Here is a 57,671-nt window from a genome sequence, read left to right on the forward strand (position 1 = left end):
CATCGGCGGGTTCGGCAACTGGTTCGTGCCGCTGATGATCGGCGCGCCGGACATGGCGTTCCCGCGCATGAACAACATCTCGTTCTGGCTGACGGTCGCGGGCTTCATGAGCCTCGTCTGCTCGCTGTTCGTCGAGGGCGCCCCGGGCGCGGTCGGCGCCGGCACCGGCTGGACCGTCTACCCGCCGCTCTCCACCGCCGGCCATCCCGGCCCGGCCGTCGACTTCGCGATCTTCGCCCTGCACCTGTCGGGCGCGGGCTCGATCCTCGGCGCCATCAACTTCATCACCACCATCCTGAACATGCGCGCGCCGGGCATGACCCTGCACAAGATGCCGCTGTTCGCCTGGTCGATGCTGGTGACCGCCTTCCTGCTGCTGCTGTCGCTCCCGGTCCTGGCCGGCGCGATCACCATGCTGCTGACCGACCGCAACTTCGGCACGACCTTCTTCGACCCGGCCGGCGGCGGCGACCCGATCCTGTACCAGCACCTGTTCTGGTTCTTCGGCCACCCCGAAGTCTACATCATGATCCTGCCGGCCTTCGGCATCGTCTCGCACATCATCTCGACCTTCTCGCGCAAGCCGGTCTTCGGCTACCTGGCGATGGCCTACGCGATGGTGGCGATCGGCGTCGTCGGCTTCGTGGTGTGGGCCCACCACATGTACACCGTGGGCCTCACGCTCCAGACCCAGTCCTACTTCGTGTTCGCCACCATGGTGATCGCGGTCCCCACCGGCGTGAAGATCTTTTCCTGGATCGCCACGATGTGGGGCGGCTCGATCCGCTTCACCGCCGCCATGCACTGGGCCGTCGGCTTCGTGTTCCTGTTCACCGTCGGCGGCGTCACCGGCGTGATCCTGGCCAACGCCGCCGTCGACCGCTACCTGCACGACACCTACTACGTCGTCGCGCACTTCCACTACGTGCTGTCGCTCGGCGCGGTGTTCATCATCTTCGCCGGTGTCTACTACTGGTTCCCGAAGATGACCGGCCGCATCATCCCGGAATGGGCCGGCAAGCTGCACTTCTGGCTCGCCTTCATCGGCGCCAACGTGCTGTTCTTCCCGATGCACTTCCTCGGCCTCGCCGGCATGCCGCGTCGCTATGCCGACTATCCGGAGGCCTTCGCGGGCTGGCACTGGGTCGCCACCATGGGCGGTCACATCTTCGCCCTCGGCATGGTCGTGTTCGTGATCGGCGTGGTGCTCGCCTTCCGCTCCAAGGAGCGAGCCGCGGACAACCCGTGGGGCGAGGGTGCCACCACCCTCGAGTGGACCCTGTCCTCGCCCCCGCCCTTCCACCAGTACGAGACCCTGCCGGTGATCGTGGACGAGCCGTCCCACGCCCACTGACCGATCCGAGAGGGGGCCGCCCGAGCGCGGCCCCCGCTCTTCCCCCGAGCGCCTGGCGGGCGTTCCGGCGAGGAGCGCGACACTCAACCCTCGCACGCGAAACCTTCCCACGATGGCCGCGACACCCAGCATGACCACCCTGTCGAACAGCGCGATCTCCGACCGTCCCTTCGTCGAGGCGAACAGCTCCGGCGGCGAGGTCGCGGATTACTTCGCGCTCCTGAAGCCCCGGGTGATGGCGCTGGTGATCTTCACCGCCCTCGTCGGCATGACGGTGACGCCGTCGCACGTGAACCCGGTGATCGGGGCGATCTCGCTCCTGATGATCGCCGTCGGGGCCGGCGCCTCGGGCTGCCTCAACATGTGGTGGGACGCCGACATCGACGCGGTGATGACCCGCACCCGCACCCGGCCGATCCCGGCCGGGCGGATCCAGCCGGGCGAGGCTTTGTCCTTCGGGCTCACCCTCTCGGTCGGCTCGGTGCTGGTGCTGGGCTTGGCGGCGAACTGGCTGTCGGCGGGGCTCCTCGCCTTCACCATCGTGTTCTACGCCGTGGTCTACTCGATGTGGCTGAAGCGCTCGACGGCGCAGAACATCGTGATCGGCGGTGCCGCCGGTGCGCTCCCGCCGATGATCGGCCAGGCCGTGGTCACCGGGTCGATCGGGATCGAGGGCACGGTCCTGTTCCTGATCATCTTCATCTGGACCCCGCCGCATTTCTGGGCGCTGGCGCTGGTCAAGGCCGGCGAATACGCCCGCGCCGGCATCCCGATGATGCCGAACACCGCCGGGCCGGATTCCACCCGCCGCCAGATCCTCGCCTATTCGGTGCTGCTGGCCCCGCTCGGCCTCGCCCCGGTCTTCCTCGGCTTCGGCGGCCTGATCTACGGCGTCGTCGGCCTCGTCGGTGGGCTGGCCATGGTGGCGCTCAGCGTCCAGGTGCTGCGCCGGCGCGAGGGCGAGGCGGCCAACAAGGCGGCGATGAGCCTGTTCGGCTTCTCGATCCTCTACCTGTTCCTGCTCTTCTCCGCCCTGCTGGCGGAACAGGGCCTCGGGCTGTTCCGGCCGGTCTTCGGCTGAAGCGCCCTCCCCTCGGTGACGCAGTGATGAGTCCGGTGCCCCAGCAACTCACCCCCGACGAGGTCCAGCGCCGGCGCAAGCGCTCCATCGCGATCGCGATGGTGCTCGCCGCCCTGGTCCTGATCTTCTACGTGCTGACGATCGCTAAGCTCGGCCCCCAGGTCCTCAACCGGCCGCTGTGACGATCCGCGAGGCGATGCCGTCATGACCGATCCGCGTCATCAGATGCAGAAGAAGGCCCGCACCACGGCGCTCGCCTGCCTCGGGCTGGTGGTCGGGATGACGGCGCTCGCCTTCGCCTTCGTCCCGCTCTACGACCTGTTCTGCAAGGCGACCGGCTATGACGGCACGCCGCTCCGGGGCGCTGCCGCCAGCGGCCCGGCGAGCCAGGACACGATGGTGGTGCATTTCGACACCAACGTCGCGCCCGGCCTCCCCTGGCGCTTCGTGGCGGAGACGCCGCAGGTCGAGGCCCGGCTCGGCGCGACCCAGACGGTGTTCTTCCGCGTCACCAATGCCGGCACCACGCCGAGCACCGGCATCGCCACCTTCAACCTCCAGCCCGGGCTGACCGGCGGCTACTTCGTCAAGGTGCAGTGCTTCTGCTTCAACGAGCAGACGCTCCAGCCCGGCGAGACCATGGACTTCCCGGTGGTGTTCTACGTCGAGCCCGGCATCAAGGCCGATTCGAACACCCGCGACCTCACCGAGATGACCCTGTCCTACACCTATTTCGCGTCGAAGAACGGCCAGCCGCAGGCCGCCCTCGCGACGCCGGGGGGGACCAAGCCCAATTGACGGGATGGGACAATTGACGAGGTGACAAATCCGCCGGGGCGGCATTAAAGCGTGACCGTGGACAGCCGTGGGCGGGGGACGCCGCGGCGCCGGGGGAACGAGCCGCCTCCCGAACACCAAGATCCACGGCCGGCGCGGGGCGCGACCGGTTCGAGACCAGGCAGGAGACCCGACACGATGGCCGAGGCGCACGGGAAGCACCACGACTACCACCTCGTCAATCCGAGCCCGTGGCCGCTCATCGGCTCGATGAGCGGCTTCACGATGACGACGGGCGCCGTCCTGTGGATGAAGAGCCTGACCGTCGCCAACATGGCGCTCGGCCCCTACGTCTTCTTCGCCGGCCTGCTCGGCGTGCTCTACACCATGCTCAGCTGGTGGCGGGACGTCACGCACGAGGCCAATACCGGGGATCATACCCGCGTGGTGCAGCTGTCGCACCGCTACGGCATGATCATGTTCATCGCCTCCGAGGTGATGTTCTTCGTCGCCTGGTTCTGGGCCTATTTCGAGGCGGCGCTCTACACCGCCGATCCGATCCAGGCCTCGCGGGTCGAGTTCACCGGGGGCCTGTGGCCGCCGAAGGGCGTCGAGGCCTTCGACCCCTGGCACCTGCCGCTGCTCAACACCCTGATCCTGCTGACCTCGGGCACCACGATCACCTGGGCCCACCACGCTCTCCTGCACAACGACCGCAAGGGGATGAAGTACGGCCTGTGGCTGACCATCGCCCTCGGCGTGCTGTTCTCCTTCGTCCAGGCCTACGAGTACGGCCACGCCCATTTCGGCTTCTCGGGCAGCATCTACTCGGCCACGTTCTTCATGGCGACCGGCTTCCACGGCGCCCACGTCATCATCGGCACGATCTTCCTCGCGATCTGCCTGTACCGGGCCTATCTCGGCCAGTTCACCCAGAAGCAGCACCTCGGCTTCGAGTTCGCCGCCTGGTACTGGCACTTCGTCGACGTGGTGTGGCTGTTCCTGTTCGCCGCGATCTACGTCTGGGGCTCGGGCGTCGGCCACGCTGCGGCGCACTGACGGCCTCCGGCTGCACCAGGATCATGAGAGGGCGGCGCAAGCCGCCCTTTTTCTTATGGTGCGCGACTCCCAGATCGGGACCATCGCGCGTAATCGCTCAGGAGCCAGGCCCATGGAGCACAACCGCACCGTCGACTCACCGGCGACCGTGGGCCTGCGCGGGCGCTGCCCGCGCTGCGGCGAGGGGCATCTGTTCAAGGGCTTCCTCAGCTTCCGCCCGTCCTGCGAGGTCTGCGGGCTCGATTACCGCTTCATCGATTCCGCCGACGGCCCGGCCTTCTTCGTCATGTCGATCGTCGGCATCGTGGTGGTGGCGCTCGCCATGTGGGTGGAGTTCGCCTACGAGCCGCCGATGTGGGTCCATGCCCTGCTCTGGGCGCCGCTCTCGATCGTGCTGAGCCTGATCCTGGTCCGCCCGCTCAAGGGCATGATGGCGGCGCTGCAATATGCCAACAAGGCCGCCCAGGGCCGCTTCCGGTGAGCGCCTTGAGCCCGGCGGAGCGGCGCGCGGCCTTGCGCGACCTCGTCGCTCCCGCCCTCGCGAGCCTGGTGTGCTTCTGCATCCTGATCGGCCTCGGGGTCTGGCAGCTCGAGCGCAAGGCCTGGAAGGAGGCGCTGATCGACCGGATCGTCGCCCGCTCGCGCATCGAGCCGCCGGCGGCGCTTCCGGCCTTCGACCGGTTCGATCCGGCCCGGGACGAGTTCGAGCGGGTGCGCGCCAGCGGCCGTCTCCTCAACGACAAGGAGACGCTGGTCCACGGCCTCGCCCCCGGCGACACGCCCGGCCGGGCGCTCCAGGGCTATTACGTGATCACCCCGCTGCGCCTCGACGACGGCCGCACGGTCTTGGTCAATCGCGGCTTCGTTCCGACCGAGCTGAAGGACGTCGCCCGCCGCGCCGCCGGCCAGGTCGAGGGCGAGACCACGATCACCGGAATGCTGCGCCAGAGCGAGGCGCGGGGGATGTTCGTGCCGGCGCCGAACCCGCAGACCGGCGAGTGGTTCAACCGCGACGTTCCGGGCATCGCCGCCGCCAAGGGGCTGACGGGCGTCGCCCCCTACCTGATCGAGGCCGACGCGACGCCCAATCCCGGCGGCTGGCCGAAGGGCGGGCAGCTCCGGGTCGACCTGCCGAACAACCACCTGCAATACGCCTTCACCTGGTTCGGCCTCGCGCTCTGCCTCGTCGGGGTGTTCGCGGCCTTCGCGCTCCGGCGCCTGCGGCCGGAGCCTGTGGAGGGTGCCGCGCCGTCAACAGCCACCCCGCCGCGTCCTTAAAACAGCCGCGTTGTCCAGGCTCGGTTCATCCCGCCAGGCGCTTGTCTCGCCGGGTCTCTCCCACGGGCGCCCCCGGCCCTCCGGTCATCGATGAACGCGATCCTCATCAAGCTGTTTGCCACGGCCCTGACGCTCAGTCAGGTCACCACCCGTCCCGACGCGATCCGGACGCAGTTCGATCCGGCGAAGGACGGGCCGGAGGTGGTGCAACTCCTGCGCGACGGCTGCGCCCATATGCGCAAGGCCTTCGACATCGAGGACATCAACCTCGACGACCTGATCTCGACCGCGATGGAGGATCCGAAGGCGGTCGCGGGTGAATCGAAGCTGCTGCACGGCCTCGACATCGGCGAGCTGAACACGAGCTACAAGCAGTTCTGCAAGGGCGAGAACCCGGCGAACTCGCCCTTCGTGGCGCGGGACGTGATCGAGTTCTACAACAAGGCGGTCACCGACCTGCCGGACGCCAACGCCCTCAAGACCCTGCGGCTGCCGGGCGCGACCACGATCCTCGACGGCCGCGGCAACCGCTTCTCCGAGACCTTCGAGCCCAACGGGCGCCGGGTCGCGGTGCCGATCGGCGAGATTCCGCCGCTGGTTCAGAAGGCCTTCATCGCCGCCGAGGACAAGCGCTTCCTCACCCATCACGGCATCGACGAGCGCGGGGTGATCCGCGCCTTCATCGGCAACCTCGCCTCGCCGGGACGGCCGCAGGGCGGCTCGACCATCACCCAGCAGGTGGTGAAGAACCTCTCCGTCGGCGACGACGTCACCTACGAGCGCAAGATCCGCGAGATGATCGTCGCGGCCCGGGCCGAGCGGGTGATGACGAAGCCCGAGATCCTCGGCCTCTACCTCAACGGGATCTATCTCGGACGCGGCGCCTACGGCGTCGAGATGGCCTCGCGCAGCTATTTCGGCAAATCCGTCAGGGATCTCAACGTGGCGGAGGCGGCGCTCCTCGGCGGGATGCCGAAGGGCCCGAACTTCTACAACCCCGACCGCTACCCCGAGCGGGCGCGGGAGCGGCGCGCCTACGTCCTCACCCGCATGAAGGAGGAGGGCACGATCACGGAAGCCGAGATGAATACGGCGCTCGCCGCCCCCTTGGGCCTCGCGCCGCTGGAGCGCCTGCGCCAGGATGCCGGCTTCCACTTCGTCGACCATCTCACCCGCGAGGCGCGGACGCTGGCCGGCCTCGATTCGCTGACGGCCGGCGCCTACACCGTGCGCTCGACCCTCAATGCCGGCCTCCAGGAGGCGACCGAGGGCATCCTGCAGGAGAGCCTGTCGCGCTACGAGGCCTCGACCGGCCGTGCCCGCTACGAGGGGCCGGAGGCGAACCTCGCGGATGCCGTGCGCCGGATCGAGGCCGCGGCGCCCGCGCCGGAGCCGGCTCCCGCCCCTCCCCCGGAGCCCGCGCCGAAAGGCAAGAAGGGGCACAAGCAGCCCAAGGTGGCCAAGCCCGCCGGCCTGAAGCCCGCCGGCCCCAAGCCCGCCTGGCAGCGGGCATTGGAGACGGCGCGCCTGCCGCTCTACGACGTGCACTGGCCGGCGGCGATCGTGCTGTCCACCGGCGGTTCGGCCGGGGTACGCGTCGGCCTCGCCGACGGGCGGGTCGCGAGCCTGAACCCGGGCGCGGCCCGCGGGCGACTTTCACCCTACGACGTGGTGCGGGTCAAGCTGTGGGACGGCAAGGGCGTCCCCCGGGCCGACCTGCGCGTCCGCCCGCAGGTCCAGGGCGCGGTGCTGGTGATGGAGAACCGCACCGGGCGCATCCTCGCCATGGCGGGCGGCTTCTCCTATCCCTTGAGCCAGCTCAACCGGGTGACGCAGAGCGTGCGCCAGCCCGGCTCGACCCTCAAGCCCCTGACCTATCTCGCCGCGCTCAATGCGGGCCTGCAGCCCAACACCCTGGTGATGGATGCCCGCGTGACGCTGCCGCCGATCGGCGGAGTGGGCGATTCGTGGTCGCCGAAGAACTACGAGGGCGGCGGCTCCGGCCCCACCACCCTGCGCCGCGGCCTGGAGCATTCGAAGAACCTCGTCACCGCCCAGCTCCTGCGCGGCGGCATCGCCGAGAAGGCCCCGGCGAGCCTGCAGAAGGTCTGCGACATCGCGCTCGAAGCCCAGCTCTACGCCGAGTGCGAGCGCTACTATCCCTTCGTGCTCGGCGCCCAGCCGGTGCGGATGATCGATCTCGCGGCCTTCTATGCGGCTGTCGCCAACGAGGGCGAGCGGCCCTCGCCCTACGGGCTGGAGAGCGTGACGCAGGGCGACAAGGTGCTCTACCAGCACGCCGATCGGCCGCTCGCCCGCATCGGCTCGGCCGACCGGGTGGCGTTCTACCAGCTGAAGAGTATCCTCCAGGGCGTGACACAGCGGGGCACGGCCGCGGCGCTCGCCCGGTTCTCTCCTTTCGTCGCCGGCAAGACCGGAACCTCGGAGGACGAGAACGACGCCTGGTTCTCCGGCTTCACCAACGAGATCAGCATCGTGGTCTGGGTCGGCTACGACAATGCCGACGGCAAGCGCCGGACGCTGGGACGCGGCCAGACCGGCGGCCATCTCGGGGTGCCGATCTTCGCCCAGGTGCTCCAGGCCGCCTGGGCCAACGGGGTGCCGAAGACGCCGCTCACCGGCCCGAGCCCGGAGGCCAAGGGGCTGATCGCCGATGCGCCGATCGACCTGCGCTCGGGCCAGCGGGTGGCCGGCGGCGGCTTCATGGAGCATTTCCGCCTCTCGGTGGATGGCCGCCTCGCCGAGACCCGCTTCAAGCTGGTGCCGCAGGAGCAGATCTACGCGATGCGGCCGGACAGCGAGCAGGACGGCGACGAGCAGGACGGCCTCCCGGGCGAGAACCCGGGCCGCATGCCCGACGAGGCGCCGGATTCCGACCGCTACGATCCGTTCGGCGGCCTGTTCGGCCGGCCCGATCCGCAGCCCTATGCCCGCCGCGCCCAGCCGGTGCCGGCGCCCGAGCCGTACTGGCCCGGCGCGCGCAGCCGCTCGCCCTTCGGCGACGACGACGAGGTCGTCCGCCGGCCGCGCCGGCGCGACCCCGACTACCCGTTCGGTGAAGACCCGAACTACTGACCCGAACCAAACAGGATGAATCCCGTGCGTGACAGCCTGACGGCGCGCCCGCGCCTCTTTCCGCTCGTGCTCGCCGCGACGCTCGCGGCCTCCCCCGCATACGCCGAGTACCGCACCAAGGACGTGCCGGCGGTGACGAGCCTCGATCCGGCGGGACTCGCACCGAACACCATCGCGGTCACCGATCACCGCGACAATCCGGCGAGCCCGGAGAGCGGGCTGGTACCCTTCACGGAGTGGGGCAAGCGCAGCCCAGCCCAGAAGGCCCTGCTCGCGCCCTATCCCGCTTACGTCGAGCCCGACTACGTCCAGACGGTGAACGGGGTGGCCAAGCCCCGGCACGAGGCGCTGAAGGTCTATGTCGCCGAGGCGCGGTTCATCGTGCCGCGGGCGGCCGACCGCATCGACCTGAAGCGCTTCGCCACGATCCCGTTCCTGTCGCGGATGGACCCGGCGATCAAGCACAAGACCCTCAACCCGGCCGACGCGACCCCGACCAAGGACCCCGCCGCCGCCTTCGCCCGCCGGCCCGACCGGCCGTGGTGCGAGGCCCCCGACACCACCTGCATCGAGTCGCGCTACGACCTCGAGGGCAAGCTGCCGCTCGGGGTCAAGCTCGCCAACAAGCTGGAGGACGGGTCTAAGAAGATCGCCGAATACGTCTCGTTCCAGAGCGAGTTGCGGGTGCTGCCGCCCGACGAGGCGGGGAAGCTCGTCCAGCTCACCAAAATCGAGGCGCCGGTGGCCGGCGCGATGGAGCAGAACATCTTCTGGGTCAACCAGATCCTGCGCTTCGGCAAGTTCCTGGCGGTGATGCAGCCGGTGGCGGGCGAGCCGGACAAGACGGTGGTCACCGCCTACATGACGCTCGGCATCAAGGCCGACGTGCTCGACCGCAAGAAGGAATACGAGCGCGTCCCGGTCCTGCGCAACCTGCTGCCGGCCCAGGTGCTGATGGGCAATTCCTCGTTCAACACCGGCACCTCGATCAGCGCCGGCCTGCCGACCTATGCGCGCAACCGCATCGCGGCCTTCGCGGATGCGCTGGCGAAGGAGTGAATATCGGTTACAACAGGTTCATCTGCCAAGAATAACCGACGCAAATCTCCTACCAACGACCCCATCCTGAGGCGTCAGTCGATCGAAGATCGACTGACCTCGAAGGAGATCTCCAGATATCCCTGAGATTTCTGGAGCCCTCCTTCGAGGCTCCCTTCGGTCGCACCTCAGGATGAGGTGAGAGGGTGGCACGCGCTGATTCCCCGCGCGACCGTCTTTACGCAGCCAACAGGCTTTGGAGCGAAGGCCGGCGAGTATCCCGCGCCCGCCTCCCGGAAGCGCCTCAAGCCGCGTGATGCGTCTCGGCCAGCGCGTAGACCGGCGTGTCCAGCCCTTCCATTCGCGCCTTGAGCTGGAGCGCGAGGTAGAGCGAGTAGTGGCGCGACTGGTGCAGGTTGCCGCCGTGGAACCACAGCGCCTCCTGCCGGGTCGGCTTCCACATGTTGCGCAACTCTCCCTCCCACGGCCCCGGATCCTTGGTGGTGTCCGAGCCGAGGCCCCAGCACTTGCCGACCCGATCGGCGACCTCCTGGCTGATGAGCTTGGCCGCCCAGCCGTTCATCGAGCCGTAGCCGGTGGCGTAGACGATCACGTCGGCGGGCAACCGCGTGCCGTCCTCCAGCAGAACCGCGTCCTCGGTGATCTCCTTGACCCGGCCATGCGCCAGCTTGATCTTGCCGTCGGCGATCAGGTCGGAGGCGCCGACATCGATGTAGTAGCCCGAGCCGCGCCGCAGATACTTCATGAACAGGCCCGAGCCGTCATCGCCGAAATCGAGCTGGAAGCCGGCCTTCTCGAGCCTCCCGTAGAACTCGGCGTCGCGGATCTTCGCCTGCTCGTACACGGGGATGTGGAACTCGTGCATGATCCGGTAGGGCACCGAGGCGAACAGCATGTCCGCCTTGTCGGTGGTGATGCCCTTCGCCAAGGCCTCCTCCGAGTAGAGGCCGCCCAGCGCCAGCTCCATCAGCGTGTCGGACTTGACGATGTGGGTCGAGGAGCGCTGCACCATGGTGACGTCGGCGCCGTTCTCGTAGAAATCGGCGCAGATGTCGTGGGCCGAGTTGTTGGAGCCGATCACCACCGCGCGCTTGCCGCGATAGGCCTCGCCGCCGGGATGCCGGCTGGAATGATGGCTCTCGCCCCGGAAGCGCGCCATGCCCGGATAAGTCGGCAGGTTGGGCACCCCCGACATGCCGGTGGCGAGCACCAGTTGCTTGGGGCGCAAGGTCAGCCGCTCGCCGTCGCGTATCAGCTCGACCACCCACTCGCCGGCGGCCTCGTCGTAGCGGGCCGAACTCACCTCGGTCTTCGACCAGTAGTTCAGCTCCATGACCTTGGTGTACATCTCCAGCCAGTCGCCGATCTTGTCCTTGGCGGCGAAGACCGGCCAGTGATCGGGGAAGGGCAGGTACGGCAGGTGGTCGTACCAGACCGGGTCGTGCAGGTGCAGCGACTTGTAGCGGCTGCGCCACTGGTCGCCGGGCCGGTCGTGCTTGTCGACGACCAGGGCCGGCACGCCGAGGCGCTTGAGCCGGGCGCCGAGCGCGATGCCGCCCTGGCCGCCGCCGACCACGAGGACATAGGGCTGGCGGGTACGGCCGAGCTCCGCCTCCTCGTCGCGCCGCCGTTCCGACCACGAGCGCCGGCCGGGCTCGACACCGTGATGCACGCCGCGCTCGCGGCGCGGCCCGCCCGGCTCCTCGAAGTCCTTCAGCTCGCGTGCTGCGGTGAGGAGGGTCCAGGCCTCCTCACCTTTCAGGCGCAGGTAGCCGCGCCCGCGCAAGGTTGCGGTGTCGAAGGCGATCCAGGCCTCGGTGACGCCGTCGGCCTCGGTCGCCGGCTCCTCCAGGGTGAAGCTTCCGGGTGCGACTGCGCCGAGCTGCGCCTGGAGCATGGTGCGGATCGCCCCGCGCCCCTCCAGCGTGGTGATGTTCCAGGTGAAGGCGACGAGGTCGCGCCAGAAACAGGTCTCGGCGAAAAGCTCAGCCGCACCGGCGGCGTCGCCAGCGCGCAAGGCCGCCTCGAAGCGGTCGAGCCAGGCGATGACCCGGGCATCGGCGGGCGACAGGCGCTCCAGTTTACGAGCCATGGCGTCCATTGGGTTCCTCCCCTTGTTGTGCGGGGTGGGTTGCGCAAGGGGTGTGCCAGGGCGAAGCGGACCCGACATGCAGGGCACTGGGAGATGCGGCTGGAGTCAACCGAATGTTCATCCCGCTCTCGACCTCATCCTGAGGTGTCAGTCCATCGGAGATGGACTGACCTCGAAGGAGGGCTCCAGTGATCTCTGCTCCTTCTGGAGCCCTCCTTCGAGGCTCGCATACGCTCGCACCTCGGGATGAGGTTGCAGGTCGGAATGGTCGATCTCGGCTTCATCTGAACAATATCGTTCTGATCATCGATAATTCATCGGATAACGGATAGCCGAGCCGAGCCCCGCCGCCACACCCGACGCGCCCCACCTGTGGCACCACGACAGCCCCGCCACAGGTGTCGCGCTCACCCCGCATGGTTGGGCGAGACGAGCCCGAGGCGGCGCATGCGGCGATGGATGGTGGAGCGGTCGAGTCCGAGGTCGCGCGCCACCGCCGAGACGTTCCAGGCGCGGCGGCGCAGGGCGGCCCCTAGCGCGTCGTCGCCCGCCCCGACGACCTCGGGCGCAGGCGTGTCCGCGTGCGCCACCGTCACCGTCACCGTCGGCGGCAGGTCGGACAGGCCGATCTCCAACCCCTCGACCAGCGCACAGGCATAGTCGAGGGCGCTCACCAGTTCGCGGACATTGCCGGGCCATGTGTGGCGCATGAGCGCCGCGGCAGCCTCGGGAGAGAGGCGCGGCGCCCCGGGCCTTGCCGCCACCAGCCGCCCGATCAGGGCCGGGAGGTCGGCGCGCTCGCGCAGGGGCGGCAGGACGAAGCGGGCACCGGCCAGACGGTACAGCAGGTCCTCGCGAAAGCGGCCCTCACGTACCAGAACGGCGAGGTCGCGATGCGTCGCGGCGATCACCCGGATGTCGACGGCCTGCGGTGTCGTGCTGCCGAGCGCCGTCACCTCGCGCTCGGCGAGCACCCGCAGGAGCCGCGTCTGCGCCGTGAGCGGCATGTCGCCGATCTCGTCGAGGAACAGCGTGCCGCCCTCGGCCTGCTGCACCAGGCCGGTCCTGCCCCTGGCCGCTGCGCCCGTGAAGGCCCCCGCCTCGTGGCCGAACAGCTCGGATTCGATCAGGGTCTCGGGCAGGGCCGCGCAATTGACCGCCACGAACGGTTTTTGCGCCCGCGCCGAGGCGCGGTGCAACGACTTCGCGAAGAATTCCTTGCCGGTGCCGGTCTCACCGCCGACGAGGAGGCTCACCCCCGCGGCGAACAGGCGCGAGGCTTGGGCCGCCATGCGGGCGAGGGCCGGGTCGCCGCCGGCGAGGTCGGGCGGCGAGGCCGCCGGGGCCTGCCGCGGGGTGCGAGGGGAGGCCCGGAGCGGAACCTCGGCCGGCTCCAGCGCCAGGGCGTAGAAGCGCTCGCCCCCGCGCAGGCGCAAGATCCGCCGCTCGACCGGCACCGCCCGGGTGAAACGCGGCAGATCGTCGATCGTGGCCTCGAACAGCGCGTCGAGGCGCAGGCCGAGACCTGCGTGACGCAGGTCCGGCGCTCCCCGCGGGCGGTGCAGGGCACGGTCGATCAGCGCCCGCGCCCGGCTGTTGAAGCCGAGGATGTGCCCGCCCGCATCCACCGCGAGCGCCAGTTCGGGCTCGATATCGGCGAATTCCGGCGAGCGCGACAGGTGGAGCATCCACTCGCGGCGGAAGCCGTTATGCAGGCTCGCGGTCTCGATGCGGTGGGCGAACGAGGTGACGAGCTGGAGGGCGAGGTGCTGGCTCGCCTTCGGGCCCGGCGCCTGGAGGGCCGAGATGTCGAGCACCGCCGCCAAGGTGCCGTCGGCGGCGTAGACCGGCGCCGCCGTGCAGGTGAGGCCGATATGGTCGCCGGCGAAGTGGTCGTCGAGATGCACCGAGAGCGCCTCGCCCGTGGCGATGCAGGTGCCGACGGCGCAGGTGCCGGCCAGATGCTCGTTCCAGTCCGAGCCGCGATACAGACCGGCCCGGCGCAAGTCCCCGTCGCGGCGGGAATCGCCGATGAAGTCGACGGCGACGCCGCGGGCATCGGCCAGGATCAGCACGTAGCCGAGGCCCGAAACCTGCCGGTACAGGGCCTCCACCCCGAAGCGCGCCACCCGGATCAGGTCGTCGAGGGCGTCGCGGTGCTCGCGCAGGCGCTCATGGGTATGGATGTAGGCGCGCCGGGGTGCTGCCGGATCGAGGCGGTACTCGGCGAGGCATCGCCGCCAGGACTGGCTGATGAGCGGATCGCGCACGCTCCCATCGTCGCGCGCGGCCCGGACAAGCTCGTCGATATGGGCCATCACGGCGGACCGCATCGCGTCCTCCCCGATCTTTTCCCCATACTGCGCGCGAATGGCGGGCAGGGAAAGGGCGGGAGCGGCGCGACGGCGGGCGGCTCTCCGGGGTGGCGCCTTACGGGAACATCGCGTCGACGGCGTCCTGCGAGACGGCGGCCTCGCCGGGCAGAGCCGGGCCGTTGAGCAGGGAATCCTCCTCGCTGCGCCGATCGGGAACCGGCTTCGTCACGGCGGCTCCGGCCGGGCCGGACCAAACGCGCAGCATCTCGTCGACCCGCTCCTCGACCATCACGATGGTCCGCACGACCTTCGAGATGCGCTGGCCGGTCAGGTCCTGGAAGTTGCAGGCCTCGAAGATGGTCTGCATCTGGGCCTGGATGGCGATGGCGTCGTCCCGGGTCGCGCCGTCCCCGGCCCGCTTGGCGATTCCCCCGGCAAGCGCGTCGACCGTCTCGGACGCGGTCAGGATCGTGTTGGTGGCCTGCTCGGTGCCCCGGACGACGGCCTGGAGTTCGTCGCGGGTGCGGCCCGCCTCCTGTTCGTCGCGCAGATCGGCGATTTCCCGCCGCGTCCGCGCGATCGCCTCGGAGATCGCCAGCAGATGATTCTGCAGGAGATTGGTGCTGTCTTCGAGAGATCCGAGTTTCGCCGTGCCGCTGTTCATGATCCCGGAACGCTATACGATATGACCAGTCCCCGGACGATAGCCGGCCGGGATTAAGCGTTTCCGAAGATCGCCGAAACCGCTCCGACACAACGGTTATTCCGTGTGGTCTAATGCCCGACGTCATCACTTACCAGTTAACGGCGGCGCGGCACGATCATGACCGTCTCCCGGCGATCGGCCGAGGAGCGGCTGTGCAAGGAGGAGCTGGACGACCGCGCCTCCCTGGTGGACGGGGACGTGAGCGCGAGCGGGCGCGACGCGATGCGGGCGACGACCGAATCGATCGTCCGCGGCACCACGCTGCACATCACGGTGCGGGGCGTGCCGATGGATCTGCCCCGCGCCGTGGCCGACCTGTCGATCAGGATCAACGACGCGGTCGATCTCGAGGTGCTCGACCTGATCGCGTTCACGCCCGATGCCCGGATCGCCTCCGTGCGCGCGTTCAAGGGGCCGGAGTACCCGGTCTCCTTCGGGAACCGACCGGGCCGGCGGGAACCGGAGATTCAGGTCACCGCGCGGCCTGCGCCGCGACGGGCGACAAGGCGAAGCCCACGCTGTCCTTCTCCACGTCGCCGATGGTCGCGCCCACCGGCACCACGGAATACCGGCTCGCCTGGCCGGCCGGCGGCAGGGCGGTGTCGGGCTGCGCGCAGAACAGCCCGACCGTGTCCTTCTCGGGGTTTCCCGTCGTCGGGCCGACGCGCATCGGCAGGTAGAGCGGACAGCGCGCGAGCGCCGGGCCAAGTCCTGCGAGCAGCGACAAAGCCGCCAGCGGCGCAATAAGCAGGCGCATTCCTTCCTCCCGAAAAAAATCGAGTTCTTGTCGATGAAGACGATGCGGCGCGCTTGACGCGCCGGCACTCCTCTATCGTCGACTTCGCTCTCGACCGCATCGTCAGAGTGAAGGACGTCCTGGATCGATCGGCAGAACTGTCGGAGGGAAATTTCCGAGACGGAATGTGATGCAGGCAATCTCCTCTCCCCGCCCGCGCAAGGCTGTCCGGGGAAAGGAAAAGGCGCGGGTTTCCCCCTCCCCGACAGATCCCGGGCCTGCCCGGGATCTGTCGGGGAGAGGAGGAACCCGCGCTTCGATCTTTTCGCGGACAGCCCTCCGTACCTGGGACGACCACCCGTCAGGCCGCCCCGGGCAGCCGGTAGTCCCGGAACTGGTCGCGGAGCGCCGTCTTCTGGATCTTGCCGGTAGCGGTATGGGGGATGGCCTGCACCACCACCACGTCGTCGGGCATCCACCACTTGGCGATGCGCGGCGCCATGTAGGCCAGGATGTCGGCCTTGTCGGGGGTGCGGCCCTCCTTCGGCACCACGATCAGGAGCGGGCGCTCGTCCCATTTCGGGTGCTGCACGCCGATCACCGCGGCCTCGGCCACGTCCGGATGGCCGACCGCCAGGTTCTCCAGATCGATCGAGGAGATCCACTCGCCACCGGACTTGATCACGTCCTTCGAGCGGTCGGTGATCGCCATGTAGCCGTTGGGATCGATGGTGGCGACGTCGCCGGTGTCGAAGAAGCCGCGATCGTCGAGGATCGGCTCGTCCGAGCGGAAATAGGCCTTGGCCACCGCGAAGCCCGCCACCTTGAGCCGCCCGAAGGTGGTGCCGTCCCAGGGCAGGTCGCGGCCGTCGTCGTCGGTCAGCCGGAACTCGACCCCGAACGGGGCGTAGCCCTGCTTCATCTTGAGGTCGAGGCGCGCCTCGCCTTCGAGATGGGCCACCTCGGGCTTGAGCGAGCAATAGGAGCCGATCGGGCTCATCTCGGTCATGCCCCAGGCATGGTCGACGGTGACGCCGTATTCGCGCTCGAAGCGCTCGGTCATCGCCCGCGGGCAGGCCGAGCCGCCGATCACCACGCGCTTGAGGTGGCTCAGGTGCTTCCCCGTCGTGTCGAGGTACTGGAGCAGGCCGAGCCAGACGGTCGGCACCGCCGCCGTCACGGTGACGCCGGTGGTCTCCAGAATTTCGTGTACCGAGGCGCCGTCGAGCTTCGGTCCCGGCATCACGAGGCCAGCCCCGGACATCGGCGCCGCGAAGCAGAAGCCCCAGGCATTGGCGTGGAACAGCGGCACCACCGGCATCGCCATGTCGGTGGGCGAGAGCGCGATGAAGGCCGGGTTGTTGACCATCAAGGCCAAGAGCACGTTCGAGCGGTGCGAGTAGAGCACGCCCTTCGGGAGGCCCGTGGTGCCCGAGGTGTAGCAGAGGCCCGCCGCGGTGTTCTCCTCGAAGGACGCCCAGGCGAAGTCGTCGTCGGCTTCCGCCAGCCAGTCCTCGTAGGCGACGGCGTTGCGCAAGGACGTCTGAGGCATGTGGGCGCCGTCGGTGAGGACGACGTAGCGTTCGATCGTCGGCAGCCTGTCGGCGAGGCGCTCGACCAGGGCCAGGAAGGTCAGGTCGAGAAAGAGGATCCGGTCCTCGGCGTGGTTGATGATGTAGGCGATCTGATCCTCGAACAGCCGCGGATTGACCGTGTGGTAGATCGCCCCGATACCGGTGATGCCGTACCAGGCCTCGAGATGGCGCCAGGTGTTCCAGGCGAGCGTCGCGACCCGGTCGCCGAGGCGGATGCCGTCGGCGGCCAGGCGCTTCGACAGGCGCAAGGAGCGCTGGCGGACCTCCGCATAGGTGGTCCGGTGCATCGGCCCCTCGACCGAGCGCGAGATCACCGGGCGGGCGCCGTGCTGCACGGCGGCGTAGTCGATGACGCGGTGGATCAGCAGGGGCCAGTCCTGCATCAGGCCGAGCATGGCGTGTCGTCCTTCCCTCGATGGAGCGCGTGATCCGCGCCCTCGGTCGCCGGAGCCTCGTGGGCCCGCGGTCGCTAGGGACCAACTTACGGCAGCGGTCCCGGGGCGGCTAGAGCGGCGCCATCACGCAGCCGGGCCTCCAGGGCGGCCGGGATGAAGAACGGGGATCGGGCCCGGCCGGGCGTGGCGCCGAGATGGTTCTGATGTAAACTATCGCGATGACGGCATCCTCGCGCCCCCACCCCACAGACGCCCCGGCCGAGGCCGACCCGCTGCGGGTCTGGTTCCGCTTCATCCGCCTGCACCGACGCGTCGTGGCCGCGGTGGCGGCGGAGCTGAAGGCCGTCGGGCTCTCGATCCCGCAATTCGACGTGCTCTCGACCCTGTCGGAGCGCGAGGGCCTGACCCAGCAGGACCTCGCCGAGCGGCTCTACGTGACGAAGGGCAACGTCTCGGGTTTGATCGACCGGCTGGTCGAGGCCGGCCTCGTCGAGCGCCGACCGATCCCGGGCGACCGGCGCTCCCACGCCCTGCACCTGACCGAGGCGGGGCTGACGCTCGCCCGCTCCGGCATCCGCGCGCAGACCGCCTACGTCGCCCGCACCCTCGGCCGGCTGCCTCCGGGCGACGTGGCCGAACTCGAACGGGTCGTGCTGGCCTGGCGCGACGCCGCCCGGACCGATGGCGGCTGAGCCGTCGTCACGACGGCACCGCGGCGCTCACGTCACCGTCCGCTTCTCCACGTCGAGGACGACGCCGTTCGGCGTCATCCGCTCGCGGGCGACGAGCCGGTCGCCGGGCAGGAAGACGCCGAGCGGCACGTCCCGGTCCGGCAGCACGACGGTGGCGCTGTAATTGACGAAGACCAGCACGTGCCGGCGCTGCGGGATCGACGACACCGCCCAGCGCTTCAGCTGGCCGTAATACGGCTCGCGCTTCCAGACCGTGGGCTGGCTCGGATCGACCTGGACGTGCAGGAAGCGCGTCGTCGGGTCGAGGCTCAGCACCATCTTGGCCTTGTCGGGCTTCCATTCCGGGCCGAGCCAGCCTTCCGTCATCCACAGGCAGAAGAAGGCGCGGCAATGGCCGGGCCGGGTCTCGTGGATGCCGCAGCCGCGGCCGGGCTTCGCGTGGCGGCACCATTCCCCGGCCACGCTCTCGACCGCCGGCACGTCGTAGACCTTGCAGCACAGGGTGCAGGCGCCGCAGGCCCGGCCTGGCGCGGGCGTCGCAACGAATTGGGCGGGGTCGAGCATGCGCGTCGGTCTGACCAGGATTGTGCGGGAGTTCCGCGAGGGCGGCCCGGGTTGTGCGTCGGCATCGCGCCGCTAGTGTGACGGCGCAAGCGAATTCTGCTCCGCGAGTCGGGAGCCCGAAGGGTTCCCCCGAGAAAGAAAGCGACAGAGACGATGCTCTCGAACCTCGCCACCCGCGACGTCGAAACCCTGATCCACCCCTATACCAACCTCGCGGCCTTCCGGCAGACCGGTCCGCTGGTGCTGGAGCGCGGCCACGGCGTCTGGGTCTACGACACCGACGGCCGGCCCTATCTCGAGGGCATGGCCGGCCTGTGGTGCACCTCGCTCGGCTATTCCAACGAGGAGCTGGTCGAGGCCGCCCGCGAGCAGATGGCGCGCCTGCCCTTCACCCACCTGTTCTCCGGCCGCAGCCACGACCCGGCGATCGAGCTCGCCGAGACCCTGAAGGAACTGGCGCCGATCCCGGTCTCGAAGGTGTTCTTCACCTCGTCCGGCTCGGAGGCCAACGACACCCAGGTCAAGCTGACCTGGTACCTCAACAACGCGCTCGGCCGGCCGCAGAAGAAGAAGATCATCGGCCGGCACAAGGGCTATCACGGCGTCACCGTGGCGTCGGCCTCGCTGACGGGGCTCACCGCCAACCACGCCGACTGGGACCTGCCGCTGCCGGGCTTCCTGCACGCCGCCTGCCCGCACCATTACCGCGGCGCCGAGGCCGGCGAGACCGAGGAGGCCTACTCGGCACGGCTCGCAAGTGAGCTGGAGGAAATGATCCTGCGCGAGGGCCCGGAGACCGTCGCGGCCTTCATCGCCGAGCCGGTGATGGGCGCCGGCGGCGCCATCGTGCCGCCGAAGGGCTATTTTGCCGCCATCGAGCCGGTGCTCGCCCGCTACGACGTGCGGTTCATCGCCGACGAGGTGATCTGCGGCTTCGGGCGGCTCGGCACCTGGTTCGGCTCCGAGGCCCTGGGCATGAAGCCCCACAGCCTGTCCTTCGCCAAGGCGCTGACCTCGGCCTACATGCCGCTCGGCGGCGTCACGGTCGACGAGACGCTGTACCAGGCGATGCAGGACCAGAGCCGCAAGATCGGCACGTTCGGTCACGGGACCACCTATTCGGGCCATCCGGTGGCGAGCGCGGTGGCGCTCAAGACCATCGAGATCTACAAGCGCGACAAGATCATCGAGGGCGCGGCCGAGAAGGCACCGCACTTCCAGCGCCGCCTGTCGGCCCTGGAGGAGCACCCGCTCGTCGGCGAGGCCAAGGGAATGGGCCTGATCGGCGGCCTCGAGATCGTCGCCGACAAGGCGACGAAGCGGCAATACGACCCGAAGGCGGGGGTGGCCGCCCGCTGCGTCGCCTTCGCGCAGGAGGAGGGGCTGATCGTCCGCTTCCTCACCGGCGACCGGGTCGCGGTCTGCCCGCCCCTGGTGATCCGCCCGGACGAGATCGACACCCTGTTCGACCGGCTCGGCACCGCGCTCGACCGCACCCAGGCCTGGATCCGCGAGCAGGGCCTGACGGCCGCGTAAAAGCCGTTCACCGACGATGAAGAGGCCGCCGTTCCGGCGGCCTCGGCCAGCTGGACTAGACCAAATCCGGTCGACGATCCGACGATCAAAGCACCGCCTCAATTGATGACGCCGGGTCAGAATACAGCGATGACGATCGCCGACGAGGATCAGGCGTCGTCCAGCTTTGGAATCTCACCGTTACACGCCACGAGGGTTCCGAACGCGCCGAGATCTGGGGCACTCGCACTAACCGCTTGTCCAACCAGTTCAATTTGCGAATTTTTGCGTCACACGGCCGTGCCGCTCACAGCGCAAATAGCGCTGTCAGAACCTTTTCCCTCCTGCGCTAACTGAGATTGGGTCGGACCTTCAGTTTTTTTTAATACTGGTCGCCCAAATTTGAGCGAAATTCGCCCACCAAGGAAACGGCGACATGTTTCGGAAGCACCGTGAGAGCTTGTCGGAAGCGACATTGCGGGCCCTCAACAAGTCTCTTGCCATCATCGAGTTCAACCTCGACGGCACGGTGATCCAGGCCAACGCCAACTTCCTCAACCTGCTGGATTACCGGCTCGACGAGATCGTCGGTCAGCATCACCGCATGTTCCTCGACAAGGAGGCGGCCGCCGCGCCCGATTACGCGGTGTTCTGGGACAAGCTGCGCGCGGGCGAGTTCTTCGCCGACGAGTTCCTGCGCTTCGGCAAGAACCACAAGCGCGTCTGGCTCGAGGCGACCTACAACCCGGTCCTCGACGCCACGGGCAAGCCGGTCAAGGTGGTCAAGCTCGCCGCCGACATCACCAAGAAGAAGAACGAGATCAGCCGTCTCCTGACGATGATCGAGGGGATGCCGGTCGCGGTGATGACCGCCGACCCGCATAACGAGTTCCGCATCGACTACATGAACGGCGCCTCGCGCCGGACCCTCGGGCCCCTGGCGCAGTACCTGCCGGTCGCGACCGACCTGATGATCGGGACGTCGATCGACGTGTTCCACAAGAACCCGTCGCACCAGCGCCGGATGCTGTCCGATGCGAGCCGCCTGCCGCACCGGACCAAGATCAAGCTCGGCCCGGAAGTGCTCGACCTCCAGGTCTCGGCGATCATGGGGCCGGACGGCACCTATATCGGGCCGATGCTGACCTGGTCGGTGGTGACCGCGCAGGTGAACATGGCCTCCGACGTGTCGCAGGTGGTCGGCGCCATGAGCAGCGCCGTGGAGGAGATGCAGCGCTCCGCCAACGGTCTCGGCCAATCCGCCGACGAGGCCCGCGACCGCGCCGCGACGGTGGCGGCCGGCTCGGAGGAGATGACGGCGTCGATCCAGGAGATCTCGGGCCAGGTCGGGCGGGTCTCGGAGCGCGCCCAGCAGATCGCCGCGCAGGCCGAGGCGACCGATGCCACCGTGCGCAGCCTCTCGGCCAAGGCCCGCGAGGTGGATTCGGTCGTCGGCATGATCTCGACCATCGCCGACCAGACCAACCTCCTGGCGCTCAACGCCACGATCGAGGCGGCCCGGGCCGGGGCGGCGGGGCGCGGCTTCGCGGTCGTCGCCGCCGAGGTCAAGGAACTGGCCGGCCAGACCGCCAAGGCCACGGGCGAGATCACCCAGCGCATCGGCGACATCCAGGGCGCGACCGGCGAGGCGGTGGCGGCGATCGCCACGATCAGCAACGCGGTGGCTGAATTGTCGCGGCTGACGCTGGCCATCGCCAGCGCGGTCGAGCAGCAGGCCGCCTCGACCCAGGAAGTGTCGTCGAACATCCTGGCGGTGTCGGACGCCGCGAGCGCCACCGGCCGGATCGCCGAGAGCGTCCGGGCGGTGTCGGAGAGCCTCGCCGGACATTCGAGCGGGCTGACCGGGAGCGTGGAGAAGTTCCTGAAGGCGGGGTGAGGGTCGCCTCTCCGGAAAACAGAAGCCTGCGGGCGCCCTGAGCCCCTTCGGATCTCAGGCCTCTCCCCACCCGCGGGGAGAGGGGAAACCCGTACTTTTCCTTTCTTTGGACGCTGCCGCGGGCGCGGTCATGCCGCCCCCTTCCCTGCCGGATTGTCCCGAGGAAAATCGGCGACGCCCTCGGCCGCAGCCCGCGCGTCCCTTGGCGCCCGCACACCGTGGTCTTACGAAAGGGCTTCGACGGAATTCCAGCCCCGCGACACCGGCCCATCGACGATCCGCCTGGCATGACTCCGCTCCGGACCACGCACGACGACCGCATCCTCGATCTCGACGACGAGGATTGGTCGATGCTGATGCGGTATTCCCTGGACACCGTCGCCGACATGATCATCTGGCTCGATCGCGACGCCCGGTACGTCTACGTCAACCGGGCCGCGACCGACCTGCTCGGCTATTCGGCGCAGGAGTTCCGGCGCAAGCGGGTCTGGGACGTCGATCCGCATTTCGACGAGGCGCGCTGGCGCGCGCATTGGCGCGACCTGGAGAATGCGGGGTCGGTCAAGCTGGAGACCGTGAACACGTCGCGATCGGGGGAGCCGATTTCGATCGAGGTGACGGCGAACCTGGTCAGCTTCAAGGGAAAGACCTTCAACTGCTCGATCGTGCGCGACATCTCCGCGCAGAAGCGGGCGGAGGCCGATCTCCGGGCCCTGAACGAGCGGGTCTACGCGCTCAGCATCACCGATGCGCTGACCGGGCTGGCCAACCGGCGTCACCTCGATGCCGCCCTGGCGGAGGCGATCCGGCATCATGCCGGCACGGGGGAGCCGCTCTCGCTGATCCTGCTCGACATCGACGCCTTCAAGGCCTTCAACGACCGCTACGGCCATATCGAGGGCGATGCCTGCCTGGCCCGGGTCGCAGGCGCGCTGAGCGGGGCTTTGCGCCGGAGCGGCGACCTCGTGGCGCGCTATGGCGGCGAGGAATTCGCCTGCGTGCTCCCGAACACGACGGAAGCGGACGCCCTGGCGCTGGCCGACAGGCTCCACGCCGCCATCGCGGCCCTGGCGATCCCCCATGCCGCCTCGCCGATCGCCGGGACGGTGACGGCAAGTTTCGGCGTCCTCACCACCGCCAGCACGGCGAACGCCACCCCTCTGGAGTTGATCCGGGCGGTGGATCGCTTCCTCTACCGGGCGAAGCGCGAGGGGCGCGACCGCGTCGTCGGGGCCGGCCGCTGACGAGGATCAGAGGCCGCAGGCCGCGAGCCCCGCCTGCATGTGCCCCGGCGCCGGCGCCTCGACGGTGATCGCCGGCTTCTTCGGGTAGAGCGGCAGGCCGAGCGTCCGGGCGTGGAGATGCAGGCCCGGCCCGCCCTGGCGCGGGGCGCTACCGTAGATGGGATCGCCCAGGATCGGCCAGCCCATGGCGGCGCAATGCACCCGGAGCTGGTGGGTACGCCCGGTGACCGGGTTCAGCGCCAGCCAGGTCCGCCCGGAGACGGGGTCGCGCCCCATCACCCGCCAGCGGGTGAGCGAGGGATCGCCCGAAGGATCGGCCTTCATCCACCAGCTGCGGGGATCGTCGGAGCGGCGCGCCAGGGCCAAGTCGATCTCGCCGGTCTCCTCCGCGGGCCCGCCCTCGACGAGCGCCCAGTAGGTCTTCTCGGCGCGTCCTTGCGCGAACAGGGCGTTCAATCGGGCGAGCGCCTTGGCGTGGCGGCCGAGCGCCAGGCAGCCGGAGGTGTCGCGGTCGAGGCGGTGGGCGGCCTCCGGCCGGCGCGGCAGGCCGAAGCGCAGGGCGTCGAGGTGCTGGGTCAGCGTCTCGCCGCCCTTCGGCCCCGGATGCACCGGCAATCCCGCCGGCTTGTCGATGACGAGCACGAGGGCATCGCGGTAGAGGAGCCGCGAGAGTATGTCGTCAACGATCATGAGCCTGTCGCGGTGGCGGCGGATGCGGGCGAAGTCCGGGGCAGGCCGCCCTAGATCGTCCGCAGGGTCTGGAGCAAGTGCGGATGAGTGAGACGAAACAGCCGGGCTGGCTCGGCCGACTGTTCGGCCGGAAAGCCGAGACGCCGACGGAGACGCCGAGCGAGGCCCCCGCCGAGGCGGCTGCCGCCGCCGTCGAGCCCGATCCCGCCGGGGCGATGCCGACGGAGCCGACCGGCACCCTGTCGGAGGGCGTACCCGACTTCGCCACCGCCGCCGACGACGTCCTGCCGGCCCCGCCCACGGTGACGGAGGCCTCGCCCGAGACCGAGCCGGAGCGCGACCTGCCCGAGGAACTCGCCGGCGCCGACCTGGAGCCGGTGGAGGGCGTCGATCCCGAGGGCGAGGTGCCGGCGGCGCCCGAACCGGAGCCTGTCGCCTCCGAGCCGGCCGCCGCAGCCTCGGAACCGGAGGAGCCCGTCGCGGAGGCCCCGGCGGAGGAAGCAGCCCCGCTCGTCATCTACCAGCCCCCGGCCCAGGCCCCGGCGGGCGAGGAGAAGCGCGGCTGGTGGAGCCGGCTGACCGGCGGCCTCAAGCGCACCTCCTCGGCCCTGTCCGACCGGGTGACCGGTCTGTTCACCAAGCGCAAGCTCGACGCCGACACCCTGGAGGAGCTCGAGGACGCGCTGATCCAGGCCGATTTCGGCCTCGACACCGCGGCCCGGATCGCCGAGGCCGTCGGCAAGGGCCGCTACGAGAAGGGCATCGCCCCCGACGAGGTCCGGGCGATCCTGGCCGCGGAGGTCGAGCACGCCCTCGATCCGGTGGCCCAGCCGCTGGTCGTCGACACGACCAGGAAGCCGTTCGTGATCCTGATGATCGGCGTCAACGGCGCCGGCAAGACCACGACGATCGGCAAGCTGACGCAAAAGTTCCGGGCGCAGGGCCACAGCGTGATGCTGGCCGCCGGCGACACCTTCCGGGCCGCGGCGATCGAGCAGCTGCGGGTCTGGGGCGAGCGCACCGGCGCGCCGGTGGTCGCCCGCCCGCAAGGGTCGGACGCCGCCGGCCTCGCCTTCGACGCGCTCCAGGCCGCCCGCGACGCCGGCACCGACATCCTGATGATCGACACCGCCGGCCGGCTGCAGAACAAGGCCGGGCTGATGGCCGAGCTGGAGAAGGTGATCCGGGTGATCCGCAAGCTCGACGCGGAGGCGCCCCACGCCACGCTCCTCGTCCTCGACGCGACGGTTGGCCAGAATGCGTTGAGCCAGGTCGAGATCTTCCAGAAGGCGGCCGGGGTCACCGGCCTGGTGATGACCAAGCTCGACGGCACGGCGCGGGGCGGCATCCTGGTGGCGCTCGCCGCCAAGTTCGGCCTGCCGGTCCACTTCATCGGCGTCGGCGAGGGCGTGGACGACCTCGAACCCTTCGCCGCCCGCGACTTCGCCCGGGCGATCGCCGGGCTCGACAAGGGCTGAGGCAAGGATAGGGTCGGACGCCGGACGGTGGGAGAACCTTCGACCGGCCCCCGACCGCCCTCGGTGCGGATCGCCGATCAGGCGGCGCGGATTCCGGCGAGGAACCGCGTCACCTCGGCATTGAGGTGCTCGGACTGGCGCGACAATTCGGAGGCCGAGGTGAGCACCTGGCTCGCGGCGGTCCCCGTCTCCTCGGCCGCGCCGGCGACGCCGGCGATGCTCGTCGTCACCTCGCCCGTGCCGGAGGCGGCATGGGAGACGTTGCGGACGATCTCCTGCGTCGCCGCGCCTTGCTGCGCCACCGTCGCGGCGACCGTGGCCGCCACGCCGGCGATCTCGCGGATGCGGCTGCCGATCCCCCCGATCGCCTGGACCGCCTGATCGGTCGAGCCCTGGATCTGGCCGATCTGCCGGCCGATCTCCTCGGTGGCCCGTGCCGTCTGGCCGGCCAGTTCCTTGACCTCGGCGGCGACCACCGCGAAGCCTCGCCCCGCCGCCCCGGCGCGGGCCGCCTCGATCGTGGCGTTCAGCGCCAGCAGGTTGGTCTGACTGGCGATCTGGGAGATCAGCGCCACCACGTCGCCGATGCGGCTCGCGGCCTGGGCCAGGTCCTGCACCAGCCCCGCGGTGGCACTCGCCTCGCTCACCGCGGCTTGCGCGAGGCTCGACGAATCGGTGACCTGGCGGGCGATCTCGGAGACCGAGGCGCCGAGCTCCTCGGCGGCGGCGGCGACCGCGCCGACATTGGCGGCGGCCTGGGAGGCGGCCGCCGCGGCACCCGTCGATCGCGACGCGGTCTCCCCGGCGGTCGCGCTCATGCTCTCGGCGGTGGCCTGCAGCTCGCTCGCCGCGGCGGAGACCATGCCGATGACGCCGCCGACCGCCTGCTCGAAGCCGTCCGCCATCTGGCGCATGCCGACCCGGCGCTGCTCCTCGGCGGAGGCGCGCGCGAGCGCCGTCTCCTCCTCCAGCCGGCGGGTGCGGATCATCGTATCGCGAAAAACCTCCAGGGCGCCCGCCATGGCGCCGATCTCGTCGCGCCGCGTGCCGTAGGGGATCGGCGCGACCGTGTCGCCGCCCGCCAGCCGGCGCATGGCGGCGGTCATGGCCGTGAGCGGGCCGGTCACCCCGGAGGCCACCCACACCATCCCGCCGAGGCCGAGGCAAAGGACGAGCAGGAGGAGGCCCGACCGGACGAGAAGCGCGGTCCGGGCCTCGTCGGCATTTGCGGCGGCGACGACCTCGAGCCGGGCGACCGACGCGAGGGCGACGGCGGCGATCGTGTCGAGGGCGGGCGTCGACACGGCGCGCGATTCGGCCAGGGTCGGGCGCGGCAGCGCGGGATCGGCCAGGGCGGGCAGCAAGGCGCGGGTTCGCGCCTCGAAGGGTCCGTCGAAGAACCCGGTCCAGGACCGGTCCACGGCGGTCCGCAGCTCGGCGGCATCGGTCAGGGTGGCGGCGATGCTGCGGACGATGGCGAAGGCGAACAGGGACTCGCGGCTGGAGACCGCGAAGTCGAACTGCTCCCGGGGCGTCATCGCCCGGTTCTTCGCCAGGACGTCGTTGACCATCAGATGGGCGTTGCCCGCCAACGAGCGGGCGGACCAGCTCATCTCCCGCATCCGCAGCAGGTCGGAGAGGCGGGAATCCTTCAGCCGCAGCCGGGTTTCCATCGCGCGGATCAGATCCTCGGCGGTTGTGTTGAGCGTCGCGTAGGTCTCGTTGATCCGCTTCGTGATGCCCGGATCGCGCGCCGCCACCGGCTTGCCCAGCCCGGCATCGAGCTCGGACCGGACCTGCTTCCAGGCGGCGTAGCTCTCCGCGACCGAACGGGAATCGAGCCCCTCCAGGCTCGCGGCGGAGGCCAGGATCCCGAGGGCGCCGGACAGCGTCTCGTCCGCCGATTTGCGCCGCTGGGCCAGATCCGCCAGGTTGGCGCCGAGCTTGGCCGGTTCGAGCGCCAGCCCCGAGACCGCACTGCCGCGCTCGAAGCGCAGCTGCGACAGGGCATGGGTCAGAAGACGATCCGCCTGCGCAAGATGGAAGGCCTGGGTCGATCGCGTCCATTGCTGGTACGCATCACGCAGATCGCGACCCGTCGTCAGCGCGAACGTCAAGGTGATCATCGACAATATGATGATCAGACGCGTTTTTATCGACATTGCACCGACTCACCCTGGACATGCCGGATCGGAAACTCCAGGCCGATCGTCTTACCGAGACTTGATTAAGAATCTCACGTCGCACCGGGCTTAGCCGTAAGGTGAAGCCGCGGCGAAGATTGTCTTGACATCGACCGATCGGGTCTCGAAGCGGGCTGCCCGTTTGGCGAGAGGGAACGGACGATGCCGAGCGGCAGTGTTGTCGGGCCGCCAGGATGGCCGGATCGTCGCCGGCGCCTCCCGGGACCGGCATCGATGGGCCGTGGGGAAGCGCTCGCTCGGGCCCGTCGGCGTCAGTAGACATCCCCCTCCGCGGGAGCGGCGGGCGCCGGCCGACCGGCCGCGGGCGCCGGGGGCCTTGGCATCGCGGCCGGCACACGGGTGACCGGACCGGCAGGGCCCCGTGGACCGGGGGGCCCCGCCGGACCCGCGGGTCCGCGCGGACCGGGCTTGCCCGCGGCGCCGGCCGGGCCCGAGGGGCCGGTCTCGCCCCGCATGCCGGGTGGTCCGGGCAAGCCGGCCTCGCCGCGAGGTCCCGCCTCGCCCATGGCACCGGTCTCGCCGTGCTGCCCGCGTTCGCCCGGAGGACCCGCCTCCCCTCTCGCTCCGGGCTCGCCGCGCGGCCCGGGAGCCCCCGCGAGACCCGCCTCGCCGCGCGGTCCCGCCTCGCCGCGAGGCCCTGCGTCGCCGCGAGGCCCGACAGGTCCGGTCTCGCCCGGCGCGCCGGCCTCGCCGCGGGGCCCCGGGGGACCGGGTGGACCCGCCACGGTCCTGATCTCCGCCCGGCCCTCCGGGCCCTCCGGGCCGGCGGGGCCCTGCTGGCCGCATTCCCCCACCACCGCGCCGCGCTCCTGGCGGCCGGCGCGCAAGGTCACGATGCAGGTCGTCGGGTGGTAGACGAGGCGGAACTCGAACTTGCCGCGCGAATCGGCCCGGGCGGTGAAGCGGCCGTCGAGACTGACCTCGGCCTCCGGCGCGTCGACGGTGCCGAGCACCCAGAGTTCGCCGGCGGTGATCCGCGCCGCCAGGACCTGGATTTCGGCCCGGGCCGGCACCGCCACCAGGCATGCCGCCAGAGAGCCCCCGAAGGCCGTGCCCGATCGCCAGACGGAGCGTCCGGTTACCCCGCGTCCCATCGCCCGCCCCCACCGCACCAGGATCCCCTCGCACAAGTGTTTTTTCGAGGGGCGGAAAGTCAAGCACGGCCCGATTCCGAGCACAGGCGCGATGGTCGATGGGCTTAGCCGACGGGCTTGGCCGACGGATCGGCCGATGGTGGAGCTTGACCTGACCCCCTCATGGCTCGGACCCGACATAGACCGCCCGCGGCCGGATCAGACCCCCGGCCTGGCGCTGCTCCAGCCCTTGCGCGATCCAGCCGACCGAGCGGCCGAGGGCGAACAACCCGAAGGCACCGCCCCGCGGCAGGCCGTGGTGCCGGCGCAGGGCCACCAGGGCAAGGTCGAGGGCGGGCCTCGCCCCCGTCAGTTCCTCGGCCGCCGCCACGATGGCCCGGAGGCGCGGATCCTCCGCGAGCAGCGGCGCCAGCAGGGCGGCGGCCCGTGGGTCCCCGGCCGGGTAGAGCGGGTGGCCGAAGCCCGGCAGGCGCTCGCGGCCAGCGAGCTGGCGGCGCAGGGACGAGGCCGGATCGGCCCCGTCGAGGCCGTCCCATACCGCCTCGACCCGGGCGGTCATGCCTCCGTGGCGGCTGCCGCTGAGCGCCGCGAGGCCGCCGACCACCACCGCCCGCAGGCTCGCCCCCGCCGAGGCGATGCAGCGGGCGGTGAAGGCCGAGGCGTTCAGCTCGTGATCGGCGCAGAGGACCAGGGCCCGGCGGATCGCCCCCGCGCCGGCAGGGTCGAGCCCCCAGGCCTCGGCGCAGTGCCGGTGGAGCGGCGCGGCGCTCGCCGCGCGGCCGGTGATGCAGGCGCCGAGCAGGCGGACCAGGGCGCCGCTCCCGGCGGCGGTCCGGGCCGGATCCGGCTGCCAGGGCGCCGTCGGCTCGTCCTCCGTCGCCGCCGCGAAGGCCCCGATGAGGTCGCCGCCGCGGGGCTCCGCTGCCGGTGCCTCCGGCCCGAAGGCGGCGGCGAGCGGCAGGGCCCAGAGCCGCGCCGCCACCTCCTCCAGGGTCGCGGTCTCGGCGAGGGCGACGGCATCGCCGCCGCGGTAGTAAAGGCGCCCGTCGCGGATCAGGGTGACGGCGGTCTCCAGGACCGGCAGGCCCCAGTCGAGGGCGGCCCGGGCGACCTCCCGCGGGCGCCGGCCGCGATGGCGTGCCGCGGCGAGCCGGGCGACCGCCTCCGCCGCGTAGGCCCGCACCCGCGGATCGGCGGTCGGATGCGCCTCGATCAGCCCGCGGCTGACATAGGCGTAGAGGGTCTGGCGGCTCACGCCGAGACGGGCGGCAGCCTCGGCGGCGGTGAGGTAGGCGGTCACGACGGCGTCGATCCGAGGTTGATTCGGGTAATCAAGATTGAAGATCTGACCCGCTCGGCGCGCTCCTGTCACCGACGGCCTTCGTGAACACGGGAAGCAGGCCGAGGAAGCAGGCCGAGGAAGCAGACGATGGCGAACGAGATGGGCACCCCGGCCTTCGCGGCGATCCTGGACACGATCCGGTACGCCATAAGTGCCGCGACCACGCCGCCGGTGAGGGTGACCGGAGCGGGTGCCCTCCCGTCGATCTACCCGGTCAGCGACCTCGCGGCGGCCTCGGTCGCGGCGGCGGGGCTGGCGCTGGCCGACCTCGTGGAGGCCCGCTTCGGCCGGCGACCGGACGTGACGGTCGACCGACGCCTCGCGGCGTTCTGGTTCGCCCGCTCCCTCCACCCCCGAGGATGGGATCTGCCGCCGCCCTGGGATCCGGTGGCCGGCGATTACCGCACGGTCGACGGCTGGATCCGGCTCCACACCAACGCGCCGCACCACCGCGACGCGGCCCTCTCGGTGCTCGACGCCCCGATCGAGCGGGAGGCCGTGGCGGCGGCGGTCGCGCGCTGGCGGGCGGACGACCTCGAAGGTGCCGTGGTGGCGGCCGGCGGCTGCGCCGCCGCGATGCGCTCGCCCGAGGCCTGGGGCCTCCACCCGCAGGGGGCGGCGGTGGCGCTGGAGCCGCTGGTCGCGTGGGAGATCGGCGAGACCGGGCCGGACGGCCTTGCGGCGGCGCGGGCGGACAGGCCGCTGGCGGGCTTGCGGGTCCTCGACCTGACGCGGATCCTGGCCGGCCCCGTCGCCACCCGCGTCCTCGCCGGATTCGGCGCGACGGTCCTGCGCCTCGACCCGCCGGGCTGGGAGGAGCCCAGCCTGGTGCCGGAGACGACCCTCGGCAAGGCCTGCGCCCGGCTCGACCTGAAGGAGCCGGCCGGGCGGGCGCGATTCGAGGACTTGCTCGCCGCGGCTGACGTCCTGGTCCACGGCTACCGGCCGGACGCGCTGGTTCGCCTCGGGCTCGACGCGGCCACCCGGGCCCGCCTGCGCCCTGGCCTCGTCGATGTCGGCCTCGACGCCTATGGCTGGACCGGCCCATGGCGGGGGCGCCGCGGCTTCGACAGCCTGGTCCAGATGAGCTGCGGCCTCGCCGAGGCCGGGATGGTCCGCGCCGGCGCCGACAGGCCGGTGCCGCTGCCGGTCCAGGCCCTCGACCACGCCACCGGCATGCTGATGGCCGCCGCCGTGCTGCATGGCCTGACCCGGCGCCTGACGACCGGGCGCGGCGCGACGGCGCGCCTCTCGCTCGCCCGCACCGCCGCCCTCCTCGCCGCAGCGCCCTCGCCCCTGCCCGAGGACGCGCCCGCCGCCCCGAACCAGGCGGATTTCGCCGCGGCGCCGGAACCGACCGGCTGGGGTCCCGCCCTGCGCCTGCACCCGCCGCTTGCCCTGACCGGCGTGGCGATGCGGTGGGACCGGCCCGCCGGCCCCCTCGGTGCCGCCGCACCGGCCTGGTGAGGAACGGGGTCATACGCTTTCCGATTGATCGCTTCGCGATGCGGAAAGCGGCTTCGCTCAGGCGTGTGAAGCCTACGGCTTCACCGCGCGGGCTGATGATACGAAATCCGGAAGTGATCTTCCGGATTTCGTATCAGTTCGTCACCGGCTTCGCGGTCCCTTGCGGATGAAACATATGGCAGAGTGGACTTGCCGTCGGCGGAGAGATCGGTTCGTCTTTGGTGTGCCAGACCCCGCGTATCAGTTGGATCCGGGCTCCTCTTCAGTCCCCTCGCTTGCGTCACGGGCCGGTCCTCGGGCCAGCCCCGGAGCGCGTCATTTAGATTTGATCTCACGGGAGCCTGCGCCGGCGGCCTGACGGCAAGGAGATCGTGATGAAGGTCCTCTACCCCCGCTGCGCCGCCCTCGATGTTCACAAGGACACCGTCGTCGCAGCCATCCGCCGGGCCGAGAGCAGCGAGGTTCAGCGTGAGGTGCGGACGTTTGCCACCACCACGCCCGCCCTGCTCGACCTCTCCGCCTGGCTCGACGAGCACGCCTGCACCCATGTCGCCATGGAGGCGACCGGCATCTACTGGCGCCCGGTCTGGCAGGTCCTCGACGCCGACAGCCGCACCCTGATCCTGGCCAATGCCGCCCATGTCAAGAACGTGCCCGGCCGCAAGACCGACGTCGCCGACGCGGTCTGGCTCTCCGACCTGCTCGCCCACGGCCTGATCCGCGCCAGCTTCGTGCCCGAGGCCCAGACCCAGGCGATGCGCGACCTGCTGCGCACCCGCAAGCAACTGGTCCGCGAGCAGGCCAGCCACGTCCAGCGCATCCAGAAGACCCTCGAGGAGGCCAACCTCAAGCTCGCCTCGGTGCTCACCGACATCATGGGCCAGTCCGGTCGCGCCGTGCTCGACGCGCTGGTCAAGGGCGAGCGCGATCCGGCTGGGCTGCAGGCGCTGGTCAGCCCGCGGGTGAAGGCGGCGCCCGAGGCGATCCGGGCCGCGCTCACGGGCCGGATCGGGGATCACCACCGTTTCCTGCTCGGTGTGCATCTACGCCAGTACGACGGGTTGGGGCGAGCGATCGCGGAGATCGACGCGCAGGTGGAGCGCGACCTCGGCCCTTTCCGGGAAGCGGTGAAGCTGCTGGTGACGATCCCGGGCATCAGTGACCTCACCGCGCAGGTGATCCTCTCCGAGATCGGCCCCGACATGAGCCGCTTCCCGACCGCCGGCCATCTGATCTCCTGGGCCGGGCTGTGCCCGAGAAACGACGAGAGCGCGGGCAAGCGGCGCTCGACGCGACTGCGCAAGGGCGCGCCCTGGCTCAAGACGGCCTTGGTGCAGGCCGCCTGGGCCGGAGTGCGCAAGAAGGCGAGCTACATCAGGGCGCAGTTCCAGCGCTTGCGCGGCCGGCGCGGCCCCAAGAAGGCGATCTGCGCGGTCGCCGCTTCGATGTTGACCGCGATCTATCACATGCTCAAGGCCGGCACGGCTTACGTCGATCCCGGGCCTGATCACGGCCGCAAGGCGGCCCCGACCATCCGCGCCAAGGCGCTCGTGCGGCAGATCGAGCGCCTTGGATTTGCGTGCGAAATCAAACCCGTAGAGCCAGTTTCTATTTAGTCGGCGGAAAGTGGGCCGGGCTCATCCGCGGGAGAGCCTGAGCAGGCTCCCATTGGCAGGCCACACGGTCCACGACGCAGAAGGTTTGGCGGTGCGGAAGCGACGGCTCCGCGGGGGAGGTTCATGCGCAGGGCCGTCGCATCTGCTCAGGCTCGCCGCCCCGTCGACCCCCGGGCGATCAGCCGCCCGCTCAGCACCACCTTGCGCACCGGTTGGCCCGGATTCTTCAGCCGGTCGAACAAGAGCCCCATCGCCTGGGCGCCGATCTCGGCGACCGGCTGCTCGATCACCGTCAGGCCGGGCTCGACCAGCTCGGTCCAGGGCTCGTTGTCGAAGCCCGCGAGCGCGATCCCGCCGGGCCAGGCGATGCCGGCCGCGCGGGCCGCCCGCACCGCGCCCATCAGGATCAGCCCGTTCGAGACGACCAGCGCCTCGGGCCGCGACGGCTCGGCGAGCCAGCGCGTCACCTCTCCTTGCGCCGGCTCGGCATCGGGCGGCACGTTGCGCATCTGCGGCTCCAGCCCGTGCCGGCGCATCGCCGCGAGGTAGCCGTCGCGGCGCTCCTCGGCGGTCGAGCTGGTGGAACCGAACAGGCCGGCGATGCGGGAATAGCCCTGCTCCACCAGGTGGTCGACCAAGGCGGCGCCGGCCGCCACGTTGTCGAGCACCACCCCGTCATGGCCGCCGGGCGGACCGGTGCGGTCGATCAGCACCAGGGGGAACGGGAAGTCTTCCGGCCGTAGCCGCTCGGCGGTGCGGCGGGTCGGCGCGAAGACGACGCCGGTGACCCGCTCCTCCTGCATCAGCCGCAGGTACAGGGCCTCGCGCTCGGCATCCTCGCCGGTGTTGCACAGGATCAGCCGCATCCCGGCCTGGTAGGCCGCATCCTCCACCGCCCGGCTCACCGCGGTGAAGAACGGATTGCGGATATCGGCGACGATGAGCCCGATCGTCTGGGCGGATTGCGAGCGCAGGCGGCGGGCGGACAGGTTCGGCCGGTAGCCGGTCGCCCGCACCGCCGCCTCGACTTGCTCGCGCAGGGCGTCGCTGACCGGGCCCTTGCCCAGGGCCCGCGACACGGTCGCGGTGGAAACGCCCGCCGCGCGGGCGACGTCACGGATACCGACGGTCATCGCCTCGTAAACGTTTTCAGGATCGCTGCCTCCTGTTGTGGCAGGCATGGCCGCTGCGTGCAAGTCCTGACACCACCGCCGGGTGCCATGCCCTCCCCTGAGCCGATTGACATGGCTCGTGAAAACGTTTTCATAAGCGACAAGGAAAACTCGATCGCCTCCTGGGAGGAAGCCCGCCATGCTCGCGCCGACACCGCCGCTGACGCCGCGCGTCCTGATCCGCACCGCCGCCGCGCCGTCGACCAAGGAGGCGGCGATCCGCGAGGCGGCCCAGCTCCTCGTCGCCGCCGGCTGCATCGACCCGGCCTACGAGGCCAGCATGCTGCGCCGCGAGGGCGTCGCGAACACCTATCTCGGCCACGGCGTGGTGATCCCGCACGGCATGGTCGACGACCGGGCGCTAGTGCGCGAGAGCGGGCTCGCCGTGCTCCAGGTGCCGGACGGCGTCGCCTGGCACGACGGCCAGGACGCCCATCTGGTGGTGGCGATCGCCGCGCAATCCGACACCCACATCACGATCCTGCGCCGCCTGACCCGCCTGATCCAGGACGAGGCCCGGCTCGAGCGCCTGCGCATCACGGGCGATCCGGCCGAGATCGCCGCGGCGCTCTCCGAGGATACCGCGGTCTCGGGCAGCGCCGGCCCCGCCGCCGACCTGGGCCAGAGCTTCGCCTGGACCGTCGACTACCCGACCGGCCTGCATGCCCGTCCGGCCTCGGCCTGGGTCGAGGCGGCCCGGGCCAGCCCCGCCCGGATCCAGGTCCGCCACGGCGCCGAGGTGGCGGATGCCAAGAACCTGATCGCGCTGCTCCAGCTCGGCCTGCGGGCCGGCGACGAGGCGGTGATCTCGGCCGATGGCGACGACGCCCCGGCGGCTTTGGCCCGGCTCAAGGCCGTGGTCACCGGCCTCTCGGCCGGCGAGAAGGCGGCGGCGGCTCGCGCCGCGGAAGCCGCCGCGAAGGACGCCGCCCCGGTGGCGGGCTGGAACCCGGCCGATCCGTGCCAGGTGATCCCCGGTATCGGCGCGAGCCCCGGCCTCGCGATCGGGCCGATCCACGTCCTCGGCCCCACCGAGGTCGCGGTGCCGGACGAGCCCGAGCCGCTGACGAGCGGCGGCGACCGGCTGCACGCCGCGCTGGAGAGCACGGCGGCGCAGCTCAAGGCGCTCGCCGACGATACCGGCCGGCGCCTCGGCCAAACCGATGCCGGGATCTTCAAGGCGCAAGCCGACCTCATCGCCGACACCGACCTGATCACCCTCGCCTGCCAGCTGATGGTCGAGGGCCACGGCGTCGCCTTCGCCTGGCACCGGGCGGTGGAGCGGATGGCCGGCCAGCTCTCGGCTCTCGGCAACCCGGTTCTCGCCGCCCGGGCGGCGGATCTGCGCGATGTCGGCCGCCGGGTGCTGGCGCAGATCGATCCCGCGCTCCAGGCCGGCCACGCCCTGCCGGACCGGCCCTGCATCCTGCTCAGCCCCGATCTCGCGCCCTCCGACACCGCCGGGCTCGACCCCGCCCGGGTGCTCGGGCTCGCCACCGCGCAAGGCGGGCCGACCTCCCACACGGCGATCCTCGCGCGGACGCTGGGCATCCCCTCGGTGGTGGCGGGTGGCCCCGGCCTGCTCGCCCTCCCCGCCGGCAGGACGGCGATCCTCGACGGCACGACCGGGCGGCTCTACGTCGATCCGAGCGAGCGTGATCTCGCCTCGGCGCAAGCGTGGCGCGACGCCTTACGGGCGACGCAGGAGGCGGAGGCGCGCGAGCGCGGCCTGCCGGCCCGCACCCGCGACGGGCACGACCTCGCCGTCGGCGCCAACGTCAACACGCCCGACCAGGTGCCCTTCGCCCTGTCGCAGGGCGCCGAGGGCGTCGGACTGATGCGCACCGAGTTCCTGTTCCTGGAGCGCGGCGACACCCCGGACGAGGACGACCAGTACGCCACCTACCGAGCGATGCTGGAGGCGCTCCAGGGCCGCCCGCTGATCGTGCGCGCCCTCGATATCGGCGGCGACAAGCAGGTGCCCCACCTCGCCCTGCCGAAGGAGGAGAACCCGTTCCTCGGCGTGCGCGGCGCCCGCCTGCTGCTGCGCCGGCCCGACCTGATGGAGCCGCAGCTGCGCGCCCTCTACCGCGCCGCGAAGGATTGCGTGCCGGCCGACGCGCCGAGGGGCAAGGACGCGCCGCTCTCGATCATGTTCCCGATGATCACCTCGGTGCCCGAGGTGCTGGCCCTGCGCGAGGCCTGCGAGCGGATCCGGACCGAGATCGGCGCACCGAGCGTGCCGCTCGGCATCATGATCGAGGTGCCGGCCGCGGCGATCCAGGCCGACGCGCTGGCGGCCCATTGCGACTTCTTCTCGATCGGCACCAACGACCTGACGCAATACGCGCTCGCCATCGATCGCCAGAACACCGAGCTGGCTCGGCAAGCCGATTCGCTCCACCCGGCGGTCCTGCGCCTGGTACGGATGACCTGCGAGGGGGCAGGCAAGCACGGCCGCTTCGTCGGGGTCTGCGGCGGCATCGCCGGCGATCCGTTCGGGGCGGGGCTGCTCGCGGGCCTCGGCGTCCACGAACTCTCGATGACGCCGCGCGACCTGCCGGCCGTGAAGGCGCGCCTGCGCGCCGCCTCGCTCGCCGAGCTGAAGGCGCTCGCCGACGAGGCCTGCGCCCAGCCCGACGCGGCGTCGGTGCGGGCCCTCGACCGGGAGGCGCGGTCGTGACCCGCGTCCTCACCCTCACCCTCAACCCGGCGATCGACCGGACCGTCACCCTCGACCGGCTCACGCCGGGCGAGGTCCACCGCGCCCGCGCGGTGCGGGACGATGCCGGCGGCAAGGGCATCAACGTGGCGAGCTGCCTCGCCGATTGGGGCGTGCCCGTCACGGCGGCCGGCGTGCTCGGCGCCGGCAACGCCGCCGCCTTCGAGGCGCTGTTTGCCGCCAAGGGCATCGAAGATCGCTGCGTCGGCGTGGCGGGCGAGACCCGCATCAATCTGAAGCTCGTCGATCCCGCCGGCACCACCGACGTGAACCTGCCGGGCCTGACCCTGGACCCCGCGACCCTGCGGGCGGTCCGCGCCGTGCTGGCCGAGGCTGCCGGCCCTGACACCCTGGCGGTGCTCGCCGGCAGCCTGCCGGCGGGGGCCGAGACCGGCCTCTACGCCGAGCTGACCGCAGAGCTGAAGGCGCGAGGCGCCCGGGTGCTGCTCGACGCCTCCGGGCCGCCGCTCGCCGCGGCGCTGGCGGCCGGGACCCTGCCCGATGGGGTCAAGCCGAACCGGCACGAGCTGGAGGAATGGGCCGGCCGGCCGCTGCCCACCCTCGCCGACGTGGTCGAGGCGGCGCGCGGCCTCGTGCGGCGCGGCATTCCCCTGGTGGCGGTCTCGCTCGGGGCCGAGGGCGCGGTGTTCGTGCGTGAGCGGGAGGCCCTGCACGCGCTCGCTCCGGCGATCGAGGTCGCGAGCACCGTCGGGGCCGGCGACGCCCTGGTGGCGGGGCTCGTGGCCGGGCTCGTGGCCGATCTGAGCCTTGCCGATACCGCCCGCCTGGCGCTGGCCTTCGCGGCCGGCAAGCTGACCCGGGCCGGGGCCCACCTGCCGGGGCGCGAGGCAGTCGAGGCGATCGCCAGGGCGATCGAGGTACGCGTCCTGACAGCGTAAAACAAACAAGGACCATCCCACACACGACCTCATCCTGAGGTGCGAACGGAGTGAGCCTCGAAGGAGGGCTCCAGTTCGCTCGGAGATGACTGGAACCCTCCTTCGAGGCTCGTTTCACTCGCACCTCAGGATGAGGTCGTGTGTGGGACGATCTGAACAGCGATCCAATCCCGCGAAGCCCGAATTCAGCCGGCACCCACAATACCCCAGGAGGAACACCCCATGACCCACTTGGTGGCCGTCGTCGGAGGCGGCGATCTCAGCACCCATGCGGTGCTGGCGGCCGAGGCCCTGCGCCGGGCGGCGGGGCGGCGCAACCAGCGGCTGGACCTCGAACTGCGCGGCCGCGGCGCGACCGGCGCGCCCTTGAGCGAGGGCGCGATCCGGGACGCCGACGCGGTGCTCCTCGTCGGCACCGGCGATCTCGGCGAGGGCCGCTTCGGGGCCTTGCACCGTGCCAAGGTCGCGATCGAGGACGTGCTCGCCGACGTCGACGGGGTGATCGACCGGGCGCTCCCCGGCAAGGGGCTCGGGCAGAAGGTTTCCGGGACCGCCCCCGAGACGGGGGGGCGCAAGCGCATCGTCGCCATCACCTCCTGCCCGACGGGCATCGCCCACACCTTCATGGCGGCCGAAGGCATCCAGGCCGCCGCCCAGGCGCTCGGCCACGCCGTGCGGGTCGAGACGCAGGGCTCGGTCGGCGCTCGTGACGCGCTGACTCCGGAAGAGATCGCGGCGGCCGACATCGTGCTCATCGCCGCCGATACCGGGGTCGACCGCTCGCGCTTTTTCGGCAAGCGGGTCTACGCCACCACCACCAAGGCGGCGATCCGCGACGGCAAGGGCCTGATCGCCACCGCCCTCAAGGACGCCGAATTGCAGGGCGCCGCGGCCGCCGAATCCGATGCCGCACGCCCGGCCGCCGCCGAGACGAAGGCCGGCGCCTACAAGCACCTGATGACCGGCGTGTCGTTCATGCTGCCCTTCGTGGTGGCGGGCGGCCTCCTGATCGCGCTCGCCTTCGCGTTCGGGGGCATCGACGCGATGTCGGCGGCCAACAAGGGCAGCTTGGGCTACGCGCTCGGCGAGATCGGCGCCAAGGCGGCCTTCGCGCTGATCGTGCCCGCGCTCGCCGGATATATCGCCTTCTCGATCGCCGACCGGCCCGGCATCGCGCCGGGCATGATCGGCGGCATGCTGGCGGCCAACCTCAATGCGGGCTTCCTCGGCGGCATCGTGGCGGGCTTCATCGCCGGCTACACCGTCTCGTTCCTCAGCCGCTCCATCCGCCTGCCGAAGAACCTCGAGGGCTTGAAGCCCGTCCTGATCCTGCCGCTGATCGGCACGCTCGTGACCGGCCTCCTGATGGTCTACGTCGTCGGCTTGCCGGTGGCGGCACTCCTCGCGGCGCTCACCGGCTGGCTCAAGGGCATGCAGGGCGCGAGCGCGCTGCTGCTCGGTCTCATCCTCGGCGGCATGATGGCGGTCGACATGGGCGGACCGATCAACAAGGCGGCCTATGCCTCCTCCGCGGCGCTCATCTCCTCGGGCATCTACACCCCGATGGCCGCGGTGATGCTCGCCGGCATGACCCCGCCGCTCGGCATCGCGCTGGCCACCCGGCTCTTCCCGGGCCGGTTCAGCGCGCAGGAGCGCGAGGCCGGCACCGCCGCGGCGGTTCTGGGCGCCGCCTTCATCACCGAGGGCGCCATTCCCTTCGCGGCCGCCGATCCCCTGCGGGTGATCCCGGCCCTGGTGGCGGGCTCGGCGGTGGCGGGCGCGATCTCGATGACTCTCGGGGTGGAACTCCGCGTCCCCCATGGCGGCCTGTTCGTGCTGCCGATCCCGAACGCCATCACCCCGGTGCTGGGCGCCGTGGCGGCGCTGGCCGCCGGCACGGCGATCACCGCCGTGCTGGTCGGCGTGTCGAAGAAGCGGACGGCCTGAACGGCCGTCTCCCTCCACGGCCGCTCAGCTCGTCGTCACGAGGAGAGGGACGGCCCTGGACGGTCGTCTCGTAGCGGCGACGATGCGGGCGGGGGTGATCGAACGAGGCCGCGGCGCGGCCTCACGCCGTTTCCCCGACCGTCAGCCGCGTCACCACGGGCGCGCTCATCGAGACCGACGGCATCTCGGCGCAGAGGCTCACGCTGAAGCTCTCCGGCGTCCAGTCCGGAAGCCGCAGCTCGGCCGGGATGCGGGGATTCAGCTCCTCGAGGACGCCGTCGAGGGCGTCGGCGACGAAATCGTTGAGGACCTTCCCGGCCAGGTAGCCCGTGCCCAGGAGGACGAGGGCGCCCCCGACCGGGCCGAGGGCGAGCGCGCCGACCAGCGCGAGACCCACGGTCTCGCCGGCCCAGGCCGCCGCGACGCCGAGACCGAGCCGGGCGGCCCCGACCGCGACGGTCCGCGTCGGATCCCAGGCCTCGCTCGCATCCTGCGCGATCAGCACCACCGTCAAGGCCAGCTGGGCCGGGCGGACGACGCCCTGCAGCGTCTTCACGGCCGTGCCGAACGTGCCGGCCTTCCCCGACCGGTCGATCACCTGCTTGAGGACGTCGATCTTCTCGCCGTCGGTCATCGCCTCGTACGGGCGACCGTTGCTCACCTCGGCCACGAAGCGCGCGAGATCCTTGCGCTTGACCACCGGCGACAGGAAGGACTTGCCGATCTTGCCGACCTGCCGGTTGATCTCGGCCGTCCTGCCGGCATTGTGCCAGAAGGCCATCTCGCGGGTGATCTCGCGCATCGCGATCGCCTCGACCGCGAGGCTCGTGATCGCCTCGACATCCTTGCCCTGATGCTGGACCCGATCGAGGAAGAACGTCGCGTTCTCGCGGATCGCCTGGATGTATTCCCGCCTCGCCTGGAAGTTCGAGATGCCCCCGACCGCGGAGCGGAGGCTCCCCTTGGCGTAGCGCAGGACGTCGTCCGCGATGGCCCGCGACGGGGCGGACGACCCCGTGTCGCGCCGGCCGTCGAGGTCTCTCAGGAGGCCGAACGCCTCGCTCGCCCCCTCGTCGATCTGTCGCCCCACGCGCAGGCAATCGCCGGGCGCGAGATGGCCGCTCAGCAGCAGAACCCGCTCGCGATCCCGGGTGATGCCGACCAGCAGGCGGAGGTCGGGCTCGGGCGAGGCCGTCACGCTCATGGGGGCGCCTATCATGGGGGCGCCTATTGCAGGGTATCGGAGCGGCCGATGATGATGTCGGTCACGGGACTCGTCCCGGCCGCCGTCAGCACCACCGCCGCGTAATCGTGCTCGACCTCGTATTGCCGTTCGCCGGCCTTGCCGGTGCGTTCGGCCCGCGCGGTCGCCTTGCCGCCATTGGTCAGGTCGCGCATGATGCCGAGATTGGTCTCGCCGTCGTAATGCCCGGGCTTGCGGATCTCGGTGAAGACCGTGTTCTTGTGACTCGACGAGAACGGCCCATCCCAGAACGGGACGTCCCAGCCGCAGAAGATGTCGGTCGGGACCTGTTCGGTCCGGTACACGAGGCCGCCGGCGACGCCTTGGAGCGACTTCGCGTGGACGACGAGGGCGACGGACCATTGCCCGTTCTCGATCACCAGATCGAGCGGATACTTCCAGACCTTGCCGTACCAATGCACGTCGGAGCGCAGGAACAGCCGTCCGCCCGAGGCATTGAACACGCGCAGCAGGGTGGATGCGCCGGACTTGTATTCGTCCTTCATCCCGTTGACGACCTTCATGACCTCGAAGTCGGTCGAGGCCCGCTGCTCCAGGGCGTAGGAGGACAGGAGCGTCGCGGTCGCTGCCGCATCGCGAGTGCGCGCATCGGTCTTCAACGTGGCGGAGGTTACGGCCGGGCCGAGGATCATGTGTCGTCTCCCAATTGATCGATTATGGATCAGACAAAAGGATATTGCGTCTTTGTCGTGTACAGCCCATCGACCACGATGGTATCACCGAGGTATCCACGCGTGATCGCCGCCACCCGGCCGTCCTGAGAGATCGCCCTCGGCTGCGGTTTGGCCGGGACCTCGCCCTGTCTCGCCATCGCGACCGCGCATTCGCCGGCGGGGCACAGCCAATGCGTGATCAGACCCGAATCTCCGCCGCGGTATGCGATCACCAACTTGCCGAAAACGACACCGCTGGGGGAATGAATACCCTTGGCGATGACGACGCTCCACTGGCCGGGATCGATGATGTAGTCGGGTGGATACTTCGCGATCGACGCCTCCCCCGTATAGCTGTCGCGGTGAAGCCAGAGCCGCTCGTCGCTGGCATTATAGAGGCGGAACGCGATCGCACCGTCGCCCAGCTCGCCGAGCATGGCATTGACGTGGCGCATCAATTCGAGGTCGCGCAGGCCGCGCCGTTCGAGAGCGATCTTCGCCAGGTCGTCGTTCGTGATCGTCTCGGCGTCGGCATATCGCGGATCGAGCTTGACCTGTTCTCGAACCAGGGGCGTTGCGAACAACATCGATCGACCTCATCGTATAAATTACAAACTATTCAACCATGCGACGCCATCACCTGCGCCGACCCGTTTCTAAGATCGAGAGATTTCGAAATAATTACGAACGGAAGACCAACAAAATTTTGCTATTTTCATATTTGTGCAATGAAAGGAGGTGCGGGCGCGGACGACTTCGGGTATCGGTAGGAATGAAATCTTCACCGGGCGTTGCACCTTCGCCCCCCACGGCGCCGTGAGCCGGGCCGGGTTCGGCCCGGCGCACCGGGAGACGGCGGAGCGCCGGGGCGGCGACCGTTTCGTGAAGCCGGCTTCGTCTCGGATCGTCGCCGTACAGGGATCGACGACAGCCGCCCCCCGGGTGCCGTTCCCGGTCCGCCGGACGCGCGCCACCGCCGACACCAGGGCGGTGTTCGGGTTGGCGGGCACGCCCTACGCCGTGCCGCGCGCCCCCCGGGCAGGAACGGCGGGAGAACGAGGAGCCGATCCTGCGGGCCTCGTGGGGCGCCTACTCCACCCCGGCCGGGGGCTTCAGCGTCGCGCCGATGCGCGAGGAGACGATCACCGCCTGAGTGCGGCTCTCGACACCGAGCTTCTGCAGGATCGCCGAGACGTGGGCTTTGACGGTCGCCTCCGAGACGCCGAGCTCGTAGGCGATCTGCTTGTTGAGCAGGCCTTCCGAGAGCATCATCAGCACCCGCACCTGCTGCGGCGTCAGGGTGCCGAGGCGGCGCATCAGGTCGGCCGTCTCCTTGTCCTCGGAGGCCGACAATTCGATGTCGGGCGGCGACCAGTGGCCGCCGGCGAGCACCTGGCCGATCGCTTCGCCGATGCGGTCGACCTCGAGGGATTTCGGGATGAAGCCGGCGGCGCCGAAATCGAGGGCGCGGCGGATCACCACCGGGTCCTCGTTGGCCGAGACGATCACCACGGGGATCGCCGGGTGCTGCGCCCGCAGATAGATCAGGCCGGAGAAGCCCTGCACCCCCGGCATCGTCAGATCGAGGAGCACGAGGTCGATCTCGGGCTCGTCATCGAGGATCCTGGTCAGCGGTTCGAGCCCGCTCGCCTCGAGGATCCGGGCGCCGGGCAGGATCGCCGTCACGGCGCCGCGCAGGGCACCGCGAAAGAGCGGGTGGTCGTCCGCGACGACGATGGTGGTCTCGGAACCCAACGCACTCCCCGCCACGGCACGCGCGCTCCTTGGCGCCTCTCGGCCTACTTCTTTTGTCTCTATAGCTTTTTTTGGCGGGCTTGAAACCGGAGGCTGTGCGTTCTCCACGCCGGCAACGCGGCCGGCGGAGTGCTTAGGACGGGACGGCGGCGGGGCGGGCCCCGCCGAATGCCGCGTACCGGGATCAGTCGAGCGCGCCGGTGAGGGCGGCCGCGGCCGGCTCGACATAGCCCCGCGCGATGAGTTCGGGCTGGGGCGCGGTCCGCCGACGAGCGGCCGGGACCGGCTGCGGCGTCGTGGTCAGCTCCGCCTGGGGCCGCACGGCCGCGGTGTCGCGGGCCATCTCGCGCATGATGGGCGGGAAGACGGTGACGGCAGCGGAACGATCCTGCGCATTCGCCGGCCAAGCGCTGAGGGCGAGGAGAGAAATTGCAAAATACTTCATGGCTGATCTCACTGCGATGCAGGTCAAATCGATGCTTTCTATTAAATAATCATAAAATCTTTTGCACCGCAACATGAAATATAAGACATGGGGATCGGCCGATTTCGATTGTCGATAACGGCGGGCGGTCGATGATTTTAGCGGTTTCTGGCGTCGATACGGCATAGAAGACGCACCACGAACTTCAGATCATCGATCGATCAGTGGGCACTCTTGCGAGTATCGTCGCGCGGATCGTGTGCATCGCACACAGGATTGTGCGGGACAGGAAGAGGCCGACCACGTGCGGTCGACCCGCCGTCGCGGGACATGCACAGGGGAAAGACGTGGCGGCGGCGGATTCGACCGAGCGGGCTGACACCGGCGCGGGACACGATCCGGGCGGTCCCCGCACCGCTCGCGCCGACCGCACGGGAGCGGTCGGCGAGGATGCGATATTTCCCGGTCGGTGCCGGGCCCCGACGCGGCGCAGCGGCGCATCCGCGAACCGGATGCGTCATACGCTTTCCGATTGATCGCTTCGCGATGCGGAAAGCGACTTCGCTCAGGCGCCGCGCGGGCTGATGATACGAAATCCGGAAGTGATCTTCCGGATTTCGTATCATCCGGCCCGTGACCCAACCCTCGACCGTCTTCCGCCGGTCAGGTGCCGACGAGGTGCAGCACGATCTCGCGCCGATGCGGCCGGTCGCGATGCTCGATCAGGTAGATCCCCTGCCAGGTGCCGAGCGCCAGCCCGCCCTCGACCAGCGGAATCGTCAGCGCCGCATCGGTGAGCATGGTGCGGATATGGGCCGGCATGTCGTCCGGCCCCTCGCTATCGTACCGATTGCAAAGACCAGACCACGACCGACCATAAACGGAAAATGAATCCCGCAAGTCCCTGACCTATCTGCGCTTTCCGAAAAGGGGCGTTGACGGGATGCCGTCGTTCGCGTCAGCGTTCGCGCTCGCGTCGGGCCCCGCGCCCGGCTGAGAAATCGTGGAACGCGAAGACACGCGACCATAACGAAAAGCCCCAGCTTGCCGGCTGGGGCTCTCGTTGTTGAGGCATAATAGGGGTCTGTTGCTCCCCCTACATGCCTCAGCCGCCCCCGAAGGTCAATAGACCGGCGGACGATGGTGCTTGGCCTCGCCACAGGGTAAAGGTCGAGGACTAGTGCCGAGAATAATATCGACATCGCGACCCGACGCGCGCGTTAATACGACGCTTCTGGCGGATGTCTTGAAGATTGACCCGCTCACCTCTCACTCCTTCTGCCTGCCCGTCGTCTCTGTTCTCAAGACTATCTTCGCCAGCAAGCAGGGTCCGACTCTGCATCAGGCGAAGATCGACGCGACGCGCTCGTACGAGGACTTCCAGGGCTTCGTGCGCGGATTCCAGGCCGAGATGGTCTACCCCTCCCCTCAGGCGTCGAAGGTCGAATCCTACGGCTGGACGCCGGTGGCGTTCGAGGCCGGCTACTGGACGTCGAAGTCGCGACCGGATGCCACGCCGAAATGGGGGACGTGGCGGGTCGGATCAGCCTCGACCGGCCGGATTACGCTCCTCTACGGCGACATCGACAACGATGGCGAGGGTGAGTGGGTGACGGTCGAGGACGTGGTCGAGGCCCTGACGGCGCTCGGCCTCTCGCACCTCGTCTACACCTCGTACTCCCACCTCCGGAAGGAGGCGGGCAAGCACAAGATCCGCTTCATCACCCCGATCTCGCGGCCGATGAGCTACGACGAAGCCCGCCAGATCGCGCTCGTGTTCCATGAGGTGTTCCGGCGGCAGGCGGACCTCTCAATCTACGATCCCGGCGACTTCCTGTACGGGCCTCCTCACGGCGGGGTGATCACGGCGTGGACGGAGGGTCTGAGCCTCGACGTTGATGGGGCGCTGGGCCTCTACGAATCTCTCGACGGCGACACCAAGGCGCTCATCCACCCCACGAGCGCCGCGCCGGCCCGCCCCCTCACCCCGGAGGAGGCGAAGGCCGCTCTCGAAGCATCGCGCGACGCCTCAATCCGCCAGGACATCTCGATTCGTAATCCGGCGGTGTTCAACCCGCGCTGGTTCTCGGACCTCTACGGGCTTTCCAAAGGAGGATCGCACAGCCAGACCCTCCTCTCCGTCCTCACGAAAGTTTACGTGAAGACCAATTACTCGCTCTCGTTCGGAGAGTTGCGCTCTATCCAGCGGGAGTTGGACGCTGAGTGGGGCTTTTATTGTGATAGCAAGTACGGGAAAGCTAAAATGGAACGCGACGTGAAGAGTGTCTTGCGCTTCCGTGGCTCGCAATCGTTTAGTAATACTCACCCGAACACTTCGGATCGAGACAGGCTTGTTCAGAATAAACTTCGATCCCTCTCCAACAAGTTTTGACGGGAGGGTGGCTTGATTTGTATCAAGAAGGAATTATTGTCGTGACTGATTCTACATTCGAGTTCCGAAAGGCACTCGCTCGCATCAATGCACTTCAGAAGGGTGTCATGATCGACAAACTCGAAGTGGCCGACCTCCTCGTGCTCGCGGACGGGGCTCGCATGGCGTCCGGGGCGGATTGGGCCGACCTGTGGACGGCCCTGTGCGAGCACACCGAGGCCAGGGACTTTGAGGCCGCGCGGCAAGTGCGCAAAAGCCGCGTCACTGCCGAACTCGGCGGTTACCCCTATTACGACCACGAACTGATCCCGCTGTGGCTGACGAAGCACGGCTACAGCATGACCTTCGACGGGAAGTTCGTGCGCGGTCCGCAGACGGTCGATACCGATTACGTCTGGCGCAAGCTGCGCTCGTGGAACGCGCACCCAACGATCAAGCTCTTCGACAGCGAATCGCTCAAGGGCGCACTCCTGAACTGGATGGACGAAGAACGCATCCGCCTCCTCGCGGATGCCCACGAGTTCGTGAAGTACGACGGCGAGGACGCCGACCACGCGAAACTGCGCCACTTCGTCGAGACCATCATCGCGCCCGACGAGGACCCGGTGCGGCACGAGCGCAACATCAAGGCCGCGATGATCGCGCTGCGCGCTTTCATGCATCGGGTGAAGTGCCACCTCGCGGCTGCCGCCGGAATCTCGCACCCCAAGGGCCAGTTGTGGTGGCAGCACAAGAGCCACCTCATGCCGATCTTCTACGGCCCTCAGGGGGCGGGGAAGTCCACCGCCATCGATGCCCTGTGCGCATGGCTCGACGAGCGCTGCATGAAGGCCGGGGCCTCCTTCTCGATCGTGTCGCAGAACTCGGACCGCAGCCTCAACTACCAACTCTCCGTCATGCCCGTCATGGTTTTCGATGAAATGGCCGGCATCCAGAAGGCCGAGGTCGCGGACCTGAAGCGCACCATGATGGAATCGACCCAAATGATGAGGCAGGCGTACGGGATCGGCGGGTCGCGCACCCTGGTCACCACCTTCATCGGGGCGTCCAACCGGTCGATCGAGCACAACATTCAGGATTCGACGGGTAGCCGGCGCTTTTACCAGATCGAAGTGCGGCCCGTGCCCCAGCACGAGATCGTCAACTTCGATTTCCTGGCGATGTGGCGGGCCGTGGATGAGAAAGCCGTCTCGCCCCAGCACGAGAGCACCGAGGCCAAGGAACTGATGGCCCTCGCTCAGGAGGAGCAGCGCTTCACCTCGCCGGTCGAGGACTGGCTCGCTTCCGAGAGCACCACCATCACCTACGGGCGTAAGAAGCAGGCGGCGGACTGGTACAAGGAGAGCTTCAGCCATTACATGAACGAGACCGCACCCGGCCAAGCCAAACACTGGTCCGCTAAGCGCCTCGCCGAGGAACTGCGCCGGATCGCCAAGGAGCGCCCCGAGCTTGGCGTGGACGCCGAGGTCGTGCGCGGGGCGGACGGCAGCCACAAGGGGTGGCGGTTCCGCCTCAAGCGCCCGCAGGACGACTACCCGAGCCGTTCGAAGGTGGTGGACATCGTCACCCGCCGGACGGTGGAGAACGCCACCGAGTAGTGGGCCACCCGCCGAAAACCCACTCCCGAAAGCCACTCCACCCGCCGTGGAGTGGCTTTTTTGCATCAGTGCGCCTTACGCCACACACCAATCGTGGGCCAAGAATCGGTTTGGCGGGTGGGTCCGGTGGGTGCACAGTGGGTCACCCACTTTCGCTAACCCCTTCGTAACTCAGCATCTTTCTCTATTTTAATGGGTTTAGTGGGTTTCTACACAAACTTCTGGAAAAGAAGGAGAGAGGGAGAGCTATAGGAGTGTGAGTTCCCACCCACTAAACCCATTTTTTCACCCTCGCCTCCAGATCCACCACACGGCGGGTCGATCCCCCCACGCCGATCACAGATCCGGAACACGCCGAGACCCAGACCTAGGACCACGCCCTCCCTTAGGGCTGGAGATCAGCCCGCGCACTACCCAAAATGCTCCGGCCCACAACCCCGGCCCGGCGTCAGCCTGTGGCTCTCGGATGCCTTCAGCCAATGGCTGACGTCCATCTTCGGCAAGGGCAAGACGAGGTGGCGACGTGGCAGCCCGACCGGCTGAGCCAGCGCCGGTTCGTCGTCGGCGACGTGGTCCCGCAGGATAGACTCATGCTCCGCATGGAATGGGGCGGGACGTTGGGCTCACAGTCCTTCGCCACCCGGCTTCTTCGAACCCTTGCGCAGCGTCGGCCTGAACCAGTCCGACCGGACGCTGTGAGCCAGAGCCGCCGCATGGGTCAGGCAGACCATCTGACTAGATGCCCCGATTCCCATCCCCTCAGGAACCGCCCTGAGGGGATCTTCGGCTTGTGTGGACCGCTCAAGGGCCTCACGCCCCTCCTTGAAGAGAATCCGCTCACGAGTCAGGAAATCGACCCTGGCCTCAAGCTCGGTGATGTAGTCGGTCAGCGCCTCCAGTTCGATCTCGCTGATCACTCTATCCCCCCGCGCACGCACGAGCATCCGCTTCAGCCTTCATAGCGGCTTCCTTCTTGGCGAGGTCGTACAGATTCGACGGGTCGTACCAACCGAACGCCTTGCGCCGGCCGGTGCCCTTTTCCGACCGCTGATCGTGCAGGAACCGTTCGGCCGAGATCACACTACCGTTCAGCACCACGTGGCACTGCATTGGCCCCGACAACTCACGAGAGACCAAGGTAAACTGCGCCGGGTACCGCACATGCGACCGCCGATCCTCGATATGGCCCATCTTGACCCACGCCATGTCCGGATCAGCGGTCAGCCTCTCAGCCACCATGTGCATCTGAACGTAGAACGTGTGTTGACCAGCCGTCAGATAACCATCGGCCAGTTTCTCATGCGCCCACGTCAGCACCTGCTTCGGCGAGATCAACTGCACCACCCGCTTCCAGTACGGCCGATACAGATTCAGCCGACCCTCACAATACACCTCCAACATCATCGTGTGCTGAGATTTCCCCCGACCCGGATTCTCCCCGTTATCAAAAAACTGAAACTGCATGGCCTGAATCACGTCCTTGCTCGGACACGGAGGCAAAGGCCCCCTTCCCGCCTCTCCCAACTTCTTCGCCTTCTTGATTGACACGAAAACCTCACTTAGTACAATTGATATTCATAGAATACATGCGCGAACTTACGGAAGCAAATTCATTCTGATTGTTTAAGTCTCTTCTTCTAAGAAAAAGAAAACAATGTTGTATATACAATGAGAATAGACCCATTTTCGCTGGCGCTCAATGGGAGACAACGAACTTCGCGTCCGCTCAGTTCGAGACTAACGGAGTCTTCGCGTCAATGGCCTCGCATTTCCAGGTAAGCGAGATGTGCTCAGGACTCGACGATCTTACAGCTTCGCTGCTCGCTCGCCTCCCCCTCGCTCAATTCGAAATCCGAGGCCGATGCTCAGGACTCAAGGTAGAGAGCGATTCGGGCGGCGAGGATAGAGAGTGGCGGCGGCGGGGGCAGGGAGCGACCGGCGAATCAGTGCCACGAAACACCACCTGAAGTGCCCAAGCACCGGCGGTTCTGACGTTGGGGCTGATGGAGGCCGAAAACACGCGCGACATGCCGTTGGTCGTCACCGGCTCGGTACCCATGTCGATCAGGTAGACATTGAAGCCCGCGGCCTTGAACTCGTCGGCCTGCGTCAAAGCCATGAATCAGGCATGCCGTTTCGTGCCTTATTAGCCGTTTACCATTCGGAAAATTTCCGCCAACATGGGAATGTTGACATTCTAGCTCAAGCTTAGGGTTGTTGCGATGAAATCCGACCTGGGACTTCAAGGTATTGTCAATGATATTACCTCCTTAGCGAGCGATCTTGCAAACTCTGACCATGATGAGTATCGTCATAGAGATATTAGCAGAACGGCCTTTTTATCATTTCTGACCAAAGTATCCCATGTAGTAGAACAGGCGTTTCGAGAGATACTGATTATTTTCATCGAGGTGAAAATGCTCACACCAGAAACAGTTCGCCATGATCGGCTGGATAGCCTGCGGAGAGATGTAAAGAATATATTAAACAGAAGTCATTATCGAGATGCCGAGGAAATTTGTAGCCGATTGGCCCACTTACGCGAATATTATGATACACATTTTCATCGGTATTTGCAGTTAGATAGCAGATCATACGGTTTGTTAGGGCTTCTTAACGAGCGAGAGTCGCGCATCATCTATCTAATCGAATCGGCGGTGAGACAAATAGAATACAATCTTGATAATATAAATGGAAGTGATCCGTATTTGCTCCAAAGGCTGACTCGTGAGGCTTCTGATCACGTCACTTCTCTGAAAAAAGAATTGCGAATTTTAAGTGATTTCACTAATCAGGTTCTTGGATTGAGTGGACTGCCGGGACTCTTGGAGTTGATGAGCGACGGCGTAGTTCGCCCTACCATATATAATGATGATAGGTCTGTCACATTCAAAAGTTGGAGCAGAGACATGTCGAAAAATTACAATGTCGGACAGGGTGTAATTCTAGCTGATAATGCGAAAGCGCGAGATGTAAACGCGGCCCAAAATATATCATATTCGATTGACGATTTTTCCGCTTTAAAATCGGAACTTGCAAAGCTGCGAAAAGCGATGAAGGAAGCGTCTGACGACGCGGAGCATGATGCAGCGATTGGCTTCGTTGCCATAGCAGAGACTGCGGCTTCCAAAAAAGATGCGATTGGAATGTCGGAAGCATTGGGAAAAGCCGGCCGTTGGTCCTTGGATATTGCGCAAAAAATAGGCGTAAACATCGCAGCTAAAGCTATTGAGTCTTCAATGGGACTTTGAATTAGGGAAATGTATATCACATCTATGCGCGAACAATAATCGCACGCCAAGCGCGATTTAATTACCAAAAACTTTTATATATGATTTCATCGTAGAAAACTTGCACTACAGTGACAAGTGCTCGGTACCGTGTCTGGTTTGAGTATGCCTTTTGTAAACCACATGCTTGGTTGGTCTAGAAAATCGTATTGACCATCTAAAACAGACTGGTATCATATGAACCATTCAAAATGAACCGATGGGCTCTTTGATGTTCGTCCGTGCTTACCTGCGGGCCTCCACGTCCCAACAGAACGCGCTGCGTGCCAGGACTTCGCTTGAGGCGTTCGCGGGCGAACGTGGGCTCGCGGTGGCGTGTTGGTACACGGAGGTGGCGAGCGGATCGTCGCTGGCCCGGCCCGAACTGTTCCGGCTCCTTGGGGACGCGCACCCGGGCGACGTGTTGTTGGTCGAGCAAGTGGACCGGCTCTCCCGTCTCACTGCGGGAGATTGGGACAGGCTGAAGGGCGAGATCGGGACTCGCCGAATCCGCGTGGTCGCCCTGGATCTGCCTACCTCGTGGATGATGGCGACCACCAACACGGACCCCTTCACGCTACGCATGTTCGAGGCGGTCAATGGAATGATGCTGGATGTGCTCGCCGCCGTGGCGCACAAGGACTACGAGGACCGCCGCCGTAGGCAGGAGCAAGGACAGGCCAAGGCGAAGGCTGAGGGCCGCTACAAGGGTCGCCCGGAGGACATCAAGCGGAACGCCGTCATCGCCGACATGCTCGATCGTGGAATGTCATGGACGCGGATTCAGACTGGAATCGGGTGCAGCCGAGCGACGGTGGCGAAGATCGCTGCCAGGACCCGGGGCGACGCTCCGGTGTAAGTGTTGGGTCCCGGGGATTGCTCCGCCGTGACAGCGCGGGATGGAGAGCAGCCGTGCCCCTTCACCCTTTGCGGACCATCCTGCTTCTGCCGTAGATTTCAAGTTATTGTTTCGTAGCGAGCCGAGAGCCTTGCCGCTACGATCCGCTCAATCTTAAGCTGCCGACCATCGGCTGTTGCCCACACGAGGTCGCCGCCCTTGCTAGCCTCCGCATTGTGCCTGAAGACGTGGCTCCGAGCTTCAGACGTCAGAGCCTCTGTGACCACGTAGATGATATACTGCGTTCGGTGTTCCGTGCTCCTCATTTTCGCAAATTCGTTGGGCGTTAGTTCGACCACAAGGTTCCGTCCGCTCAGCCCCTTCACCTCGACCTTTAGCACAGCACCGGTCGGAGCCGTAACGTTCAAATCCCATCCGACGCCATCCTTCTCGACGGACTCGACGACCTGGGAGCCGCCTGCTCTTGACCGATAGTAGGCGGTGGCATGCCGAACCGCAGCAAGCTCGATCCGCTTGCGCAACTCCGGATCAGTTTGGTGATTGGCTTCCTTCGATCCGGCCTTCGGCTTCTCGGCGAACCCACCATCCGCGGCGACATAGGCAGCTACTGATGAGCGGAATTCTTCTTTTCCACCGTACCACACCGGGCTCTGTCCCAAATTACCTTCTTCCTTCGTAGTAGGAATTCTGAATAAGCGTTGGTCGATGGGCAGTAGAGTAGCTTTGTCCGCCGGGGCCTCGATCTGATAGTTAACGTGAAAATTCTTACCACGCTTCAATTTGATATGGTTGTTATCTCTGAATACAGAAGCGCTCCTGTACCAGCCGACTACATACGTCTTCTTGTCGCTGGGATTCCGGGCAATCCAGACGACGGTGACCGGGGTTACGAACTCGTCGGACGATGAACCGCCCAGGTTCTTAAGATTGATTCGAGCGGAACGAGGGACGTAGCCATAGACTTTACCATCTAGAAAGGCGAAGTTAAACACCTCGTGCCCTATGTTGCCGTCCTTGAGATAACCATGGCCACCTACTGGCGTATCACTGACCGATGGGCCAGCATAGTCCTTCATCCATCCGATATTGATGAAGACCATTGGTTCTGAGGTCATGGTATTTTCCGGCCGCTGCTTGAGACGGTGCGCGGCGAATCCACGATGAAGACCGGGATCGTCGCAGATATGAAGGTGCCGACCGACGTCGCCGTGTCCGCGAAGCCGAACGCCTGGGCGATATGACCCACGCCGATGCCTAGCACCCCCAGCCCTGCCGCAGGAGGCAAGGCCCGAAGCCGAGGCTGGTGTTGACCCAGAGTGAAGAGGAACAACAGCACCACGGCAACGGCGAACCGCGTCGCGGTCAGCGTCAACGGGGGAACGGTCACGAAGCTGAGCTTCGTCACCGGGATCGACAAGCCCCACGTCAGGGCGGGCACCAGCATCGCCATGAGGCTGCGCACGGACTCCCCGCGCGACACGAAGAGGGCAACACGGGGCCGCTCGATCGAAAGCGCATCGTATGTCATGCGATCCCCGCTTCCGCGGTCCGGCGGATAAGCTTGAGCGCCTCGGTCCGCACAAGCAATATGCTGGCGAGTGCGGCGATGAAGGCGGGCAGGAGACCGAGGGGCACCAGCAGCAGGCCAAGGACGAAGAAGAACGTGGCGAAGCCGTCGAGGGCAAATACTATACCGCGCAGCGCCTGCGTCGCCATGACGGACCCACGCATCCGGCGGGCGAAGATCGCCAAGATCGCGCCGAACACCGGGAGGCTGGCAGATACGCCCGCCGTCTTCGCCGCGACGATTGCGGCGGCGGCGGTGAGGGGCAGGACCAGGGTCGTTGCGACCGTCATTCGTGCGAGAAGATCCCACCACGGCGTGGCGATGGTGCTGCGCGCGGCCTCGCGATGGGGAACGGATGGGCCCGCGCGGTAAGCGTGATCAACTCCAGAGCGAAGTAGCCCCAGGTGCGGCAGCGGCAGCGGCAGCGCCTGGATCAGGAAGCCGGAACCTGCGTAGGCCGCCGCGCCACATACTAGTGCACTGACGCATTCAAAAGGCACAGCGTGTGATACGAATTCGCTCGTAATGTTAGGCGGTTAGCGAGCGAGCACGTGGTGCAATCTTCGACGTCGATGCACTAGGGCGACATCAGAGACGCTAGTTCGGTAAGAAGCCAAGCGAGAAGACCAGTGGCCGAAGCTTCGCAGATAGCTCGGTATATGCGACTTTGTATGGCCCGAAGTCAGTCCACTCGGTATCGCTGTAGGCATCGAGTGCACGCCGAATCTGATACCACCCGGCATCAGGGCGACCGAGCTTGTACTCGTCTTGGATCTTACGTGGAAATTTCGTGGCATGGAACCGCGACCATATTCTGCGACCTTCGTTTAGTACCGCCTGTGCTTCGGAGGAAAATGTAATGCCAGCAACGTATTGGCTCATGAAGTCACTTTCAAACCGGCCAACCGCGCCGACCTCCGCTTCGGTGAAGGGAACGAAATGATTTGTGAGAGACCAGTCACGACCAATCCAATGTATTCCATCGGCTCCGGCGGTTAGATTATGGCCACTGAAAAGCATCCAAATGAGACAATCCGCCTTGAACTCGTCTGTCAACGGTTGAGAGGGCTGCAAGAATTGATCTCTATCGTTCAGCCATGTCGGTTTAGTCAGCCGGCGGACAGAAAAAACGACTCCTACATTCGGCAAATTTTCCGGCGTTATAAAAACACCTCCGCCATTCCTTCCGGTGTAAATGGAAGAAGTTATACAAGTTCCTGTACCCGCATTCTGCACATCATTGTTGCCCGCGAACAAATGCCCGATCGCTCCTTCACAAGAATTTTTCTTTCTTGGATTTCTAGATACAGTAATCGCATTGGAAAGTGGAAGAGCAAGATCTCCGCTGGCCTTTGGTGCAGGAATCCATGCGTTAAGCATAGTCGTTTTGGGTCGAGCCGCATAAGCTTTTTCCCCGACCAACGAGCCATTATGATCCAAAGCAACTGTCATAACATCAGATATAGGTTCATTACAGCTTTGGTCCCAGATCAAGAAACCAATCGGAAAGTCACCATTTAGACCGTCGAACGCACGACTATGTACAACGAACCCTTCTAAGTATTTTGCGAGCCAAAATCGTCGAAATGGCTCGAAGTTTGGCGCATTGACGTACTTAAGTGTACTAAAGAGCGCAAGCTTTGCACTCGGAAGCTCGTGGCGAATACGGACTAGGAACTGCGTAAACAACTCTTTGCTGGCATAGCCGAGATCTAACTCGCGCATCCATAGATTGATTCTAGTTTTTTCTACGCCAATCTTATTTTCATCACCCTTCGCTGTCCCTGAACCGGACTCTGCATAAGGTGGATTGATCAGCACCAGAACAGGCTTCGCACCCTTCTTGCCTTCCTTGGCATCAGAGATCGCTTTTCGCAGCGCCATTGGAAGCTTATTTGAGAGGGTATAGTCGATTCCTCCGAAATCGGTGACGTCATCGTTCAAATAATCGTACTGAAATATTTCCGCTCCAGCAAAGGCTGGGTTCGATCTCATGATCGTCACATCAGCTTGATCCAGCGTGGACATAAAAACGTTGCGCAGATTGCTGTGCTTAGCCTCTAGATTGCCAACTCCTGCACACATGTCCCAGACTAAAAAGCGATTTTGCCAGTCTTCTCCTAGCGTCGCACGCAACTGATCGTATGCTTTATCAACGATATGAAGTGGTGTATAAAACGCACCCTTAAATTTCTGTTCATCCACCGGGAGGAGACTGTCCCGACGTTCCAGCAGATAATGGCGGTGTTTGCTTTCTGGCGGACGGTGGTAAATCGCCCAAAAGTTTTTATAGCCGCGCTGGGATGCCAATTCGTAAGTCTGACCTCGCAGAAAAAATTTTGGTCCGTCAGCAGTAACGAATAAGCGAGCTTCTAACGTGTTGATCATTTCTCTTTCGCCATCATGCATGATGTCGGCGAAAAATAGAACAGCATAGTCAGCTTCCCTCTGGACGCCCATCTCGTCGCCGATCAAGACCTTCCAGCGGTCGAACACCTGACGCAGGTTGTCGGGGGTGATCGGCGTACGGATGATCCGGCGTTCTCGAATTGCTTCCTTTAGGGCGCTTATGAACGCGGCTTCATCGTGCGCAATAGTATATTCAACGATATGCGCTTGAACATAGGGCGCAATCTGTGCTGCGAGTTCCTTACCCGCCTGCGAGCCTGATTTTGGCCAGAGGATTGCTTTATCGTCGAGTAGAGGTAGTGCCTTTTCGGTCGGCATTATCGCCGCCTTATCGCGGTCGATGACAGCTAGGAATGCGGGAATCGCCTCGCCTCGCTTTCTTGCCGCTCGAATATAGAAAAGCAACTGTCCAAACATCACTATTGAAGGTGTTGGCGCGTCTTTTGCCTCAAACCAGACCTCCTCGGTCTGGATATCGACCAGACCTTTGAAGTATGACTTTAGGCCAAGCGCCTTGATGTAGGCGTCTTTCACATCTTCTTCTGTTCGCGCACGCGCAAGATCGCTTATTAAGCTCATGAAACAGATGCTCGAAAATCGTGATAGCCACACGGATTCATAGACCGAGCGGCGCATCACCGTCCAGCGGACCAGCCGCAGAATCTTGTCGGTTCGATGTTTGATATCGTACGAGATGAGTTTCCGAGCGGCCTCAAGAGCATGCTGGGTGCAAATCAGGTCTAACAGCGCCTATGCGTGGGCCTGATCGGCGTCCCTACTGGCAGCATCTAGGTAGGCTGCGAGATCGGCATCGAAGCTAGCCAGCGCACCCGCATTGTCCGTACTGCCGACCGCCACCATGCTTCGCCTCCGCACAAGAACGAGACAGGAACGTAGCGTCAGAGAGGCGGTGTCAAACCGTCTGATCGGGCATCTCGAAATGCGTGCCGGCAACCTGTCATTCACTACTCGCGGAGTCCGCCTGAGCGCTCAACGAGGGGTGCATTCAAGGCGCATTTAGAATGCGATTCGATGCTTGCTCACAGAAGCCGCAGCGGACGAACGAGCACTATTGTCGTGGTGTATAACCATGTCAGCTAAGGCGTATTGTTCAGGATCTGTCAGCGTCAGCGCGATCTTTGGCTGCTGATGCCAGAAGCTCATCAACTTCAGCGTGCGTCTTTATTAGATCAAGCCGAATTTGCTCAAGCTCAAGATCCTCCCTCTCGTTCCCGTACATTGCTTGGAGCAAATCCTCGCTATCGTTCACCCCCTGTCGAGATAGAGCATCTTTAAGCTCCGCAAAAAACGCCGCTGTCATCTTCCCGGGATCGATGTATCTAGAAATGAATTGTGAGGCTTTCATTTTTCTCTCTTGCGTTCGCGTTGACCACA

Annotated in this window: 47 protein-coding genes and 1 pseudogene (1 of these 48 only partly in view); 23 read left to right on the forward strand and 25 right to left on the reverse strand. The window is 67.3% G+C overall.

All coding sequences use genetic code 11. From position 1 onward, the window contains the following. The 9 genes from ctaD to HBB12_RS27030 all read left to right on the forward strand — a co-directional run. Window positions 1–1,354 carry the 3' portion of a cytochrome c oxidase subunit I gene (gene ctaD / locus HBB12_RS26990; protein WP_236992181.1) on the forward strand. Its footprint begins 275 nt before the window's first position, so only the last 1,354 of its 1,629 coding nucleotides appear in the window; the start codon falls outside the window, past its left edge; it ends in the stop codon at window positions 1,352–1,354. Between the two features lie 130 nt (window positions 1,355–1,484). After that, window positions 1,485–2,435, forward strand: coding sequence for a heme o synthase (locus HBB12_RS26995; protein WP_236992912.1), 951 nt, complete (start codon window positions 1,485–1,487; stop codon window positions 2,433–2,435). A gap of 26 nt (window positions 2,436–2,461) precedes the next feature. Then, a complete protein-coding gene (locus tag HBB12_RS27000; RefSeq protein WP_203154411.1) occupies window positions 2,462–2,617 on the forward strand; it encodes a cytochrome c oxidase system small membrane protein in 156 nt (51 codons plus the stop codon). A gap of 22 nt (window positions 2,618–2,639) precedes the next feature. Beyond that, entirely contained in the window at window positions 2,640–3,233 is a 594-nt protein-coding gene (locus tag HBB12_RS27005; RefSeq protein WP_236992182.1) for a cytochrome c oxidase assembly protein, read from the forward strand. A 177-nt stretch (window positions 3,234–3,410) separates the two neighbouring features. Beyond that, on the forward strand, window positions 3,411–4,271 hold the full coding sequence (locus tag HBB12_RS27010; RefSeq protein WP_236992183.1) for a cytochrome c oxidase subunit 3: 861 nt from the start codon (window positions 3,411–3,413) through the stop codon (window positions 4,269–4,271). Between the two features lie 112 nt (window positions 4,272–4,383). Next, window positions 4,384–4,752 (forward strand): DUF983 domain-containing protein, encoded by a 369-nt coding sequence (locus HBB12_RS27015; RefSeq protein ID WP_236992184.1) that lies wholly within the window; start codon window positions 4,384–4,386, stop codon window positions 4,750–4,752. Beyond that, window positions 4,749–5,549: an SURF1 family protein gene (locus tag HBB12_RS27020; protein WP_236992185.1), complete on the forward strand. Its 801-nt coding sequence runs from the start codon at window positions 4,749–4,751 to the stop codon at window positions 5,547–5,549. The genes HBB12_RS27015 and HBB12_RS27020 overlap by 4 nt, the downstream gene beginning before the upstream one ends. A 90-nt stretch (window positions 5,550–5,639) precedes the next feature. Next, window positions 5,640–8,645, forward strand: a complete 3,006-nt coding sequence (locus HBB12_RS27025) for a penicillin-binding protein 1A (protein ID WP_236992186.1) — start codon at window positions 5,640–5,642, stop codon at window positions 8,643–8,645. Between the two features lie 15 nt (window positions 8,646–8,660). Beyond that, a complete protein-coding gene (locus HBB12_RS27030; RefSeq protein WP_442919326.1) occupies window positions 8,661–9,704 on the forward strand; it encodes a hypothetical protein in 1,044 nt (347 codons plus the stop codon). Window positions 9,705–9,987: 283 nt separating this feature from the next. On the opposite strand, the gene HBB12_RS27035 is transcribed toward HBB12_RS27030, so the two are convergent. The 5 genes from HBB12_RS27035 to HBB12_RS27055 all read right to left on the reverse strand — a co-directional run bounded on the left by HBB12_RS27035 (window position 9,988) and on the right by HBB12_RS27055 (window position 17,543). Continuing rightward, window positions 9,988–11,796, reverse strand: a complete 1,809-nt coding sequence (locus HBB12_RS27035; protein WP_236992913.1) for an NAD(P)/FAD-dependent oxidoreductase — start codon at window positions 11,794–11,796, stop codon at window positions 9,988–9,990. Between the two features lie 407 nt (window positions 11,797–12,203). Continuing rightward, window positions 12,204–14,129: a sigma-54-dependent Fis family transcriptional regulator gene (locus HBB12_RS27040; protein WP_236992188.1), complete on the reverse strand. Its 1,926-nt coding sequence runs from the start codon at window positions 14,127–14,129 to the stop codon at window positions 12,204–12,206. Between the two features lie 97 nt (window positions 14,130–14,226). Next, window positions 14,227–14,775 carry a protein phosphatase CheZ gene (locus HBB12_RS27045; protein WP_236992189.1) on the reverse strand — a complete coding sequence of 183 codons (549 nt, stop codon included), beginning with the start codon at window positions 14,773–14,775 and terminating at the stop codon, window positions 14,227–14,229. Window positions 14,776–15,289: 514 nt separating this feature from the next. Then, window positions 15,290–15,574 (reverse strand): hypothetical protein, encoded by a 285-nt coding sequence (locus HBB12_RS27050; RefSeq protein WP_236992190.1) that lies wholly within the window; start codon window positions 15,572–15,574, stop codon window positions 15,290–15,292. A gap of 340 nt (window positions 15,575–15,914) precedes the next feature. Next, window positions 15,915–17,543: a long-chain-fatty-acid--CoA ligase gene (locus HBB12_RS27055; protein WP_236992191.1), complete on the reverse strand. Its 1,629-nt coding sequence runs from the start codon at window positions 17,541–17,543 to the stop codon at window positions 15,915–15,917. Between the two features lie 218 nt (window positions 17,544–17,761). On the opposite strand from HBB12_RS27055, the gene HBB12_RS27060 reads away from it, so the two are divergent. Then, on the forward strand, window positions 17,762–18,235 hold the full coding sequence (locus HBB12_RS27060; RefSeq protein ID WP_236992192.1) for a MarR family winged helix-turn-helix transcriptional regulator: 474 nt from the start codon (window positions 17,762–17,764) through the stop codon (window positions 18,233–18,235). A gap of 27 nt (window positions 18,236–18,262) precedes the next feature. Here HBB12_RS27060 and HBB12_RS27065 read toward each other — a convergent pair whose 3' ends face one another. Beyond that, on the reverse strand, window positions 18,263–18,799 hold the full coding sequence (locus HBB12_RS27065) for a hypothetical protein (RefSeq protein WP_236992193.1): 537 nt from the start codon (window positions 18,797–18,799) through the stop codon (window positions 18,263–18,265). A gap of 153 nt (window positions 18,800–18,952) precedes the next feature. On the opposite strand from HBB12_RS27065, the gene HBB12_RS27070 reads away from it, so the two are divergent. The 3 genes from HBB12_RS27070 to HBB12_RS27080 all read left to right on the forward strand — a co-directional run bounded on the left by HBB12_RS27070 (window position 18,953) and on the right by HBB12_RS27080 (window position 23,455). Beyond that, the gene (locus tag HBB12_RS27070) at window positions 18,953–20,335 is read left to right on the forward strand and encodes an aminotransferase (RefSeq protein ID WP_236992194.1); all 1,383 of its coding nucleotides are present in this window, start codon (window positions 18,953–18,955) and stop codon (window positions 20,333–20,335) included. A 415-nt stretch (window positions 20,336–20,750) separates the two neighbouring features. Beyond that, window positions 20,751–22,211 carry a methyl-accepting chemotaxis protein gene (locus HBB12_RS27075; protein WP_236992195.1) on the forward strand — a complete coding sequence of 487 codons (1,461 nt, stop codon included), beginning with the start codon at window positions 20,751–20,753 and terminating at the stop codon, window positions 22,209–22,211. A gap of 287 nt (window positions 22,212–22,498) precedes the next feature. Further along, window positions 22,499–23,455 carry a diguanylate cyclase gene (locus HBB12_RS27080; RefSeq protein WP_236992196.1) on the forward strand — a complete coding sequence of 319 codons (957 nt, stop codon included), beginning with the start codon at window positions 22,499–22,501 and terminating at the stop codon, window positions 23,453–23,455. A 6-nt stretch (window positions 23,456–23,461) separates the two neighbouring features. On the opposite strand, the gene HBB12_RS27085 is transcribed toward HBB12_RS27080, so the two are convergent. Next, a complete protein-coding gene (locus HBB12_RS27085; protein ID WP_236992197.1) occupies window positions 23,462–24,145 on the reverse strand; it encodes an RluA family pseudouridine synthase in 684 nt (227 codons plus the stop codon). A gap of 83 nt (window positions 24,146–24,228) precedes the next feature. Here HBB12_RS27085 and ftsY point away from each other — a divergent pair, with 83 nt between their 5' ends. Continuing rightward, complete coding sequence (gene ftsY / locus HBB12_RS27090) at window positions 24,229–25,623, forward strand: signal recognition particle-docking protein FtsY (protein ID WP_236992198.1); 1,395 nt, start codon at window positions 24,229–24,231, stop codon at window positions 25,621–25,623. Between the two features lie 77 nt (window positions 25,624–25,700). On the opposite strand, the gene HBB12_RS27095 is transcribed toward ftsY, so the two are convergent. The 3 genes from HBB12_RS27095 to HBB12_RS27105 form a co-directional block, all read right to left on the reverse strand. Beyond that, a complete protein-coding gene (locus HBB12_RS27095) occupies window positions 25,701–27,749 on the reverse strand; it encodes a methyl-accepting chemotaxis protein (protein ID WP_236992199.1) in 2,049 nt (682 codons plus the stop codon). Window positions 27,750–28,078: 329 nt separating this feature from the next. Next, a complete protein-coding gene (locus HBB12_RS27100) occupies window positions 28,079–28,921 on the reverse strand; it encodes a collagen-like domain-containing protein (RefSeq protein ID WP_236992200.1) in 843 nt (280 codons plus the stop codon). Window positions 28,922–29,081: 160 nt separating this feature from the next. Then, complete coding sequence (locus HBB12_RS27105) at window positions 29,082–30,221, reverse strand: citrate synthase (protein ID WP_236992201.1); 1,140 nt, start codon at window positions 30,219–30,221, stop codon at window positions 29,082–29,084. A 129-nt stretch (window positions 30,222–30,350) separates the two neighbouring features. On the opposite strand from HBB12_RS27105, the gene HBB12_RS27110 reads away from it, so the two are divergent. Together HBB12_RS27110 and HBB12_RS27115 are read left to right on the forward strand one after the other, a co-directional pair. Further along, a complete protein-coding gene (locus HBB12_RS27110) occupies window positions 30,351–31,730 on the forward strand; it encodes a CoA transferase (protein ID WP_236992202.1) in 1,380 nt (459 codons plus the stop codon). Window positions 31,731–32,104: 374 nt separating this feature from the next. Next, the gene (locus tag HBB12_RS27115) at window positions 32,105–33,346 is read left to right on the forward strand and encodes an IS110 family RNA-guided transposase (protein WP_236991350.1); all 1,242 of its coding nucleotides are present in this window, start codon (window positions 32,105–32,107) and stop codon (window positions 33,344–33,346) included. A 146-nt stretch (window positions 33,347–33,492) separates the two neighbouring features. On the opposite strand, the gene HBB12_RS27120 is transcribed toward HBB12_RS27115, so the two are convergent. Then, on the reverse strand, window positions 33,493–34,479 hold the full coding sequence (locus tag HBB12_RS27120) for a LacI family DNA-binding transcriptional regulator (protein WP_236992203.1): 987 nt from the start codon (window positions 34,477–34,479) through the stop codon (window positions 33,493–33,495). Between the two features lie 178 nt (window positions 34,480–34,657). Between HBB12_RS27120 and ptsP the strand changes: the two genes are divergently transcribed. The 3 genes from ptsP (at window position 34,658) to HBB12_RS27135 (ending at window position 40,086) form a co-directional block, all read left to right on the forward strand. Beyond that, complete coding sequence (gene ptsP / locus HBB12_RS27125) at window positions 34,658–37,201, forward strand: phosphoenolpyruvate--protein phosphotransferase (protein WP_236992204.1); 2,544 nt, start codon at window positions 34,658–34,660, stop codon at window positions 37,199–37,201. Next, window positions 37,198–38,139, forward strand: a complete 942-nt coding sequence (pfkB, locus tag HBB12_RS27130) for a 1-phosphofructokinase (protein ID WP_236992205.1) — start codon at window positions 37,198–37,200, stop codon at window positions 38,137–38,139. Before ptsP ends, pfkB begins: the two co-directional genes overlap by 4 nt. 222 nt (window positions 38,140–38,361) lie before the next feature. Then, window positions 38,362–40,086 (forward strand): PTS fructose transporter subunit IIC, encoded by a 1,725-nt coding sequence (locus HBB12_RS27135; protein WP_236992206.1) that lies wholly within the window; start codon window positions 38,362–38,364, stop codon window positions 40,084–40,086. 121 nt (window positions 40,087–40,207) lie between these two features. On the opposite strand, the gene HBB12_RS27140 is transcribed toward HBB12_RS27135, so the two are convergent. The 6 genes and pseudogenes from HBB12_RS27140 to HBB12_RS27165 form a co-directional block, all read right to left on the reverse strand. Further along, window positions 40,208–41,290, reverse strand: coding sequence for a hypothetical protein (locus HBB12_RS27140; protein WP_236992207.1), 1,083 nt, complete (start codon window positions 41,288–41,290; stop codon window positions 40,208–40,210). Between the two features lie 23 nt (window positions 41,291–41,313). Then, window positions 41,314–41,982: a hypothetical protein gene (locus HBB12_RS27145; protein ID WP_236992208.1), complete on the reverse strand. Its 669-nt coding sequence runs from the start codon at window positions 41,980–41,982 to the stop codon at window positions 41,314–41,316. Window positions 41,983–42,011: 29 nt separating this feature from the next. Then, a complete protein-coding gene (locus tag HBB12_RS27150; protein ID WP_236992209.1) occupies window positions 42,012–42,590 on the reverse strand; it encodes a hypothetical protein in 579 nt (192 codons plus the stop codon). Window positions 42,591–43,092: 502 nt separating this feature from the next. Next, window positions 43,093–43,758 (reverse strand): response regulator, encoded by a 666-nt coding sequence (locus tag HBB12_RS27155; protein WP_236992914.1) that lies wholly within the window; start codon window positions 43,756–43,758, stop codon window positions 43,093–43,095. A 184-nt stretch (window positions 43,759–43,942) separates the two neighbouring features. After that, window positions 43,943–44,203 carry a hypothetical protein gene (locus HBB12_RS27160; protein WP_236992210.1) on the reverse strand — a complete coding sequence of 87 codons (261 nt, stop codon included), beginning with the start codon at window positions 44,201–44,203 and terminating at the stop codon, window positions 43,943–43,945. Window positions 44,204–44,845: 642 nt separating this feature from the next. Then, window positions 44,846–45,019, reverse strand: a pseudogene (locus HBB12_RS27165) (YjbQ family protein); the annotation flags it as partial. Window positions 45,020–45,428: 409 nt separating this feature from the next. Here HBB12_RS27165 and HBB12_RS27170 point away from each other — a divergent pair. Both HBB12_RS27170 and HBB12_RS27175 read left to right on the forward strand, forming a co-directional pair. Next, the gene (locus tag HBB12_RS27170) at window positions 45,429–46,574 is read left to right on the forward strand and encodes a hypothetical protein (RefSeq protein WP_236992211.1); all 1,146 of its coding nucleotides are present in this window, start codon (window positions 45,429–45,431) and stop codon (window positions 46,572–46,574) included. A gap of 107 nt (window positions 46,575–46,681) precedes the next feature. After that, window positions 46,682–48,172, forward strand: a complete 1,491-nt coding sequence (locus tag HBB12_RS27175; RefSeq protein WP_236992212.1) for a VapE domain-containing protein — start codon at window positions 46,682–46,684, stop codon at window positions 48,170–48,172. 623 nt (window positions 48,173–48,795) lie between these two features. On the opposite strand, the gene HBB12_RS27180 is transcribed toward HBB12_RS27175, so the two are convergent. The 3 genes from HBB12_RS27180 to HBB12_RS27190 all read right to left on the reverse strand — a co-directional run bounded on the left by HBB12_RS27180 (window position 48,796) and on the right by HBB12_RS27190 (window position 50,291). Next, a complete protein-coding gene (locus HBB12_RS27180; RefSeq protein WP_236992213.1) occupies window positions 48,796–49,089 on the reverse strand; it encodes a hypothetical protein in 294 nt (97 codons plus the stop codon). Window position 49,090: 1 nt separating this feature from the next. Continuing rightward, window positions 49,091–49,648, reverse strand: coding sequence for a hypothetical protein (locus HBB12_RS27185; protein ID WP_236992214.1), 558 nt, complete (start codon window positions 49,646–49,648; stop codon window positions 49,091–49,093). A 364-nt stretch (window positions 49,649–50,012) separates the two neighbouring features. Beyond that, window positions 50,013–50,291, reverse strand: coding sequence for a hypothetical protein (locus tag HBB12_RS27190; protein ID WP_236992215.1), 279 nt, complete (start codon window positions 50,289–50,291; stop codon window positions 50,013–50,015). Between the two features lie 103 nt (window positions 50,292–50,394). Here HBB12_RS27190 and HBB12_RS27195 point away from each other — a divergent pair, with 103 nt between their 5' ends. Both HBB12_RS27195 and HBB12_RS27200 read left to right on the forward strand, forming a co-directional pair. Next, complete coding sequence (locus HBB12_RS27195) at window positions 50,395–51,423, forward strand: hypothetical protein (RefSeq protein ID WP_236992216.1); 1,029 nt, start codon at window positions 50,395–50,397, stop codon at window positions 51,421–51,423. A 250-nt stretch (window positions 51,424–51,673) separates the two neighbouring features. Next, complete coding sequence (locus tag HBB12_RS27200; protein ID WP_236992217.1) at window positions 51,674–52,300, forward strand: recombinase family protein; 627 nt, start codon at window positions 51,674–51,676, stop codon at window positions 52,298–52,300. 98 nt (window positions 52,301–52,398) lie between these two features. Here the strand turns inward: HBB12_RS27200 and HBB12_RS27205 are convergent, their stop codons facing one another. The 5 genes from HBB12_RS27205 to HBB12_RS27225 form a co-directional block, all read right to left on the reverse strand. Continuing rightward, window positions 52,399–53,415: a protein NO VEIN domain-containing protein gene (locus HBB12_RS27205; RefSeq protein WP_236992218.1), complete on the reverse strand. Its 1,017-nt coding sequence runs from the start codon at window positions 53,413–53,415 to the stop codon at window positions 52,399–52,401. Then, the gene (locus HBB12_RS27210; protein WP_236992219.1) at window positions 53,412–53,828 is read right to left on the reverse strand and encodes an EamA family transporter; all 417 of its coding nucleotides are present in this window, start codon (window positions 53,826–53,828) and stop codon (window positions 53,412–53,414) included. Before HBB12_RS27210 ends, HBB12_RS27205 begins: the two co-directional genes overlap by 4 nt. Then, window positions 53,825–54,157, reverse strand: coding sequence for a hypothetical protein (locus tag HBB12_RS27215; RefSeq protein ID WP_236992220.1), 333 nt, complete (start codon window positions 54,155–54,157; stop codon window positions 53,825–53,827). The genes HBB12_RS27210 and HBB12_RS27215 overlap by 4 nt, the downstream gene beginning before the upstream one ends. A 307-nt stretch (window positions 54,158–54,464) precedes the next feature. Beyond that, window positions 54,465–56,912 carry a hypothetical protein gene (locus HBB12_RS27220; protein WP_236992221.1) on the reverse strand — a complete coding sequence of 816 codons (2,448 nt, stop codon included), beginning with the start codon at window positions 56,910–56,912 and terminating at the stop codon, window positions 54,465–54,467. Window positions 56,913–57,387: 475 nt separating this feature from the next. After that, complete coding sequence (locus HBB12_RS27225; protein WP_236992222.1) at window positions 57,388–57,642, reverse strand: hypothetical protein; 255 nt, start codon at window positions 57,640–57,642, stop codon at window positions 57,388–57,390. Window positions 57,643–57,671: the final 29 nt, after the last annotated feature.

This window comes from Methylobacterium sp. SyP6R, from assembly GCF_019216885.1.
Lineage (GTDB): Bacteria > Pseudomonadota > Alphaproteobacteria > Rhizobiales > Beijerinckiaceae > Methylobacterium.

Excerpts from the sequence above, each read along its gene's own strand:
- HBB12_RS27040 (WP_236992188.1), bottom strand. The coding sequence starts at position 14,129 with ATGCGGTCCGCCGTGATGGCCCATATCGACGAGCTTGTCCGGGCCGCG.
- HBB12_RS27215 (WP_236992220.1), bottom strand. The coding sequence starts at position 54,157 with ATGACGGTCGCAACGACCCTGGTCCTGCCCCTCACCGCCGCCGCCGCA.
- HBB12_RS27000 (WP_203154411.1), top strand. The coding sequence starts at position 2,462 with ATGAGTCCGGTGCCCCAGCAACTCACCCCCGACGAGGTCCAGCGCCGG.
- HBB12_RS27030 (WP_442919326.1), top strand. The coding sequence starts at position 8,661 with ATGAATCCCGTGCGTGACAGCCTGACGGCGCGCCCGCGCCTCTTTCCG.
- HBB12_RS27065 (WP_236992193.1), bottom strand. The coding sequence starts at position 18,799 with ATGCTCGACCCCGCCCAATTCGTTGCGACGCCCGCGCCAGGCCGGGCC.
- HBB12_RS27220 (WP_236992221.1), bottom strand. The coding sequence starts at position 56,912 with ATGCGCCGCTCGGTCTATGAATCCGTGTGGCTATCACGATTTTCGAGC.
- HBB12_RS27225 (WP_236992222.1), bottom strand. The coding sequence starts at position 57,642 with ATGAAAGCCTCACAATTCATTTCTAGATACATCGATCCCGGGAAGATG.
- HBB12_RS27205 (WP_236992218.1), bottom strand. The coding sequence starts at position 53,415 with ATGACCTCAGAACCAATGGTCTTCATCAATATCGGATGGATGAAGGAC.
- HBB12_RS27095 (WP_236992199.1), bottom strand. The coding sequence starts at position 27,749 with ATGATCACCTTGACGTTCGCGCTGACGACGGGTCGCGATCTGCGTGAT.
- HBB12_RS27080 (WP_236992196.1), top strand. The coding sequence starts at position 22,499 with ATGACTCCGCTCCGGACCACGCACGACGACCGCATCCTCGATCTCGAC.
- HBB12_RS27005 (WP_236992182.1), top strand. The coding sequence starts at position 2,640 with ATGACCGATCCGCGTCATCAGATGCAGAAGAAGGCCCGCACCACGGCG.
- HBB12_RS27115 (WP_236991350.1), top strand. The coding sequence starts at position 32,105 with ATGAAGGTCCTCTACCCCCGCTGCGCCGCCCTCGATGTTCACAAGGAC.
- HBB12_RS27060 (WP_236992192.1), top strand. The coding sequence starts at position 17,762 with ATGACGGCATCCTCGCGCCCCCACCCCACAGACGCCCCGGCCGAGGCC.
- HBB12_RS27190 (WP_236992215.1), bottom strand. The coding sequence starts at position 50,291 with ATGGCTTTGACGCAGGCCGACGAGTTCAAGGCCGCGGGCTTCAATGTC.
- HBB12_RS27100 (WP_236992200.1), bottom strand. The coding sequence starts at position 28,921 with ATGGGACGCGGGGTAACCGGACGCTCCGTCTGGCGATCGGGCACGGCC.
- HBB12_RS27120 (WP_236992203.1), bottom strand. The coding sequence starts at position 34,479 with ATGACCGTCGGTATCCGTGACGTCGCCCGCGCGGCGGGCGTTTCCACC.
- HBB12_RS27050 (WP_236992190.1), bottom strand. The coding sequence starts at position 15,574 with ATGCGCCTGCTTATTGCGCCGCTGGCGGCTTTGTCGCTGCTCGCAGGA.
- HBB12_RS27070 (WP_236992194.1), top strand. The coding sequence starts at position 18,953 with ATGCTCTCGAACCTCGCCACCCGCGACGTCGAAACCCTGATCCACCCC.
- HBB12_RS27025 (WP_236992186.1), top strand. The coding sequence starts at position 5,640 with ATGAACGCGATCCTCATCAAGCTGTTTGCCACGGCCCTGACGCTCAGT.
- HBB12_RS27010 (WP_236992183.1), top strand. The coding sequence starts at position 3,411 with ATGGCCGAGGCGCACGGGAAGCACCACGACTACCACCTCGTCAATCCG.
- HBB12_RS27175 (WP_236992212.1), top strand. The coding sequence starts at position 46,682 with ATGATCGACAAACTCGAAGTGGCCGACCTCCTCGTGCTCGCGGACGGG.
- HBB12_RS27145 (WP_236992208.1), bottom strand. The coding sequence starts at position 41,982 with ATGATCCTCGGCCCGGCCGTAACCTCCGCCACGTTGAAGACCGATGCG.
- HBB12_RS27015 (WP_236992184.1), top strand. The coding sequence starts at position 4,384 with ATGGAGCACAACCGCACCGTCGACTCACCGGCGACCGTGGGCCTGCGC.
- ftsY (WP_236992198.1), top strand. The coding sequence starts at position 24,229 with ATGAGTGAGACGAAACAGCCGGGCTGGCTCGGCCGACTGTTCGGCCGG.
- HBB12_RS27195 (WP_236992216.1), top strand. The coding sequence starts at position 50,395 with ATGAAATCCGACCTGGGACTTCAAGGTATTGTCAATGATATTACCTCC.
- HBB12_RS27110 (WP_236992202.1), top strand. The coding sequence starts at position 30,351 with ATGGCGAACGAGATGGGCACCCCGGCCTTCGCGGCGATCCTGGACACG.
- HBB12_RS27085 (WP_236992197.1), bottom strand. The coding sequence starts at position 24,145 with ATGATCGTTGACGACATACTCTCGCGGCTCCTCTACCGCGATGCCCTC.
- HBB12_RS27160 (WP_236992210.1), bottom strand. The coding sequence starts at position 44,203 with ATGAAGTATTTTGCAATTTCTCTCCTCGCCCTCAGCGCTTGGCCGGCG.
- HBB12_RS27200 (WP_236992217.1), top strand. The coding sequence starts at position 51,674 with ATGTTCGTCCGTGCTTACCTGCGGGCCTCCACGTCCCAACAGAACGCG.
- HBB12_RS27075 (WP_236992195.1), top strand. The coding sequence starts at position 20,751 with ATGTTTCGGAAGCACCGTGAGAGCTTGTCGGAAGCGACATTGCGGGCC.
- HBB12_RS27135 (WP_236992206.1), top strand. The coding sequence starts at position 38,362 with ATGACCCACTTGGTGGCCGTCGTCGGAGGCGGCGATCTCAGCACCCAT.
- HBB12_RS27055 (WP_236992191.1), bottom strand. The coding sequence starts at position 17,543 with ATGCTCGGCCTGATGCAGGACTGGCCCCTGCTGATCCACCGCGTCATC.
- HBB12_RS26995 (WP_236992912.1), top strand. The coding sequence starts at position 1,485 with ATGACCACCCTGTCGAACAGCGCGATCTCCGACCGTCCCTTCGTCGAG.
- ptsP (WP_236992204.1), top strand. The coding sequence starts at position 34,658 with ATGCTCGCGCCGACACCGCCGCTGACGCCGCGCGTCCTGATCCGCACC.
- HBB12_RS27150 (WP_236992209.1), bottom strand. The coding sequence starts at position 42,590 with ATGTTGTTCGCAACGCCCCTGGTTCGAGAACAGGTCAAGCTCGATCCG.
- HBB12_RS27035 (WP_236992913.1), bottom strand. The coding sequence starts at position 11,796 with ATGGCTCGTAAACTGGAGCGCCTGTCGCCCGCCGATGCCCGGGTCATC.
- HBB12_RS27210 (WP_236992219.1), bottom strand. The coding sequence starts at position 53,828 with ATGACATACGATGCGCTTTCGATCGAGCGGCCCCGTGTTGCCCTCTTC.
- HBB12_RS27140 (WP_236992207.1), bottom strand. The coding sequence starts at position 41,290 with ATGAGCGTGACGGCCTCGCCCGAGCCCGACCTCCGCCTGCTGGTCGGC.
- HBB12_RS27045 (WP_236992189.1), bottom strand. The coding sequence starts at position 14,775 with ATGAACAGCGGCACGGCGAAACTCGGATCTCTCGAAGACAGCACCAAT.